Annotated in this window: 44 protein-coding genes (1 of these 44 running past the window's edge); 19 read left to right on the plus strand and 25 right to left on the minus strand. The window is 62.8% G+C overall.

The window, feature by feature from the left end; translation table 11 throughout:
- Positions 1-195 precede the first annotated feature (195 nt).
- Positions 196-333 carry a hypothetical protein gene (locus ACXAHG_RS15175; RefSeq protein WP_475044955.1) on the minus strand — a complete coding sequence of 46 codons (138 nt, stop codon included), beginning with the start codon at positions 331-333 and terminating at the stop codon, positions 196-198.
- A 735-nt stretch (positions 334-1,068) separates the two neighbouring features.
- Between ACXAHG_RS15175 and ACXAHG_RS15180 the strand changes: the two genes are divergently transcribed.
- Complete coding sequence (locus tag ACXAHG_RS15180; protein WP_475044956.1) at positions 1,069-1,347, plus strand: hypothetical protein; 279 nt, start codon at positions 1,069-1,071, stop codon at positions 1,345-1,347.
- Positions 1,348-2,000: 653 nt separating this feature from the next.
- On the opposite strand, the gene ACXAHG_RS15185 is transcribed toward ACXAHG_RS15180, so the two are convergent.
- Both ACXAHG_RS15185 and ACXAHG_RS15190 read right to left on the minus strand, forming a co-directional pair.
- Positions 2,001-3,098 (minus strand): DegT/DnrJ/EryC1/StrS family aminotransferase, encoded by a 1,098-nt coding sequence (locus tag ACXAHG_RS15185; RefSeq protein ID WP_475058589.1) that lies wholly within the window; start codon positions 3,096-3,098, stop codon positions 2,001-2,003.
- On the minus strand, positions 3,095-3,550 hold the full coding sequence (locus ACXAHG_RS15190; RefSeq protein WP_475058591.1) for a sugar 3,4-ketoisomerase: 456 nt from the start codon (positions 3,548-3,550) through the stop codon (positions 3,095-3,097). The genes ACXAHG_RS15185 and ACXAHG_RS15190 overlap by 4 nt, the downstream gene beginning before the upstream one ends.
- Before the next feature lie 66 nt (positions 3,551-3,616).
- Between ACXAHG_RS15190 and ACXAHG_RS15195 the strand changes: the two genes are divergently transcribed.
- From ACXAHG_RS15195 to ACXAHG_RS15210, 4 genes are all read left to right on the plus strand, one after another.
- Positions 3,617-4,291 carry a NeuD/PglB/VioB family sugar acetyltransferase gene (locus ACXAHG_RS15195; protein ID WP_475044961.1) on the plus strand — a complete coding sequence of 225 codons (675 nt, stop codon included), beginning with the start codon at positions 3,617-3,619 and terminating at the stop codon, positions 4,289-4,291.
- A gap of 70 nt (positions 4,292-4,361) precedes the next feature.
- Positions 4,362-5,222 (plus strand): hypothetical protein, encoded by an 861-nt coding sequence (locus tag ACXAHG_RS15200; RefSeq protein WP_475058593.1) that lies wholly within the window; start codon positions 4,362-4,364, stop codon positions 5,220-5,222.
- A gap of 3 nt (positions 5,223-5,225) precedes the next feature.
- Positions 5,226-6,167, plus strand: coding sequence for a GNAT family N-acetyltransferase (locus ACXAHG_RS15205; protein WP_475058595.1), 942 nt, complete (start codon positions 5,226-5,228; stop codon positions 6,165-6,167).
- A 45-nt stretch (positions 6,168-6,212) separates the two neighbouring features.
- On the plus strand, positions 6,213-7,148 hold the full coding sequence (locus ACXAHG_RS15210) for a glycosyltransferase family 2 protein (RefSeq protein WP_475058598.1): 936 nt from the start codon (positions 6,213-6,215) through the stop codon (positions 7,146-7,148).
- A gap of 82 nt (positions 7,149-7,230) precedes the next feature.
- Here the strand turns inward: ACXAHG_RS15210 and ACXAHG_RS15215 are convergent, their stop codons facing one another.
- The 5 genes from ACXAHG_RS15215 to pcaQ all read right to left on the minus strand — a co-directional run bounded on the left by ACXAHG_RS15215 (position 7,231) and on the right by pcaQ (position 14,746).
- The gene (locus ACXAHG_RS15215; RefSeq protein WP_475058601.1) at positions 7,231-9,885 is read right to left on the minus strand and encodes a methyl-accepting chemotaxis protein; all 2,655 of its coding nucleotides are present in this window, start codon (positions 9,883-9,885) and stop codon (positions 7,231-7,233) included.
- A gap of 240 nt (positions 9,886-10,125) precedes the next feature.
- Positions 10,126-10,584, minus strand: a complete 459-nt coding sequence (locus ACXAHG_RS15220; RefSeq protein WP_475044969.1) for a hypothetical protein — start codon at positions 10,582-10,584, stop codon at positions 10,126-10,128.
- Between the two features lie 173 nt (positions 10,585-10,757).
- Positions 10,758-12,416, minus strand: coding sequence for a transcriptional regulator (locus tag ACXAHG_RS15225; RefSeq protein WP_475058603.1), 1,659 nt, complete (start codon positions 12,414-12,416; stop codon positions 10,758-10,760).
- Between the two features lie 359 nt (positions 12,417-12,775).
- Complete coding sequence (locus ACXAHG_RS15230; protein ID WP_475058606.1) at positions 12,776-13,687, minus strand: MBL fold metallo-hydrolase; 912 nt, start codon at positions 13,685-13,687, stop codon at positions 12,776-12,778.
- 132 nt (positions 13,688-13,819) lie between these two features.
- Positions 13,820-14,746 carry a pca operon transcription factor PcaQ gene (pcaQ, locus tag ACXAHG_RS15235; protein WP_475058608.1) on the minus strand — a complete coding sequence of 309 codons (927 nt, stop codon included), beginning with the start codon at positions 14,744-14,746 and terminating at the stop codon, positions 13,820-13,822.
- An 87-nt stretch (positions 14,747-14,833) separates the two neighbouring features.
- Here pcaQ and pcaC point away from each other — a divergent pair, with 87 nt between their 5' ends.
- The 4 genes from pcaC to ACXAHG_RS15255 are packed head-to-tail and all read left to right on the plus strand — an operon-like array spanning position 14,834 to position 17,425.
- Positions 14,834-15,229 (plus strand): 4-carboxymuconolactone decarboxylase, encoded by a 396-nt coding sequence (gene pcaC / locus ACXAHG_RS15240; protein WP_475058611.1) that lies wholly within the window; start codon positions 14,834-14,836, stop codon positions 15,227-15,229.
- A complete protein-coding gene (gene pcaH / locus ACXAHG_RS15245) occupies positions 15,226-15,963 on the plus strand; it encodes a protocatechuate 3,4-dioxygenase subunit beta (protein WP_475044978.1) in 738 nt (245 codons plus the stop codon). The genes pcaC and pcaH overlap by 4 nt, the downstream gene beginning before the upstream one ends.
- On the plus strand, positions 15,963-16,583 hold the full coding sequence (gene pcaG / locus ACXAHG_RS15250) for a protocatechuate 3,4-dioxygenase subunit alpha (protein WP_475058615.1): 621 nt from the start codon (positions 15,963-15,965) through the stop codon (positions 16,581-16,583). Before pcaH ends, pcaG begins: the two co-directional genes overlap by 1 nt.
- 11 nt (positions 16,584-16,594) lie before the next feature.
- Positions 16,595-17,425 carry a 3-oxoadipate:acetyl-CoA acetyltransferase gene (locus tag ACXAHG_RS15255; RefSeq protein WP_475044980.1) on the plus strand — a complete coding sequence of 277 codons (831 nt, stop codon included), beginning with the start codon at positions 16,595-16,597 and terminating at the stop codon, positions 17,423-17,425.
- Positions 17,426-17,537: 112 nt separating this feature from the next.
- Here ACXAHG_RS15255 and cueR read toward each other — a convergent pair whose 3' ends face one another.
- Positions 17,538-17,927, minus strand: coding sequence for a Cu(I)-responsive transcriptional regulator (cueR, locus tag ACXAHG_RS15260; protein WP_475044981.1), 390 nt, complete (start codon positions 17,925-17,927; stop codon positions 17,538-17,540).
- Positions 17,924-20,431, minus strand: coding sequence for a heavy metal translocating P-type ATPase (locus ACXAHG_RS15265; RefSeq protein ID WP_475058618.1), 2,508 nt, complete (start codon positions 20,429-20,431; stop codon positions 17,924-17,926). Before ACXAHG_RS15265 ends, cueR begins: the two co-directional genes overlap by 4 nt.
- Before the next feature lie 354 nt (positions 20,432-20,785).
- Here ACXAHG_RS15265 and ACXAHG_RS15270 point away from each other — a divergent pair, with 354 nt between their 5' ends.
- On the plus strand, positions 20,786-21,898 hold the full coding sequence (locus ACXAHG_RS15270) for an S-(hydroxymethyl)glutathione dehydrogenase/class III alcohol dehydrogenase (protein WP_475045343.1): 1,113 nt from the start codon (positions 20,786-20,788) through the stop codon (positions 21,896-21,898).
- Between the two features lie 84 nt (positions 21,899-21,982).
- On the opposite strand, the gene ACXAHG_RS15275 is transcribed toward ACXAHG_RS15270, so the two are convergent.
- Genes ACXAHG_RS15275 through ACXAHG_RS15285 form a run of 3 tightly spaced genes read right to left on the minus strand, consistent with a single transcriptional unit; the run spans position 21,983 to position 26,774 of the window.
- Complete coding sequence (locus ACXAHG_RS15275) at positions 21,983-23,497, minus strand: SpoVR family protein (protein ID WP_475058621.1); 1,515 nt, start codon at positions 23,495-23,497, stop codon at positions 21,983-21,985.
- Positions 23,484-24,821 carry a YeaH/YhbH family protein gene (locus ACXAHG_RS15280; protein ID WP_475058623.1) on the minus strand — a complete coding sequence of 446 codons (1,338 nt, stop codon included), beginning with the start codon at positions 24,819-24,821 and terminating at the stop codon, positions 23,484-23,486. Before ACXAHG_RS15280 ends, ACXAHG_RS15275 begins: the two co-directional genes overlap by 14 nt.
- Positions 24,822-24,839: 18 nt before the next feature.
- Positions 24,840-26,774 (minus strand): PrkA family serine protein kinase, encoded by a 1,935-nt coding sequence (locus ACXAHG_RS15285; protein ID WP_475044988.1) that lies wholly within the window; start codon positions 26,772-26,774, stop codon positions 24,840-24,842.
- Between the two features lie 731 nt (positions 26,775-27,505).
- Here ACXAHG_RS15285 and ACXAHG_RS15290 point away from each other — a divergent pair.
- From ACXAHG_RS15290 to ACXAHG_RS15305, 4 genes are all read left to right on the plus strand, one after another.
- On the plus strand, positions 27,506-30,055 hold the full coding sequence (locus tag ACXAHG_RS15290; RefSeq protein WP_475058626.1) for an Ig-like domain-containing protein: 2,550 nt from the start codon (positions 27,506-27,508) through the stop codon (positions 30,053-30,055).
- Positions 30,056-30,127: 72 nt separating this feature from the next.
- Positions 30,128-31,420, plus strand: a complete 1,293-nt coding sequence (locus ACXAHG_RS15295; protein ID WP_475058628.1) for a TolC family protein — start codon at positions 30,128-30,130, stop codon at positions 31,418-31,420.
- The gene (locus tag ACXAHG_RS15300) at positions 31,417-33,753 is read left to right on the plus strand and encodes a type I secretion system permease/ATPase (protein WP_475044994.1); all 2,337 of its coding nucleotides are present in this window, start codon (positions 31,417-31,419) and stop codon (positions 33,751-33,753) included. The genes ACXAHG_RS15295 and ACXAHG_RS15300 overlap by 4 nt, the downstream gene beginning before the upstream one ends.
- Positions 33,750-34,928, plus strand: coding sequence for an HlyD family type I secretion periplasmic adaptor subunit (locus ACXAHG_RS15305; protein WP_475044995.1), 1,179 nt, complete (start codon positions 33,750-33,752; stop codon positions 34,926-34,928). Before ACXAHG_RS15300 ends, ACXAHG_RS15305 begins: the two co-directional genes overlap by 4 nt.
- Before the next feature lie 76 nt (positions 34,929-35,004).
- On the opposite strand, the gene ACXAHG_RS15310 is transcribed toward ACXAHG_RS15305, so the two are convergent.
- Complete coding sequence (locus ACXAHG_RS15310; protein WP_475044997.1) at positions 35,005-35,718, minus strand: trypsin-like serine peptidase; 714 nt, start codon at positions 35,716-35,718, stop codon at positions 35,005-35,007.
- 128 nt (positions 35,719-35,846) lie between these two features.
- Positions 35,847-36,068, minus strand: a complete 222-nt coding sequence (locus tag ACXAHG_RS15315; protein ID WP_475058631.1) for a hypothetical protein — start codon at positions 36,066-36,068, stop codon at positions 35,847-35,849.
- 249 nt (positions 36,069-36,317) lie between these two features.
- On the opposite strand from ACXAHG_RS15315, the gene ACXAHG_RS15320 reads away from it, so the two are divergent.
- From ACXAHG_RS15320 to ACXAHG_RS15335, 4 genes are all read left to right on the plus strand, one after another.
- Entirely contained in the window at positions 36,318-38,666 is a 2,349-nt protein-coding gene (locus ACXAHG_RS15320; RefSeq protein ID WP_475058633.1) for a methyl-accepting chemotaxis protein, read from the plus strand.
- A gap of 482 nt (positions 38,667-39,148) precedes the next feature.
- A complete protein-coding gene (locus ACXAHG_RS15325) occupies positions 39,149-39,880 on the plus strand; it encodes a response regulator (protein ID WP_475058635.1) in 732 nt (243 codons plus the stop codon).
- A gap of 103 nt (positions 39,881-39,983) precedes the next feature.
- Positions 39,984-40,478 carry a response regulator gene (locus ACXAHG_RS15330; RefSeq protein ID WP_475058638.1) on the plus strand — a complete coding sequence of 165 codons (495 nt, stop codon included), beginning with the start codon at positions 39,984-39,986 and terminating at the stop codon, positions 40,476-40,478.
- Positions 40,450-41,544 carry a sensor histidine kinase gene (locus tag ACXAHG_RS15335; protein WP_475058640.1) on the plus strand — a complete coding sequence of 365 codons (1,095 nt, stop codon included), beginning with the start codon at positions 40,450-40,452 and terminating at the stop codon, positions 41,542-41,544. The genes ACXAHG_RS15330 and ACXAHG_RS15335 overlap by 29 nt, the downstream gene beginning before the upstream one ends.
- A gap of 694 nt (positions 41,545-42,238) precedes the next feature.
- Here ACXAHG_RS15335 and tcuB read toward each other — a convergent pair.
- Genes tcuB through ACXAHG_RS15375 form a run of 8 tightly spaced genes read right to left on the minus strand, consistent with a single transcriptional unit; the run spans position 42,239 to position 55,499 of the window.
- Positions 42,239-43,327 (minus strand): tricarballylate utilization 4Fe-4S protein TcuB, encoded by a 1,089-nt coding sequence (gene tcuB / locus ACXAHG_RS15340; protein WP_475058643.1) that lies wholly within the window; start codon positions 43,325-43,327, stop codon positions 42,239-42,241.
- Entirely contained in the window at positions 43,320-44,696 is a 1,377-nt protein-coding gene (gene tcuA / locus ACXAHG_RS15345) for an FAD-dependent tricarballylate dehydrogenase TcuA (RefSeq protein ID WP_475058645.1), read from the minus strand. Before tcuA ends, tcuB begins: the two co-directional genes overlap by 8 nt.
- 8 nt (positions 44,697-44,704) lie before the next feature.
- The gene (locus tag ACXAHG_RS15350; protein WP_475058647.1) at positions 44,705-46,369 is read right to left on the minus strand and encodes a thiamine pyrophosphate-binding protein; all 1,665 of its coding nucleotides are present in this window, start codon (positions 46,367-46,369) and stop codon (positions 44,705-44,707) included.
- A 3-nt stretch (positions 46,370-46,372) separates the two neighbouring features.
- The gene (locus ACXAHG_RS15355) at positions 46,373-48,784 is read right to left on the minus strand and encodes an FAD-dependent oxidoreductase (RefSeq protein WP_475058649.1); all 2,412 of its coding nucleotides are present in this window, start codon (positions 48,782-48,784) and stop codon (positions 46,373-46,375) included.
- On the minus strand, positions 48,777-51,182 hold the full coding sequence (locus ACXAHG_RS15360; protein WP_475058651.1) for a GcvT family protein: 2,406 nt from the start codon (positions 51,180-51,182) through the stop codon (positions 48,777-48,779). The genes ACXAHG_RS15355 and ACXAHG_RS15360 overlap by 8 nt, the downstream gene beginning before the upstream one ends.
- Positions 51,179-52,474 (minus strand): aspartate aminotransferase family protein, encoded by a 1,296-nt coding sequence (locus tag ACXAHG_RS15365; RefSeq protein ID WP_475058654.1) that lies wholly within the window; start codon positions 52,472-52,474, stop codon positions 51,179-51,181. Before ACXAHG_RS15365 ends, ACXAHG_RS15360 begins: the two co-directional genes overlap by 4 nt.
- Entirely contained in the window at positions 52,471-53,955 is a 1,485-nt protein-coding gene (locus tag ACXAHG_RS15370; RefSeq protein WP_475058657.1) for an aldehyde dehydrogenase family protein, read from the minus strand. The genes ACXAHG_RS15365 and ACXAHG_RS15370 overlap by 4 nt, the downstream gene beginning before the upstream one ends.
- The gene (locus ACXAHG_RS15375; protein ID WP_475058659.1) at positions 53,955-55,499 is read right to left on the minus strand and encodes a trimethylamine methyltransferase family protein; all 1,545 of its coding nucleotides are present in this window, start codon (positions 55,497-55,499) and stop codon (positions 53,955-53,957) included. Before ACXAHG_RS15375 ends, ACXAHG_RS15370 begins: the two co-directional genes overlap by 1 nt.
- Before the next feature lie 108 nt (positions 55,500-55,607).
- Between ACXAHG_RS15375 and ACXAHG_RS15380 the strand changes: the two genes are divergently transcribed.
- Complete coding sequence (locus ACXAHG_RS15380; protein WP_475058662.1) at positions 55,608-56,501, plus strand: LysR substrate-binding domain-containing protein; 894 nt, start codon at positions 55,608-55,610, stop codon at positions 56,499-56,501.
- A 9-nt stretch (positions 56,502-56,510) separates the two neighbouring features.
- Here ACXAHG_RS15380 and ACXAHG_RS15385 read toward each other — a convergent pair whose 3' ends face one another.
- Together ACXAHG_RS15385 and ACXAHG_RS15390 are read right to left on the minus strand one after the other, a co-directional pair.
- Positions 56,511-57,179: a GntR family transcriptional regulator gene (locus tag ACXAHG_RS15385; RefSeq protein WP_475058665.1), complete on the minus strand. Its 669-nt coding sequence runs from the start codon at positions 57,177-57,179 to the stop codon at positions 56,511-56,513.
- 101 nt (positions 57,180-57,280) lie between these two features.
- On the minus strand, positions 57,281-57,671 hold the 3' portion of the coding sequence (locus tag ACXAHG_RS15390; protein ID WP_475058667.1) for a helix-turn-helix domain-containing protein. 224 nt of this gene lie beyond the right edge of the window; only the last 391 of its 615 coding nucleotides appear in the window; its start codon lies beyond the right edge, outside the window; its stop codon occupies positions 57,281-57,283.

Consider the following 57,671-nt stretch of genomic DNA (forward strand, 5'->3'; position numbering starts at 1 on the left):
GCTCCGCGCTTGCCAAGCCCGAGACCGACGATTACCAAAACCAAACCCGCAGACTCTCCTCATGAGCAAGGGACCATCGGGGGGCAGGTCAGGAACAATGGGCCTGCCGAGGGCAGCGTTCGGAACACTTCATCAAGTAGAGGATGAACCGGCACCAACCGTTCGGCAGCATCGGTCTTCAGCAATCTCAGTTGGTTATTCGCCTTCCAATGGTCCGTTCAGTGAGTTGCCGCCCACGCAGTCGTCAAAGACCTCGGTGATCCGGAACAAATGCTCCGGCCAGTCCTCAGACGCGTGGATGACCACGATGGTGCCTTCAGTCAGCTCAGCCATAGCAGAACCGCGATGATGACTAGCCAAACAAGGAACTCGTCTCCCCAAGAAAGCTTGGGCTTAGGAGGCTTGGAGTGCCTGAGGAGCAGAGCAAGTAGTTGATACAGCATGATAAACCTCCGTAGTTGCTATCAATTTAGATACGGAGGGATGCTCGGTTTTAGGGGCTTGCAGTTTCTCTAGTCAGGCGACTCAACTCAATGTCTAAGGGTGTTGCTGCGTACTTCCGATAAGCGCGCGCAGTCTTTGGCCAGCCTTAACGCAGGTATGGAATTATGGTGTCTGTTCCAATCTTGAGGCGAACTATGATGCTTGCGTCCCCTTCCTCCCGCTTCCTGCAAAATGGCGGCCAGTCCGAGTTCACGGTAAGCCTGCAGAGGCTGGGGAGGGTGCTCGGCGCAGTCAGGAATACCGTGATGCTCTCGCAATCGCGCAAGGAAGATTTTCTGACCCCTCAGATGGATTTGGCCCCCAAACTGTTGGGGCTCTGAAAACTGATGCTGATGGAAGGTTTGCTATAAGGTTGCCGCTGTATGATGCTCTTGGCGCTGACGCTGCCAGCCGTGTTGAAGGAGTACAGCGTATTGGGTCACTGAAGAACCCACGGCGTGCCGTGCCGGTGGACTTTTCGAACGCGGTGATTGTTGTCCGCTTTCAATTCCATGTAGACTCAAATGGGAACTATGTTCCCGGTTCAGAGCCGCGCTTGATCACGATGTATCCGGAGGCAAGCAAATGAAAGAAATAGAAAAATTTGAGGGTTTTATCTTCTTCAACCTATCCGGAGACTCGTTTGATGCCAGGTTTCTGCGCAATCTGGCGATGAACGATGGCATGCGGCGAGACGCCTGGCGCACTGCCTTTGAGTGGGTTCTGAAGAACCGGCCTTACAGCGCTCAGGAATGGGAAGATCAGCACAACTCCTCCTTTGACACCGATGACGAACTATACGCGCACCTTGGGGCAGTCTTTGAGTACGTTTTCAACCGGGGACCAAAAGATTTCAAGTTCTGATCAAGCCGTCGCAAGGGTTCCCGTCTTCTAACGCAATGGGCCTCCATTAAGAAGCAATTCTCCCCCAACCACACCGCCCCTCGCCACCACCGGGTCTCCACCGTCACGCTCTCGATGGCAGCGGCTTGGACACGTTGCGTCTCCACTTGCTGCTCCGCCCAATGGCCATAACCCAAAATAGCCACGGGAACAGCAACGAGGAGGCCTAGCAGAACTTTGTTCGCTATGAGCCTGTCGATGTAGTCACCAAGGTTCGCCAAGAAATAAGAAAACGCCCACATCGGTCAATCTCCCTTAATAATATGCGCCTGCGCGGCAAAACCGCCCCCCGGTTTCGCTGCCTGTTCTTTCCGTACGATTTCAGCGTGCCGACAAGGCCGCTTTCCCATGGCTAGATATCCAGCTGGCATTTGCAGCCGTCGAAGAGAGCAGCAGCCTGCGGAATTGTTTCCGAGCGGGTGATATAGACTTCACCCCTCGGAAAAGCCCCGCTTACCTTTCACCCATACCACGGCCGGCCAGGATGATGCGGAGCTGATAGGATTGCTGCCGCCTGAAACTCCCCCGAGCCACTAACCGCAGGCGTTTGCCCTGACGGCACGCCAGCGTTCAGCCCCTGCGTTGCAGCTTTTGGCTCCGCGATGCCGGACAGATCAGACGAGCTTTAGAACCTGTTCGACGACATAATCCGTCTGGGCGCTGGTCTGGGCCGGGCCAATCGGCAGGCTGATGACCTCTGACGCCAGTTTCTCCGACAAGGGGAAAGCCCCCTGCCCGTATCCGAGTCCCGCGTAGGCGCCTTGAAGATGCGGCGGTTTGGGATAGTGGATGACGGTGCCGATGCCCGCCGTTTCCAGACGGGCCCGGAAGGCATCACGCTCCGGGTGCCGCACCACGAAAAGATGCCAGACCGGGTCCGCCCATTGCGGAACCGCCGGCAGCACCAGGCTGGATCCGGACAGCGCATCCAGATACCGGGTGGCAATAGCCTGACGCCGGGCATTCCAGCCGTCAAGAACCTGCAGCTTCACTTGCAAAGCCGCCGCCTGCATTGGGTCCAGGCGGCTGTTCTGACCAGTAAGCTCATGCTCGTATTTGACCGCAGATCCATAGTTTCGCAGCATCTCAACCCGCGCGGCCAATTGCGCGGAGCTGGTTGTAAAGCCGCCGCCGTCCCCCAGCGCCCCCAGGTTTTTACCTGGATAGAAGCTCCAGCAGGCCGCCTCGCCGAAACTGCCGATCCGTTTGCCCTTGTACTTTGCACCATGTGCCTGGGCCGCGTCTTCGAGCAGATGCAGCCCATGCTTCTCCGCAAGCGCCAGCAGCGGGTCCATATCTGCAGGCTGCCCGTAAAGATGAACAGGGATGATCGCCCTTGTTTGCGGTGTGATAGCTGCTGCAACGGCCACTGGATCGATGTTGTGGGTATCCTCCAGCGGCTCAACCGGAACAATACGGGCACCGCAAAAACTGACCGCGAGCCAGGTAGCGATATAGGTGTTGGCAGGCACGATCACCTCGTCGCCCGGGCCAATCCCCATCGCCCTCAATGCCAGTATCAGCGCATCCAGGCCGTTGCCGGTGCCCCGGCAAAAACCCGCGCCGGTGTAACCGGCAAACGCCGCCTCAAAGGCTTCGACCTCAGGGCCAAGGATGAAATAGCCCGACCGCGCAACCCGCAGCACGGCACTTTCCAGCCGTTCCTGGATCTCCGCATGAGCCCCCGCGATATCAAGAAAGGGAACCTTCATGACACCGCACCTGCGGCGGCTTTGAATTCATCATAGTCGCGGATATAATCTGCCTCATCATAGACCTCTGAGGTCAGCACCATACAAACCGCCCCAGAGGAAAAATTGTCCAGATAGCGCCACATCATCGGACAGACATAAAGCCCGTAATAAGAGCGGTTCAGATGGAACCGCTTGGTCTTTAACCCGTCATCAAGCAGGATGTCGAAGCTGCCGGACATGCAGATGATGAACTGATGCAGCGCCTTATGCGCATGCTCGCCGCGGTCGGCCCCGCCCGGAACATCATAGAGGTAATAGACCCGCTTGATGTCAAAGGGGATGTGATTGCTGCCCTCGACAAAGGTCAGGTTGCCCCGCACATCGGTAATCTTGGGCAAGTCAATGATTTTGCAGTCGGTCAGAGGCACGGAAACCGCCTTCGCATTTGAATGTCCCTTGTGTATATGCATATCTGAACCGGACCAGCAAGCAGCGCCGCCGCCGCGGCCGCCTCAATCAAGGACAGCGCCCCTCCCATGAGCAAAAAGCTACTGATCATCGGTGCGGGTGAATTCGCCGACATCGCCTATGAGTATTTCACCGTGGACAGCGCCTACGAGGTTGCGGGCTTTGCTGTGGAATCTGAGTATCTGACGGAAACGGAGAAATTCGGCCTTCCCGTGGTGGCCCTGGAAACAGCCGATACGGTTTTCCCAGCCGCTGCGGTGGAGGCCCATGTGGCCGTGACCTCGACCAAACTGAACCGGGTCCGGGCACGGCTGATTGGGATCGCCCGCAGCAAAGGGTACACCCTGGCTAATTTCATCAGCCCCCGGGCCATGGTCTGGCGAACGGCCGAACTGGGCGACAACGTCTTTATTTTCGAGAACAATGTCGTGCAGCACGGGGTCACAATCGAAAGCGGCTGTGTGCTGTGGTCGGGCAATCATATCGGTCACCAGACCCGGATCCGCGAGCACTGCTTCCTGTCCTCCCACGTGGTTGTTTCGGGATATTGCGACATCGGCGCAAGCAGTTTTGTCGGGGTCAATGCAGCCTTTGCGGACAATGTTAAAACCGGCGACGACGGCTTTGTCGGGATGGCAGCGGTCGTCAACAAGAGCTTCGACACCCCTGGCCTGATCCTAAACGGCAACCCGGCGGAACCGGCCAAAGTGTCGTCTTACCGCTATTTCAGAATAAAGCCGTAAGATGGGCTGGGTTAAAAAAGGCCTGGTGTTCAGTCCGGACGGGAGCCGTACTTGGGCCCGGCATTCCTTCATGACCCCCTGCCCCTGGCAGCGGGATCCGGACACCATCCGTCTGTTTGGCGGCATGCGCGACGATCAGGGCATCAGCCGGATCGGCTGGGTGGATGTGGATGCGGCTGATCCGCTGCGGGTCCAGGCCGTGTCCGAAGATCCAGTAATCGACCTCGGCGCACCCGGAATGTTCGACGACAACGGCATGATCCTGGGTGATATTCTGGAAGTCTCCGCAGATGAGCTGCGGATGTATTACGTCGGCTTCCAGCTGGTGGAGAAGGCCAAGTTCCTGGCATTTACCGGACTGGCCGTCAGCCGCGACCGCGGCAACAGCTTTGAGCGGGTGCAGGAGACACCGGTCATCGACCGCTGCCCCGAAGGCGCCTTTATCGGTGCGCTGCATTCCATTTCGCCGCTGCCGGACGGTTCCTCCTACCGGGCCTGGATCTCCCGCGGCTTCGGCTGGCAGGACATCGGCGGGCGGCTGTACCCGGCCTATGATTGCTGGACCCTGACCAGCAGCGACGGGCTGCGCTTTGATAACGCCGCAGCCCAGCGGATCATCCCCCCTGCCGCGCAGGAATACCGCATTGGCCGCCCCCGTGCGAACCAGCTGCCGGACGGTACCTGGGAGCTACGGGCAACCTCCGACACCCTGTCCAAGCAATACGAAAGCTTCCGCTTCACCTCGCCCGACGGGGTGCAGTTCACCCGCACCTCGGACCTGGAACTGCCGCGTGGCGAAGCCGGAGCCTGGGACGGCGAGATGACCTGCTACCCCGCACGCATCGACACGCCTCAGGGCCGCAGCTATCTGTTCTACAACGGCAACAACATGGGCGCGACCGGCGTCGGCGTTGCCGTGCTGGAGGATTGATCTGTGGCCATTGAGGTTCAGCGCTATGCGGCTGAGGAAGCCAGCCAATGGGATGCTTTTGTCGAAGCGTCGAAAAATGGCACCTTCCTGCTGCAGCGTGGTTTCATGGATTATCACGCCGACAGGTTTCAGGATCATTCGCTGATGATCCGCGAAAACGGGAACTTGCTTGCTGTGATGCCTGCCAACGCCGATGGCGCAGTTCTGAACTCCCACGGCGGGCTCACCTATGGCGGCGTGATCTCCGGCGCAAAGATGAGCGCGGAACGGATGCTGCATGTGTTTGACGCGCTGGCAGACTACCTGCCTGCCGCCGGGTTCAGCGAAGTAAACTACAAGGCAATTCCCTACATTTACCACAGCCAGCCGGCTGACGAGGACATCTATGCGCTGTTCCGTCATGGGGCCTTAGCTGTTCGCACAGATATCTCGGCGACAATCGCGGTGCCGCGCCGCCTGCCCTTTGGCAGCGGCAAAAAGGACGGCCTGCGCAAGGCCCGCAAAGCAGGCCTCGACGTTCGCGAAAGCAGCGATTGGAGCGCCTGCTGGGCGCTGCTAACCCAGGTGCTGGGCGACCGCCACAACGCACGCCCCGTGCACAGCGAGGCAGAAATCCGGTTGCTGGCCGGCCGGTTCCCCGACCGGATCCGCCTGTTTGGCGCTTTTGACGGCGAACAGATGGTTTCCGCCCTCGTGATCTTCGATTGCAGCCAAACTGTGCACGTCCAATACATCGCCTCCTCGGATCGCGGCCGCCGGCACGGCGGCGTCGACCTGATTGTTCACGCGCTGCTGGAGGGCGAATACGCCGGGCGGGCGTGGTTCGACTTTGGCATTTCAACGACCGATCAAGGCCATGTGTTGAACGCCGGCCTCGCCAAGCAAAAAGAAATGTTCGGCGCCCGCAGCTCGGTGTATCAGCAGTTCCGCTGGCAGCTTGCCTGACGCGGGCAGCCGGACGGCTGGTCCGGATGATAAAGAGGACATTCAATGACGCAGACACCCGCCGCCAGCTTCATTCTGCTGTCCTACTGCCAGCAGGACACCATCGCCGGGTCGGTGCAATCGCTGCTGCAACAGGACTGCGAGCCGATCGAGATCATCATTTCGGATGACGCCTCCACCGATGAAACCTTTGCAATCATCCAGGCGCTGGCAGAGGAGTATACCGGCCCGCACCGGATCGTAGCCCGGCGCAATGAGGCCAACATGGGTGTCAACCGGCACATCGAACAGGCCATCGCGCTGGCCAGCTCGGATCTGATGATCTGGACCGCCGGCGACGACCGGAACGCCCCCAACCGGGCGCAGCGGATCATCGACAGCCACCGGCAAACCGGTGCCAAACTGTTCTATTCGGATGCGGAAACCGTGGACCCGGCTGGGCAGCCCGGCGAGGACGCCTACCGCCGGGCGCTGTTTTACAAGGACTTCACAACCGCGGATGCCGCCACGTCTTTTTCCCTCTACCTGGGTGCAACGGCAGCCTGGCACAAGGATCTGTACCGCAAATACGGCGGCTTCCCCAAGGAGCGCGCCTATGAGGATCTGATCCTTGGCTTCCGCGCCGCGCTGGAAGACGCCTTGCATTACATCCCCGAAAAGCTGGTGATCTACAAAGAGGACGTCGGCATCTCAGCCCAGCTGACCAAGAAAGTCAGCCCCCTATCCAACCAGGAGCGCCGCACAAGAATGCTGCAGGGCCAGCTCGCGGTTCTGGAACAGAGGCTGAAAGATGCCCGGAACTTTGGACTGGCGGAGGACGCGCTGGTGGTCAAAAATATGACACAGGCAGCCGGTAAGATCTGCGCCCGGCTGGACTCCTACGAGGGGCTCGGCAAGGTGCTGTTCAGCAGGTCTTATGGCTGGAACGCCAAGCTTCAGGGGATCGCCAGCGAGGGCTTGCGCAGGCTGCGCAACAGGTAACGCCGCAGCGGACCACCCCTGCCCCGCCGACGCCCCGGCTGACCGTCAGAACCGCATCAGGCCCTATGCCTGGGCCGCGGCCTCAAGCCTGCAGGCGCCAAGGCTCTTCCTGGCCAATCTCCTCTGCAGCGGGCTGGCCAGCGCCACCTGCAGCATTTGTGCGGAAAGCCCCAATTGCGCCAGCCATCGCCTGAGCTTCCTTGGACAAGCCCAGGCTGGAAGACGTCACCTCTTCGAACAGCCCGGCGTTGCGCGTCGTCGCATCGTCAAGATTGGACATGGCCGAGTTGATCTCCTGCAGGCTGCCGGACTGTTCCGAGGACGCTTGCGAAATGGTCTTCATCAGATCGGCAGCACTGGCAACCGACGCCGAGATCTCGCTGATCGCTGTCTGGGTCTGCGCCACCAGTTCCGCACCAAGCTCTACATTCTGACCCGACTCGTCCACCAGCGCCGCAATTTCCGTCGCCGCCTCTTTGGAACGGTGGGCAAGGGTGCGCACTTCGGATGCAACGACCGCAAATCCCTTGCCGACGCTCCCCGCCCGCGCGGCCTCTACCCCGGCGTTCAGCGCCAGCAGGTTGGTCTGCTGGGCAATGGCTTCGATCATACCGATAATCCGCGAGATCTTTTCGGAACTTTCCTTGATGGCTTCCATCGCACCATAGGTCCGCTTGACCACCTCGATACTTTCGCTGGCGTTCTGGCGCGCAGCCTCCACCGATGCAGAGGCCTCCCCCGACGCCTTCGCCGTTCCACTGATCGACACCGACAGCTGATTGACGGCTGCTGCGGTGCCGGCCAACGTTTGCGCCGTGCGCTCCGAGCGTTCAGACAGATCATGCGACGCGGCTGAGATTTCGGTACTGCCCCCCGCAATGGACTGACCGCTGACGCTGAGACTGCTGATGGAGGCTTCCAGTTTTTCCAGCGCTGCGTTGAAATCGTCCCGCAGCTTGGCATAACCCTCCCCCATGTCTTCGTGGATCCGTATCGTCAGATCGCCCTGCGACAACCGTTCCAGCCCGTCGCCGATGGCCGTCACCGCTGCGGCCTGTTCCGCAAGCCTGGCATTGCGCTCCTCTTCGGCCGCGGCTTCAACCTCCGCCTTTTCGACCAGCCCGTCCCGGAACACCGACAGCGCCGTGGCAATCCGGTAGATTTCGCTGCTGGAGCGCTCATACCCATTCACCGGGCGCAGGTTGCCCGCTGCCAGCCGTTCCGTGGTGCCGCTGATATCCGCCAGCGGGCGCAGGATGAGCATCCGCGTCAGCACCAGCGCCCCAAGGAACACGGCCACAGAGACCGCCGCCAGGATCTGCAACTGCCGCTGGGCCGCCGACACATCACTGGCAAGACCATCTGCGATGGAGGCGATCTCCTGCCGGCTTTCAGCCCCCAGTCCAGCTGCGTGCTGGGAAAACTCCAGCATGGCCGCCACGGTTGCCTGAGACGCTGCCGCTGCCGCTGCGGAGGCTTCGAGCGATGCCACCTTGAACACCGGGAGCCCTTCGGACGGATCCGCAAGAACCGTGATGCCTTTCAGCTCCGCCTCCAGCACCCCGCCGCCAAAGGCGATGTAGCCCTGCAGGGCCTTGGCCGCCTTTTGAAGGGGCGCCGCAGCTGCGTTTGCAGCACTGATATCAGAAGCGGCAGCCACTTCCAGCGACGCAATCTGAAAGGCGCTGATCCAGCCATTGACCTCCAGCAGCTGCTGCAGGACTCCGACCTGATTGTCCAGCAGCCCTTGAATGGCCGTCCGGTTGTCGGCACTGGCCTGGGTCGCTGCAACCGACAGGGTGAACACCATCCGCTCCATTGCCTGGGTCAAGGGGCGCACACTTGCGTTCCGGGCGCTCAGCACCGCTTTGCGGCTGTCCTTCAGCTCCTTGCGGCTGGCCGACAGCGTCGAGCGGAACAACTCAACCCCTTCGCGGACTTTCTTGGCACGGAAAGCGTCCAGCCCCAGTTCGTCAAGGCGGTTCAGCACCGGTTCCAGTCGTTTCAGCGCCTCATTCGCCATCTTCTTGAGCGCCCGCTTCGTCGGCACGTCGCGCACATGGCCCAGCGCCAGCGCTGCCCCGGACAGAACGCTGATGTCCGCCCTGGCCTCCAGCAGGATCTGCAAACTGCCGAACTGCTGCTCTACAAGGTTGTTCAGCACCTCGTCGACCTGACCAATCGTATCTTCACCACCCGCCATCAGGCTGTCACTGGCTTCCGAGGCCACCTTGACGAGCTTCGCCTGCAAGGCCTGACTGAGCGTTTGCAAGCTGGCGGTCTGGGTATCAATCCAGGCCTGGTTGCGGAAGGCACCCTTGCGGGCAGCAATCAGATTGCTGAGCATTTCAGACGCTGCCACCGCCTCTGGCTTGAACATCGCCTGATCCGCAGCCGGCAGACCAGCGACGCTGTCTTCCAAATGCGCAACAGCTGCAGCCGCCTCTTCCTCTGCTTTTGCAAGCGCCTCTGCAGAATCGGCCTGAAGAACCCCGATCATGGCATCCTTGGCCCGGCCTGCTGCCTTAACCAGACGGCCGCTCAACTCCAGTTGCGGCACTTTCTGACCGGTCAGAACCTCCATCTGGCGGCCTGTCTGGGCAAAAACCAGGGTGACCAGAACCCCGCCAACCGCCAAGGCACCCCCCATCGCCATCAGGATCAGCGTGATCTTGGCGCCAATGCTTGAAAACAGCCGGAAACCACGTTTGCCGGAAACGTTCTTCTTTGCAGTCATATTTTCACCCAGGGCATCCGCCCGTCTTGCTTTCCTGGTCCGGCGTTCAGCCGGCACCGCTGCCGCAACCGGGCAAACCAGGCCTTCGATGGTGCAAAGCCGCTGCCGCACAGCCGCCCGCGTCTCCCGGATAGAAGGGCCGGAAGAACGTTAAAAAGGCATGAGCGGCTGAAAGGAAATCTATTGGATTTTAGTGATCATCTGCCACCAGTGCTCATCCGGCCTGCAGTTTATGCATCATCAGTCTGCAACCGCCAGGCGCTGAGCGGCGTGAAGCGGCAAGCTGGCCGTCTGACCATCGGGACGGTAGCCCGCCAAAGGATCAAAAACATGCCGTATCTTTCCGCCCTGGCGGGAGGCTGACAGCAGCACAGGCCGGCCATTAACCTGCTCGCCGGACACGGTGACAGGCAAGGTGCCGGTCAGCCAGCCGCCATAGCTGACAGCGCCGCTTGGGCTACGGATCACAATCTCAAAATAATCCACCGCGGCCATCCTGAAAATCAGGTCTGGCGCTTCGCCGGGCTGACCGCCCAGATGCTCAACCGTCAACTCAGCGCCAATCAGGTTCTGAACCGAATACCCCCAGCGCTGCATGAAATCTTCCACGACATCAAGAATGTCCTGTGTCCGCTCCTCTGGCAGCACATGCTGGCCGAACTCTGAGAACCGCCGCTCAAAGGCAAGACTTTCCGCCAAACCGCCCCCTGCCGCCCGTTAGCGGGCTGGCTGTTGTTTCTATTGCTCAATTAATAAAAGCCTAGCAGACTTCAGTGAATTGCAGCGCAAAAGATGGATTTTTGACACATGTTACATCACGTCACGCCGCCAGCGTCCGCCTGACGGCCCCATCGCAGCGCTGCGGCGGCCGCTTATTCAGGCACCCCGGCCCGGCGCAGCGCAGAGGCCCACTCCTGCCCCGCCGGGCTCATGGCTGCCGGGTTGTCGCGCTGGAATTGCGACAGGCAGAATTCAGGCGCCGCCTCCAGCAGCTGCTGGACGGTGCTGCGGGCTTCCTCTCCGCGCCCCGACATCTGCAAGGCAATCGCCTTGGACCGCAGCGGTCCAGGAAAGGCCCCCTTGGCCTCCAAGGACCGGTCGGCAAGTTCAATCGCCCGGCCAAAATTACGGGCCGACAGGTTGGCAAGCGCGGACAGTGCATCAAAATAGTACCGCTGCGGACCTAATGGTGTCAGACGCCGCGCCGCGTCTGTCATCAAAACCGCCTCATCCGGCATATCCTGATAGGCCAGCGTCGCCCCTTTCAGCAGCAGGGCAAGCGCTTCGTTCGGGTTGTCGCGCAAGGCCAGATCATAGGCATCCTGGGCCAGATCGAACCGGAAGGTCAGATGGCTGGAAATATGCCCCTTGAGGGTATGCGCCAGCGAGAAACCCGGCGCGGCCTCAATTGCCGCCCCAGCCATGCTGTTGGCCAGGCGGCAGTCCTCCTCCCGGTTTGGGGACAGGCCCTTTTCAACCCGCATGACATGCCAGAACCCCATCCAGGTCAGAGGCAGCACATGATCCGGCTCCCGTTCCAGCAAATAGGACAGGATCTCATGCGCCCTTTGAAATTTCGCAGCGTCCATTTCCTGCATCAGCGAAATCGCCGCCATCAGCAAAGTGTGGCTTTCTAACGCCGCAAGCGGCTTGAAATCTGCCAGACGGACGGCCTCACCCGTTGCGGTCTGGCCGATCTGCTGGGTTGCATTGCGCAGCACCGCACTGTGCCCAGCGATCAACCCCTCGACCGATCCCTCGAAACTGCGCGACCAGATCACCTTTTCGCGCAGAGCATCGTGGAGATCAATCTCGGCACGGAACCGGTCGCCCTCGCAGCTGACCGTGCCCGACACCAGATAATCGACACCCGCCACCGAAGACACTTCGGCCGGGCGCACGGTGTGCGGATCAAACTGGCGCGACGCCAAATAAGAGGTGACCGAGAACGCCCAGCTGCGCGACAAATGCCGGGACAGTTCCTCTGACATCAGCGACCCCAGCGGCTCAGCGGCCTCTCCGGGCGCGCGGTGGACAAAAGGCAGCACCGCGATGGATGGCAGCATGCCTTCAAGAATGACCCGGCCCGGCGAAGACCCAGTCCGAGTTCCAGGACTGGCCGCGCCGCGTGCGAATTCCGCCCGGGTTTCGCCCAGCCAGGCATTGAACACAGCCTCATGCGGCAGTTCAAAGCCTTCCATGAAATCTGCATGGCCCGTGCAGCTGTCCAGCTCCACACGGGTCAGATCCAGGATGACCCGCTCGCGGTTGGCAAATAGAAGCTCTGCCGCTTCCGGGCCCAGATGGCGCCGCAGCGTGGACAACGCCGTGCGCAGGCTTGCCTTGGCCTGTTCAGGCTGCGCCAGGCACCACAAAGTCTTCTCCAGAAACGCCCGCGTCCGGATCCCTCCATCCGCAGTTGATAGCAGTGCCAGCAGCGCCTGATGCTTTGCTCCTAGCTGAACAGCGGTTCCATCCGCACGAAAAACACCGAAAGCACCAAAACGGCAGATCTTGAGGAATACAGACATCCGTCAACCCCACAATAAGCGTGATACACCTGAGATTAAATCACCATCATATTGCATTGCGTGTATTTATTTTGCAATTAAAGATTGTAAGAATTTCAAAACGACGCAAAATAATCACGCAACCGCCGGGAAAGCCATCACTCGCGCAGCGTACCTGGAATTGCGAAGCGCCGCAACAAAAGGGCGCCGCCGGCGGGCCACTCCTGAACTCACGCATTGCGGGCATTTTCAGACATGCGCCACGCGCACCCTGTTTGCGCACAGGTAACATACAATTACCAAGCATTCCGAAACTCAACCCAAACGGCAGCAGTGCAGCACAATCACGGAACGTGCTGCGCGGCCTGTCACCCGGCAGCCTATGCCCCTGCAGAAAACCTGTAGCTCGTCCCGTTCCGCTCCACCCGGCCGATACCGCCTTGCGGGAAGTGATACCCGATCACACGCATCTGCTCCGCGGCTAGCCGGTCCAGCAGACGAAGCCGCGTCTGTGCCGCCGCCTGCGGATCCTGGTCTGCCCCCACGGCTCTCTCCGGCTCGGCAAGACTGACATGATGGTTGCCAATAGCATCACCCAAAACCATAACGCTTTCGCTGCCCTCGCGGATTTCAAAGGACATGTGGCCCGGCGTATGGCCCGGAGTGGCAACCGCTGCCACGCCCGGCAGGATCTCCTCACCGCCCCGGAACAGCTGTATCCGGTCCTCCAGGATCTCCATGCGGCGGCGGGCGCCTGCCGCCATGGCCGCGCGGCCGCCGCCAATCATTTCAGCCGTCGCGGGGTCGAACCAAAACTCCCATTCGCCCTGCCCCATCAAGAAGGCTGCCTGGGGGAACAGCAGGTCATCAAAATCGTCCAGCACCCCCCACAGGTGATCGGGATGGCAATGGGTAAAGACAACATGGGTCACATCCTCCGGCGACAGGCCTATGGCCGCCAAGGCGTCGGGCAATCCGCCTGCGCTGTCCTGGAACCCCGGCCCGGCGCCTGCATCGAACAAGACAACCCGGCCCTCCTCCTTCAGCAGCGTTACATTCACTGCCGGTGTCAGCGGCCCGGAAGGCAACCCGAACGTCTTCAGCACCTGCTGCAGCGCCTCCGCGTCCAAGCCGGGAAACAAGAAGTCAGGCGGCAAGGTAAGATGGCCATCGGAAACCGTCTCAATCCGCTTGCCGCCCAAACGGAGCTGAGCTGTGCCCCAACCTGACACTGCCGCCGCTGCAAGCCCGGCTGCCGCCGCCAAACCGAAATCACGCCTGCTCAAAGCCATGGCCGTCTCCCTCCTGTGCTGCGTAAATTAAATTCACATATGCGCCTTCGTGAATTATACAGTCAACAAGCGGCCCGAAAACTCCCTTTGTTGCCGCAGCCAGCCCGCTGCGAGGTAAGCGGCCCAGAATCCTTAGGCTAACCCACACGCTGCACAGGTACCCCGCAGAACCGTGCAAAACCGCTGCGCTGGTACGGACAACTGATGCTCCCGCCGTCTGCACAGGCCCACCGGGCCAAGCGTGGCGCCGGTGTCCAGCGGCAATGCTGCCATTGTGCCCGCCTCCAGATCCGGGCGCACCACGCCCTGGCTAATGATCCAGACAGCCCGGTGCTGCAGCACAAACCGGCGCCCAAAGGTCGAAGACACAGTTTCAACCGGGAACCGCGGCATGGTCAGCCCTTGCTCCAGAAACATCCGCTCCACCAGGGGCCGGATGATCGACCCCTCTGAAGGCATCAGCACCGGGTAGTCTTCAAATGCCCCGGGCGTCACATGCGGGGCACCGGCCAGAGGGTGGCCGCTCGCCACCACCGCTGCCACCCGCTCGCGGTACAGGGGGTCAAACTCCACCCCGGCCATGGTCTCAGGCGCGGGCATCCGGCCAACCACAAGGTCCAGCTGCCCCCGGCGCAGCTGATCAATCAGATACTGGTTATCGCCGGACATGACCTTGAACCGGCCCGGCGCGCCGCTGTTGCGCAGCTGCGCCAGCGTGTCCGGCACCAGATCCGCCGCCACCGTGGGCAAGGCGCCAATGGCGACCAGCGGTCCCTCTGCCTCATCCAGCCCACGCAGCAGCGCCACCCCGTCGCGGGCCAGCGCCAGGCTGCGGCCTGCATGGTCGCGGAACAGTTCGCCGTAACTGCTGAGCCGGATGCCGCGTCCGTGTTTCTCCACCAGAGGCTTGCCGCAGACCGCCTCCAGCTCGCGCAGCGCCCGGGTGACTGCGGGCTGGGTCATGCCCAGTGCCTCCGCCGCCTGGGTGACGCTCATCCTGCGGGCCACTTCGACGAAGACCTCCAGATGGCGCAGTTTCAAGGATGAGGAAAAACGCATATCGCTACTGGTATTATTTTATGCCTAATTGAGGATTATACAGATCACTTGCGCTATGCGATACTCTTTCACGACGAGGAGGCCGGAATGACGCAAGACCGTTACAACCGCGGCATGCATGTGCGGCGCCAAGTGCTGGGGGATGCCCATGTGGACCGGGCGGAGGCCGCCAAGACCGCGCTGGACCAGCCATTTCAGGAACTGATCACCGAGGCCGCCTGGGGCACGGTCTGGGCCTCGGACCGGATCAGCTTGCGGGAACGCTCGATGCTGACGCTGGCGCTGCTGGCGGCCACCGGAAATTTCGACGAGATCCCGATGCACATCCGCGCCACCATCCGCACCGGCGCCAGCCGGGAAGACGTGCTGGAGGCCTTCCAGCACGTGGCCATCTATGCCGGGGTGCCGCGGGCCAACCGCGCGCTGAAACTGGCCAAGCAAACCTATGCCGAAATGGAAAGCGAGGGAGGGGAAACCGAATGACCAAGCCACCGCAGCCCGGGGAGTTCTATCAGAGGGACCGCCGCTGGCACCCCCCTGCCCTGTCGCAGGATTACAAGACCTCGGTCACCCGCTCGCCGCAGTTTCCGCTGATCAGCCTGGAGAACACCACCAGCGAAATCACTGGACCGGTGTTCGGCCATAACGACATCGCCCCCGGCGACAACGACCTGCTGCGCAATTTCGCCCAAGCCGGCCAAAGCCCGATCGGCGAACGGATAATCGTGCATGGCCGGGTGCTGGATGAAAACGCGCGCCCGGTGCCGAACACGCTGGTGGAGGTCTGGCAGGCCAATGCCTCAGGCCGCTACCGGCACAAGAAGGACACCTATCTGGGGGCGCTGGACCCGAACTTCGGCGGCTGCGGCCGGACGCTGACGGATGAGAACGGCAGCTACCATTTCCGCACCGTGAAACCCGGCGCCTATCCCTGGCGCAATTGGGTAAACGACTGGCGGCCCGCGCATATCCACATTTCGGTCTTTGGCAGCGGCTTTGCCCAGCGGCTGATCACCCAGCTCTATTTCGAGGGCGACCCGCTGATTGCCCGCTGCCCGATCGTGAACACCATCCCGGATCCGGAGGCGGTGGAGATGCTGGTGGCGCGCCTCGACATGAACGCCACCATCCCGCTGGACACCATCGCCTACCGCTTTGACATCGTGCTGCGCGGGCGGCGGTCCACCCTGTTTGAAAACCGGCTGGAGGGGAATTGATGCGCCAGAAGCTGGACTACCTGAAAGAAACCCCATCGCAGACCGCCGGGCCGTATGTCCATATCGGACTGGCTCCCGGCGCGGCAGGGTTTGAGATCTACGATCAGGAGCTCGGATGGGACATCGCCGGCCCCAACGCCAAAGGCGAACGCATCCGGGTCCAGGGCGTGGTGACCGACGGCACCGGTTCGCCGGTCAAGGACGTGCTGCTGGAGGCCTGGCAAGCCAATGCGGACGGCGTCTATGCTCACCCCGAGCACGCGGGTGAAGTGGAGGAAGGCTTTCGCGGCTGGGGCCGGGTGATCACTGATTTCGAGAGTGGAGAATGGGGGTTTGACACCGTGAAGCCTGGCCCGGTGACGGGCCGGAGCGGCCAGATAATGGCGCCGCATATCAACCTGTGGATCGTGGCGCGCGGCATCAACGTGGGACTGAACACGCGGATCTATTTCGAGGACGAACCCGCGGCCAACGCTGCCGACCCAGTGCTGAATCTGATAGAGTGGGAGCGCCGCCGCGCCACCCTTATCGCCAGCCGCAGTGAGCGGGACGGCCAGACCGTCTACCGGTTCGATATCCGCCTTCAGGGTGAAGATGAGACCGTGTTTTTTGACATCTGAAGGGGAATTCCATGAGCAAACCCTGCATCATCTGCGTTGCCATCACTGGCTCAGTCCCGACCAAGGAGAACAACCCGGCGGTGCCGGTCACCATCGAAGAGCAGATTGAAAGCACCCATGAGGCGTTTGAGGCCGGCGCCTCGATCGCCCATTGCCACGTGCGAAACGACGACCAGACGCCGACCTCGGATCCGGAGAAATTCGCCCGCCTGATGGAGGGGCTGCAGAAACACTGCCCCGGCATGATCATCCAGCTGTCAACCGGCGGCCGCTCCGGCGCGGGCCGCGAGCGCGGCGGTATGCTGCCGCTCAAACCCGACATGGCATCGCTGTCGGTGGGGTCTAACAACTTCCCGACCCGGGTCTACGAGAACTCCCCGGACCTGGTGGACTGGCTGACCTCGGAGATGCGCACCTACGGCGTGAAACCGGAGATCGAGGCCTTTGACCTGTCGCACATCCACCAGGCGGTGAAGATGAACCGTGAAGGGCGCATTCCCGGCACGCTTTATGTCCAGTTTGTGATGGGGGTGAAGAACGCCATGCCGGTCGACAAGGACGTGTTCGACTACTACGTCAAAACCATGCAGCGGCTGGCGCCGGAGGCCCAGTGGTGCGGCGCTGGTGTCGGGCCGGGGCAAATCCTGGTCAACGAATGGTCCATCGCCGCAGGCGGCCACACCCGCACCGGGCTGGAGGACAACATGCGGCTTGACCGCGCTACACTGGCGCCTTCAAACGCCGCGCTGGTGCAACGGGCAGCAGAGCTGTGTGAAAAACACGAGCGCCCTGTCGCCACCTGGCAGCAGGCCCGCGAAATCCTGGAGCTGCGCCCCGCCTGATGGCGTCCGCTTCGGGCCAGCGGCCTGAAGCCATGCCCAAGGCTGCCAGGCGGCCCGTCAGGGCAGCCGCAGGCGCGGGAGTTCCCCGTCGGCGGCCGCCCCGCCAGCTGGATCACCTCTCGCCGGACAGATCCTTGAGGATAGGGCAATCCGGGCGGCTGTCGCCGGCGCAGCCTTTAACCAGTTCGCCCAGCGTGTCGCGCATCGCCTGAAGGTCGGCGATCTTGGCCTCGATCTTGGCCAGATGCTCCTGCGCCAGCCGCTTTACATCGGCGCTGGCGCGGCTTTCGTCCTCATAGAGCGCCATCAGGGTGCGGCAGTCCTCAATGGTGAAGCCCAGCGCCCGGGCGCGGCCCAAAAACGCCAGCTTGTGCAGATCAGTCTCGGCAAAGCAGCGGTAGCCATTGGCGCTGCGGTGCGGCTTGATCAGGCCGATGTCCTCGTAGTAGCGGATTGTCTTCGCCGGCAGGCCTGAGCGGCTGGATACGTCCCCGATATTCATGCGCGCGCCTCCTGCTTGGTGCCCGCCTTCGCCGCCGGTGCGGCCTGTTCCTCATCTATGGCTGGTTTCAGTCGGCGCAAGCGCAGCGCGTTCGACAACACAAAGACGCTCGACAGTGCCATGGCACCCGCCGCCAGCGCAGGCGACAACAGCGGCCCGCCGAACGGGTACAAAACGCCTGCCGCCACCGGCACCAGCAGCACGTTATAGCCAAAGGCCCAGCCCAGGTTCTGGCGGATATTGCGCATAGTAGCGCGGCTGACGGTCAGCGCATTCACCACCCCGCGCAGATCGCCGGAGACCAGCACCACATCCGCCGCCTCGATCGCCACGTCGGTGCCGGTGCCTATGGCGATGCCCGCATCCGCCGCGGCCAGAGCCGGGGCGTCATTAATGCCATCACCAACGAACGCCAGGGTGCCGTGTTCCGCCTGCAATTCCTGCAGCGCCTTTACCTTATCCGCAGGCAGGCATTCGGCCTTCACCGCGTCAATGCCCAGCCGTTTGGCAATCGCCTGCGCCGTCGCACCCGCATCGCCGGTGATCATGGCCACCTTCAAACCCTGATCATGAAACGCCTTGATCGCCGCCGGGGTGCCCGGCTTGACCGGATCCGCCACTGCAATCACCGCCGCAAGCCGGCCGTCAATGGCGGCATAGAGCGGGGTTTCGCCGCGTTCGGCCAGCCGCGTGCCTTCCGCCTCCAGCGCGCCAAGTTCGATGCCTTCTCGCGTCATCAGACGGGCAGCACCGGCCAGCACCACGCGGCCTTCGACCTCTGCCCGCAGGCCGTAGCCCGGGATCGCCTCAGAGCCTGACGCCTTGGGCAGCCCTTTGCCCGCCGCCGCCGTGATGGCCCGGGCAATCGGGTGTTCGGATTGCGCCTCGGCGGCGCCCGCCAGGCGCAGCACCTCCTCACGGATGAAACCCTCGGCGCAGATCAGTTCAGTCAGCGCCGGGCGGCCCTCGGTCAATGTGCCGGTCTTGTCGAGCGCCACCACCTTGACCTCCTGCAGCCGCTGCAGCGCGTCGCCCTTGCGGAACAGCACCCCCATCTGGGCGGCGCGGCCGATGCCCACCATGATCGAGGTCGGCGTTGCCAGCCCCATAGCGCAGGGGCAAGCGATGATCAGCACGGAAACGCCGGCCACCAGCGCCAGCGGCAGCGACGGCTCCGGGCCGAACAGCGACCAGGCCAGCACGGTCAGCGCAGCCACTGCAATGACGGCAGGCACGAACCACAGGGTGATCCGGTCGACCAGCCCCTGCACCGGCAACTTGGCGCCTTGCGCCTGCTCCACCATGCGGATGATCTGCGCCAGCACGGTGTCGCGCCCCACACGGGTTGCGCGGAATTCCAGCGCGGCGTTGCCGTTGATGGTCCCCGCCGTCACCTCGTCACCGCGCGACTTGGCGACCGGCACCGGCTCACCGGAGATCATGCTTTCGTCGACGTAGGAGCTTCCGGAAGTGATCTCGCCGTCCACTGGGATCCGTTCGCCCGGACGGACCCGGATCAGGTCGCCGGTGCCGATTTCTTCCACCGGGGTTTCGATAATGTCATCTCCGGTAACCACCATGGCAGTCTTAGGCTGCAACCCAGCCAGCTTGCGGATCGCGGCGCCAGTGCGGCCCTTGGCGCGGGCCTCAAGGAAGCGGCCCGTGAGGATCAGCACCACGATGACCGCTGCCGCCTCGTAGTAGACATTGGCGGTGCCCGCGGGCAGCAGCCGGGGTGCGAAGGTGGAAACCACCGAGAAGCCGTAGGCCGCGGCAGTGCCCAGAGCCACCAGCGCGTTCATGTCGGGTGCGCCCCGGAACAGCGCCGGGAAGCCCTTGGCATAGAACTGCCGCCCCGGCCCCGCCAGCACCCCGGTGGTCAGGGCAAATTGCAGCAAGTAACTGTTCTGCATACCGATATTCGCCGCCACCCAGTGGTGCAGCGCCGGAACCATGTGTCCGCCCATCTCAATCAGGAACACCGGCAGGGTCAGCAGCGCGGCGATCAGCACCTGGCGGCCCAGTTCGGAAATCTCATCCGCCTTGCGCTGGCTGGCCTGTTCCGCCTCATCCTCTGCCGCGCCGCTGAGACGGGCGGGATAACCACCCTCTGTCACCTTGCGGGCCAGATCCGCAGCGCGGGCAGCGCCGGTCAGATAGCGGACCTGTGCGGTTTCATTTGCAAGGTTCACAGTTGCCGACAGAACCCCCGGCATCGCCAGCAGCGCCCGCTCCACCCGGCCCGCGCAGGAGGCGCAGCTCATGCCGCTGATGACCAGCGCAGCCTGCGCCTCTGCTGCCGGATAGCCGGCCGCGGACAGAGCGCCGGTCAGGTCCGTCAGTGCAACGTCGCGCTCGGCCTCCACCTGGCCGGTGGCATTGGTCAGATTGACAGAGGCCGATAGAACCCCCTCGACAGCCGTCAGGGCGCGCTCTGCCCGGCCAGCGCAGCCTGCACAGCTGATGCCAGTAATTTGCAAGGTAATTCGGGTCGTGTCTGACATCGGAATCCTGCCGGTTCTGATCCTTTGACAAGGGATATGAGGGTTCCAGCGAGGGGAAGGTCAAGGGGTGGCTGCGAAATTCCTTCCCAAAACTGGAACCCCGCGGTCAAGCTGCTGGAAACCGGTTGTTTTCCTCCCGGCGAATGGCGCGGACCGCCCGCAGGCTGTCGCATTCAAGGCAAAGCCCGGCCACCCGCCCCTGTTAGGGTGCAGAGGCAATGCTTGCGCGTGCCGGGCTGCAAATGTAACGCTGGGTCAGTCAGACCCGCGGCATTGCTGCAGGCAGCGGTTCCACCCGGACCCGCCCCGCGGCGGCCCGGCCTCAAAGAATAAGGACGAAGGACCAGTCACATGATCAAGACCCGCGCCGCCGTTGCGGTTGCCCCCGGCAAACCGCTGGAAATCATGGAGGTGAACCTCGAAGGCCCGAAAGCGGGTGAGGTTCTGGTGGAAATCAAGGCAACCGGCCTGTGCCACACCGACGAATTCACCCGTTCGGGCGACGACCCCGAGGGCATCTTCCCGGCGATCCTGGGCCATGAGGGTGCAGGCGTGGTGGTTGAGGTCGGCGAAGGCGTGACCAGCCTGAAGCCGGGCGACCACGTCATTCCGCTCTACACCCCGGAATGCCGCGAGTGCGAATACTGCCTCAACCCCAAGACCAACCTCTGCCAGGCGATCCGCTCGACCCAAGGCCAGGGCCTCTTGCCCGACGGCACCACCCGTTTCTCGATGCAGGACGGCACCCCGATCCATCACTACATGGGCTGCTCGACCTTCGCCAACCACACTGTGGTGCCGGAGATTGCGCTGGCGAAAATCCGTGAAGACGCACCGTTCGATAAGGTCTGCTATATCGGCTGCGGCGTCACCACCGGCATCGGTGCGGTGATCAACACCGCCAAGGTGGAGATCGGCAGCCGCGCGGTGGTCTTCGGCCTCGGCGGCATCGGCCTCAACGTGATCCAGGGCCTGCGGCTGGCCGGCGCCGACCAGATCGTCGGCGTCGACCTGAACCCGGGCAAGGTGGAGATGGCGAAACACTTCGGCATGACCGATTTCGTCAACCCGGCCGAGGTCGACGGCGATCTGGTGGCGCATCTGGTTGAGCTGACCGGCGGCGGCGCAGACTACACCTTTGACGCCACTGGCAACGTGAACGTCATGCGCACCGCGCTGGAATGCGCCCACAAGGGCTGGGGTGAATCCATCATCATCGGCGTGGCCCCCGCGGGCGCCGAGATTTCGACCCGCCCGTTCCAGTTGGTCACCGGCCGCTCCTGGCGCGGCACCGCCTTTGGCGGCGCCTCCGGCCGCACCGACGTGCCGAAGATTGTTGATTGGTACATGGACGGCAAGATCGAGATCGACCCGATGATCACCCACAAGCTGACGCTGGACCAGATCAACGAAGGCTTTGACCTGATGCACGAGGGCAAATCCATCCGCGCGGTGGTCGAATTCTGATCCCGGGATTCATGTGAAACAAAGGGAACGCAGGCCCCCGGGCCTGCGTTTTCTTTTGAACGGTAGAGAGCAGCACTCCTGCCGTCAGCTTTCGGTGGTGGCCTCCACCGCGTCGAGCCGCACGTCATACCCCCAAAGGCGGCGCAGGTGTTTCAGCACCTCCTCCTGGTCGTCATCGTCCAGATGAATGCCATCACGCACAGTGTGGGTCAGCTTCAGCTCCCGGTCGCCGCGCAGATCGGCGTCTGTGACTTGAATGTCCGGCTCCAGGTAAGCGAGGTCATACTGTTTCGCCAGATCGCGGCGGATCGCCTTGTAACCTGCCCGGTTGTGGATCTGGCTGACCACCAGGTTGGGCAGCTCCGCGTCATTGGTCAGGGTGAACAGCTTGAACTTTCGGATCAGGTTTGGTGACAGGAACTGCTGGATGAAACTTTCGTCGCGGTAGTTCGCCCAGGCATCCCGCAGCACCCCGCGCCAGTCCGGGTTGCCGGCAAAATCCGGGAACCACTCCCGGTCCTCCTCCGTCGGATCCTGGCAAATACGGCGGATATCCTCCATCATCGCAAAGCCCAGCGCATAGGGATTGATGCCGGAGTAGCGCGGATCGTCATATTCCGGCTGCATCACCACATTGGTGTGGCTGTGCAGCATTTCCATATACGCTCCTTGGGTGATCTGGCCCTGCTCATAGAGCTTGTTGATGATGTAGTAATGCACGAAGGTCGCGCAGCCCTCGTTCATCACCTTGGTTTGTTTCTGCGGATACAGATACTGCGCTAGCATCCGCACAATACGCAGGATCTCGCACTGCCATGGCTCCAGCACCGGGCTGTGCTTTTCCAGGAAATACAGGATGTTCTCCTGCGGCAGGTTCATCATCTTGCGCCGGGCGCTGAAGTCTGCATCCTCGACCAGCTCCAGCTTGTCCCTGCCCAGGGTCGAGTCGGTCCAGATGTCCAGCACGCTCTGGCCGCTCTCGTAGCCTTCGCGCACCTTCTGCATGGCCACCAGTTCCTCATTGGTGGGCTTGGGCGGGCGGCCATAGCGGAAAACCCCCTGGGACTGCATTGCATGGGCGGCGTCCAGCACCTCTTCCACGGCCAGCGGGCCGTATCGCTCCTCGCAGGCGGCGATATAGTTCTTGGCAAAGGCCAGATAGTCGTGAATGCCCGCGGCATCGGTCCATTGCTGGAACAGATAGTTATTCTTGAAGAAATGGTTATGCCCAAAGGCCGCATGCGCCATCACCAGCGTCTGCATCGCCATGGTGTTTTCTTCCATGTTGTAGCTGATGCAGGGATTGGAATTGATGACGATCTCATAAGCCAGCCCCTGGCGGCCGGTGCGGTAGAGCGCCTCGTCGCGGGCGAAATGCTTGCCAAAGGACCAGTGCTGGTACATCAGCGGCAGGCCGACGCAGGAATAGGCATCCAGCATCTGCTCCGCCGAGATGATCTCGATCTGGTTGGGGTAGACATCCAGCCCAAGGTCTTCGAGCGCGATCTGCTCGATCGCGTCGCGCGCCTTTTCCATCAGTTCAAAGGTCCATTCCGGCCCGTCAAACAGCGGCTCGCGCGCCTTTTCAGCTGCCTGCATGCTGCATCCCTTTCACCTTGGGGAGGAAGAACTCCCGGAAAATCGGATAGATGTGGCCGGGCTGCGAGACCCGCTGCATCTCGAAATGCTGCGCCTGTGCCTTCACCTCGCGGTAGTTCTGCCACAGGTCTTCGCCTGCTTCGGGGTTATTGAGCAGCATTTCCGCCGCTTCGTCGACGATTTCCACATAGGCATAGAACTGGCTGACCGGCAGCAGGTCGTTCAGAAGCAGGTTCTTGCACCTGACCGAGTCGTTGCCGAAGTTTTCGCCGTCCGAGGCCTGGGCGCCGTAGATGTTCCACTCATCCGGCGGATAGCGTTCCTCGATGATCTCCTTCATCTTCTCCAGCGCGGTGGAGACAATAGTGCCGCCGGTTTCGCGGGCATAGAAGAAGGTCTCCTCATCCACCTCCTGGGCATGATGGGTATGGCGCACGAACACCAGTTCGGTGTGCTCATAGCAACGCTCCAGGAACAGATGCAGCAGCAGGAAAAACCGCTTGGCCAGATCCTTTTCACGCTCCTGCATGGAGCCGGAGACGTCCATCAGGCAGAACACCACGGCGCGCGAATTGCGGATCTTTTCCGGCACAAAGGTGTCGTAACGCAGATCCAGCGGGTCGATGTAGCCGACCACCTTGCGCTTGCGGATGATGCCTTCAAGCTTGCGCTGCAGTTCTGCCAGGAACTCGTCCTGCGGCGGGGTGCGTTCGTCCAGCGCTTCCAGCTCTGCAATCTGCTGCTCCAGCTCGCGCTGGGATTTGGTGGTGGGACGCTGCAGGGCGATGCGGCGGCCCAATGAGTTGCGCATGGTGCGCACCAGGTTCAGATTGTTGGGCGTGCCCGCAGTGGTCAGGCCGGCACGGCGGGTGCCGATGGTTTCGGTCTCCACCGTGGCCTTTTCCACCAGATCCGGCAGCTCCAGCCCCTCAAAAAGGATCTCCAGGTATTCTTCCTGGGTCAGGGTGAAGGAAAACTCGTCCTCGCCGTCACCGTCTTCGGAGGCCTTGCGGCCGCCCTGCCCGGCGCCGCCCTGCGGCCGTTTGATGGTGTCGCCGACAACAAAATCCTTGTTGCCGGGCAGCACATGGCGGCGCAGGCCGCCCTTGGAGGAATGGAAGAACCGCGGCTCCTTCAGCCCCCGGGTCGGGATCGTGACCTTCTCTCCGCCGTCCGGGACACCGCTTCCGTTCTGGATCGACTTGCCCCGGACCGACTGATCGACGCGCTCCTTAATATTCTCCCGGGCCCGCCGCAGGAACCGCTGGCGGTTCCCGAGGCTCTTGCCCTTCGGATTGGCGCGCCTGTCGATGAAATGATGCATGTTGCACAGCGCTCCTCTTTAGCCCGCCTTGTTGACCCGCATGTACCATTCGACCAGACGCCGCACCTGGCGGTCGGTATAGCCGTGGCCGCGCATCCGCTCGACGAACTCCTGATGCTTACCTTCGGTCTTGCTGTCCTTCTTGGACCCGAAGGAGATCACCGGCAGCAGCTCCTCAACCTGGCTGAACATGTGCTTCTCGATCACATCGCGCAGCTTCTCGTAGGAGTTCCAGGCCGGGTTCTTGCCGGTGTTGGCACGGTGGCGCAGGGCAAATTTCACAACCTCGTTGCGGAAGTCCTTGGGATTGGCAATACCCACCGGCTTTTCGATCTTGCTCAGCTCCGCATCCAGCACCTCGCGGTTATAAAGCTGGCCGGTATCGGGATCCTTGTAGTCCTGCTCCTCGATCCAGGCGTCAGCGTAGGAGATATAGCGGTCAAAGACGTTCTGCCCGTATTCGGTATAGCTTTCGAGGTACGCCTTCTGGATCTCGTTGCCGATGAACTCCTCGTAACGCGGTGCCAGTTCAGTCTTGATGAACTCCAGATACTTCTGTTCCATCTCCTGCGGGAACTGCTCGCGTTTGATCATCTGTTCCAGCACATACATCAGATGCACCGGGTCCGCCGCCACCTCATTGGTATCAAAGTTGAAGGTGGTCGACAGCACCTTGAAGGCAAAGCGGGTGGAGATTCCGTTCATGCCTTCATCAACGCCGGCCCGGTCCTGGTATTCCTGCACCGTCTTGGCCTTGGGGTCGGTATCCTTCAGGCTTTCACCGTCATAGACCCGCATCTTGCTGTAAAGATTGGAATTCTCATGCGGCTTCAGGCGCGTCAGAACCGAGAAGCGGCTGAGGATCTTCAGCGTTTCCGGCGCACAGGGCGCATCCCGCAATTCGCTGTGCTCGATCAGCTTCTGGTAAATCGAGGTTTCATCCGACACCCGCAGGCAATAGGGCACCTTGACGATCGACACCCGGTCGATGAAGGCCTCGTTATTCTTGTTGTTCTTGAAGGACTGCCATTCGCTCTCATTCGAGTGCGCCAGGATCAGGCCGCTGAAGGGGATAGCGCCAAAGCTCTCGGTGCCCATGTAGTTGCCTTCCTGGGTCGCCGTCAGCAGCGGGTGCAGCATCTTGATCGGCGCCTTGAACATCTCGACAAATTCCAGGATGCCCTGGGTCGCGCGGTTCAGACCGCCGGAAAAGCTGTAAGCGTCCGGATTGTCCTGGCTGAAATGCTCCAGCTGGCGGATGTCGACCTTACCAACCAGGGTAGAGATATCCTGGTTGTTTTCATCGCCCGGCTCCACCTTGGCGACACAGATCCGGCGCAGCCGCGACGGGTACATGCGGACGACAGAGAACTTGTTGATATCGCCGTCAAATTCATCCAGACGCTGCACTGCCCAGGGCGACATGAGCCCCGGCAGGCGGTGCTGGGCGATGCCGTATTCCTCTTCCAGCACCTTACCCATGCGAACCGGGTCGAACAGACCCAGCGGGCTCTCGAAAATCGGTGAAATCTGATCGCCGGCCTTCAGCACATAGATCGGCTGGTCCTCAACCAGGCGCTTGAGCCGTTCCGCCAGCGACGACTTGCCGCCGCCGACCGGTCCCAGCAGGTAAAGGATCTGCTTGCGCTCTTCCAAGCCTTGCGCGGCGTGGCGGAAATAGCCGACGATCCGTTCGATCGTGTCTTCCATGCCGTAAAAGTCGTGGAAGGCGCTGTAGCGCTTGATCGTGCGGTTCTGAAAGATTGGCCCGAGCCGCGCGTCCTTGGACGTGTCCACCAGCTCCTCTTCGCCAATTGCCTTCAGCATCCTCTCGGCGACGTTGGCGTACAGGCTTGGATCGTCACGGCAGGCGTTCAAATACTCCTGCAGCGGCATTTCCTGCTCGCGCGTTTCGCCGTACTGCTCTGCAAAAAGTTCGGCAATGTCTTTCATCTTGGATCAAGCCTCCTGGTTACTTGGCGCCGTTCCTCCTGGCGTTCAATTCGCGCACGGACAGAAAGTGCCCATCACGTGGGCATAGGTGTCCGCGTCAGTGTTGAGTTCTGATTTCTGCTCGGCGCCGCTGCTGGCGTCTTATGTCCGGCTGGCCGCTCTTGGCGGCGGCCTGCGCCCGGTGACCAGGGCTATCGGCGTCGTGTTACTTACTCTCGAGCTTACACCAATTACGAACTTCTTACTATCTGAAAGTGGTGTACTTTTAATTAATTGCCAGAAACTTTTGCGGGAAATTTACATCACATCGCGGCGATCAATGGTGTGAAAACCGCCTGCTGCGCCGCGGCACAGGCGCCCTCGCCACCCTTGCAGAGGCCAGCAATAAAAGGGGGGAAGGCGGCGGCAGACCTGCGCAGGCAACGCAGCTTCGGGCCATGTCTCGCCGCATCTGCAGCCTAGGCTTCCGGCACGTCTGGCCGCGGCCCGCAGCCCGGCCCGGCATCACGGCGGCGTGAAAATCGTTAAAAATTCTGCGGCAGCCAGGACACGGTTCCTGCCTAATTCACTTGAGGAATCCACCCCATGCACTGGACAGCACTGCAAAAATGGTCACAGTATGACCCCAAAATGGCCGCAAAAGACGGCCGCTGGGCAAAAAGTACAGGCAACGGAACCTCGCAGCGTCCGCCATAATCCGGCGCCGCCGCGCATAGATGAGTGGTATTACTATGAGCACGGTCGCATTTATCACCCGCAATATGGCGGGCACTACACAGCATGGGAACTTTTCCGAAGGCACCCCGGCACGTATTGATGCCGCCCATGCCAAAGACATATCTCTGAACCTCAGCCCTGCCGACGTGGAAAGCTACTCCCGCCAGGGCAGCAACCTGCACATCACCCTCGCCAACGGCCAGGAGCTGGTGCTGGAGAACTACTATTCCTACGGTGCTGCAGGCGGGAAGAACCTGTTCCTCAGCCAGGAGGGCGAGTTTGTCGAAGTGGTGCTGGAAGACAAGTCCAGCGGCATGCTGTTTGCAACCTATGAGCCGCTGGACCTGACCGGCAAATGGAGCGCCTATGACGAAATGGTGTTCCTGGACGTGGACCGGGTTGAACCAGTGGTTGCACCGCTGGCCGCACCGCTGTTCGGCGGTCTGGGAGCAGGCGCGGCCGCAGCCGGTGTCGTCGGCGCAGCGGTCATCGCGGGCGGCGGCGGCGGCAGCGGCGATGGCGGCGGCGGGACGGACGGCATTGTGCCGACAGTCGATGACCCCGATGCAACCCACCCTGTTTCCGGATCGACCACCGACCCGGTGGTGATCACTGGCACCGGCGCACCCGGATCCGACGTAACGGTGACGATCGGCACCTCTACCCAGACCACCACAGTCGACGAAGACGGCGTCTGGGGCGTTACCTTCCCGGTTGATGAGCTGCCGGAGGACGGCAACTATGACTCAACCGTGCATGTGGTAGACCCGAACGGCACCGAATTCGATCTGGACGGCCCCGCCGTTGTGATCGACACGGTCACCGTGGTGGACCTGGACAGCGGCCAGGCAGGCGGCGACGACATGATCAACGGTGCCGAGGCTGCGGACGGCGTCACCCTGACCGGCACCGCCGAGGCCGGCGCAACGGTCGAAGTCACATTCCAGGGCGTCACCCGGACCGTCACCGCGACCGAAACAGGGACCTGGAGCGCCGAATTCGCCGCCTCTGAAATCGCCGCGGGTGAATACGACTCGGAAGTGACCGTCACGGCCACCGATGCGTTCGGCAACACGGACAGCACCAGCGGCACAATCCGTGTGGACACGCTGACTGCGGTCGGCATCGACAGCGGCCAGTCCGGCGGCGACGATATTGTCAGTAATGCCGAAGCTTCTGCCGGGCTGACTCTGACCGGCACCGCCGAGGCCGGCGCCTCTGTCAGCGTGACCGTCGAGGGGGTGACCCGCACCGCAACCGTGGATGCCGACGGCAACTGGGCGGCGGTTTTTGAAGCAGGTTCCCTGCCGGCGGGCGAATATGACACCACCATCAGCGTGACCTCCACCGATGCGGCCGGCAACACCGCTACCGCCACGGCAGATCTGCATGTGGATACCGTAGTGGACCCGCTCACCGTCGAAACCGCAAGCGTCGAAGGCGACGGCATCGTCAACGCAAGCGAGCGCAGCGACGGCGTGACCCTGACCGGCACGGTCGAGCCCGGCTCGACCGTTGTGGTTCAGCTGGGCGATGCCACCGAAACCGCAACCGTGGACGCGGATGGCAACTGGACCGCGGCCTTTGCCGCCGCCAGCATCCCGGAGGGCAGCTATGATGCCGCCGTGATGGTGACGGCAACGGATGCTGTGGGCAATACTTCGGAAATCACTGACACCCTGGCGATCGACACCGAAGTGGTGCCCCTCACATCTGACAGCGTGACCGGCGATGATGTGGTGAATCTGGCTGAAAACGCTGCGGGCCTTACCCTGACCGGCACGGTTGAGCCCGGATCCACCGTCCAGGTGACCATTCAGGGCATCACCCGAGACGCAGTTGTGGATGCAGACGGAAACTGGAGCGCAGCCTTTGAAGCAGGCTCCCTGCGTGAAGGTACCTATGAGGCCTCGGCGGAAATTTCCGCAACCGATCCGGCCGGAAACACCCAGACCCTGACCGAAAGCTTCAACGTCGACACCGAATACGATGCTCCGAACATTGGCGAGGTGATCAGTTCCGGCACCGGTGTCAGCAGCTTCTTCAGCGAGGACTTTGCAGCAGGCGACACCGCGCATGAGCTGACCGGCACAGGCGGAGTTTCGGAAGTCAGCGGCACCCTGACCGATCTGAGCGGCGGCCGGACATTGTTCGACTTTGACGCAGAGGTTCCGGACGGCTCGCATCTGGTGGTGAACCGTGTGGATACAGCCGGCAACAGCTCCGGAACCCTGGTTGTGTTCCAGAACGACGCCGATGAAACGGTTCTGGACCATGCGGGTTTGTCCGGGTTCAACATCGACGAGCTGAACCTGGTTCATGCGGACAATGCCGATCTCACCCTGACCGAAGCCGACATCAACAGCCTGTCGGGCAATGGCAACAGGCTGGTTGTGCATGGCAGCAAGGATGACGCCGCCGGCGAGCAGGATACGCTCACCATTTCCGGAGCGACCAAGACGGACGAAACCGAGACTATCGATGGGGAAGCCTACACCGTCTACACAATCGGCGATGACGGCACCTCCATTCTTGTCGACGATGACGTCAACGTCGTGATCTGAACATCCGGCCCGGCAGTTGGCGCTGCCGGGCCCAACATACTAAATGCCTTAAACAAAAGGGCAAAGGGCAGGATGCAACCGGGACGCTTTCTTTGCGCCATCGCAGTGATGTGCAGCCTGTCGGCTTGCGCACCCGCCCCCTTTGGCGGTGCGGCGGGCGATGCGGCAGACGGCGCCCCGCGCAGCAACTTCGCCCAGTCGGGCGAAGCCTCCTCCGAGGTGATCCGGCAGCTGATGGAGCGCCGTTCCCTGCTGGCCGCAGACAGCGCTTACGGCCAGGTGGCAGAGGCCGCCATTGCCGCCTCCTCCCGCGCTGCGGAGGCTGAGCTGATCAGTGCAAAACTGCGGGCCGAGGCCGCCTCCAAGAACTGGCTGCCGACTTTGGGGCCTTCGGTCAGCCTGACCGATCTGGGCGATCTGGTCGCAGGGCTGCTGATCGAGCAAGTGCTGTTCGACAACGGCCGCCGAAAGGCGGAGCGCGAATTCGCCGCCGCCGATGTGGAGGTTGCCGCCGTCAGCCTGTCCGAGGACATGAACGGCCGGGTGGAAACGGCCGTGGGCCTATATGCAGCCGCCTTGCGCGGCGATGAGAAGGCCGCCTATGGCGAACGCGCCCTGCGGCGGATGCAGGAATTCCGCCGTATCGTGCAGGGCCGTGTCGACGGCGGGGTCTCTGACCGCGCCGACCTCAATGTGGTGGACAGTAAGATCAGCGGCATCCGAACGTCCACCGCGACGTCGCAGGACGCCGCGGCAACCGCACGCGCGGAACTGCAGGCCATGACCGGGCAAAGCTTTGCGCACAAACCCTCGCATTTGGGGATCGGCACACCGCCGGAACAGGGTCAGTTCCTGTCGGTGCTCAGGGCCGGCGCCGAGGCAAACCGCACCATTGCCCAGGCCAAGGCGGGCCGCGCCGGCCTGCTGCCGCAGATTGCCGCCTCTGGCAACGTGACGTCTGACGGATCCGGCGCCGGGCTGACGCTGGGCGTGGGGCAGCCGCTTGGGCTGGGCACGCCGGCTGCCATTCAGGCGCTGGAAGCCTCCAAGGAGGCCGCAACCCGCCAGGTAGGCGAGGCCGAAGAAGCCGCACGCCGCACCTACAGCCGTCAGATCCAGCAGATCGCCTCCTATCAGCGTCAGGAAGGCGAAACCGCCGCGCTGGTGCGCCGCAGCCGTGAGACCTATGAGCTGTTCCAAAAACAGTTCGAGGCCGGCCAGCGCCCGGTGATGGAGGTGATCCAGGTCTATGAGGAACTGGTGCGCCGCGAGCAGGCCTATATCGACGCAAAATACGAGGTGGTGCTGATCCAGCTGCAGCTGGCACGCAGCCTGGGGCTTCTGGCCGATGGGGACAAGATTTGACCGACACCACGCCAAAGCCCCCCCGCCCCCTGCCCGCTGCCGGCAAGAAACCGGTGCTGCGGGCTGTGCCTGTATCCGGACCGCAAGCTGCGCCGCGTGACGGTATCCAGCCTGCAAACACCCCTGCCCCGGCCCCTGAACCGGCCCCGGCGGGCAAGGCCCAGCAGAAATCTCAAAGCACAGCCCAGCCGCAGGACGCGCAGCCCGAGGTCGGCTCGCTGCTGGAAGGCGCCGCCGCGCGCATTCAGCACCGCGCCAGCCTGATCGCCACCCTAGCGGCACTGAAAGGCAGTGAAATCCCGGTCAGCGACGTCGCGGCCTTCCTGTGGAGCGAAACCCCCGGCGACCTGTCGCTGCATTCGCTGGCCAAGGCGCTGCAAACCGCCGGGCTGCAACCGAAAGTGCTGGAGAAACAGCCGCTGTCACCGGCCCTGTGGCCGGCATTGGCGATCATGTCCGGCGGCCAATGCGTGCTGGTGCTGAGCCAGGCAGACGATGTTCTGACCATCTACGACACCGCCTGCCCGGACAACCGGACAGAGGTTCCGCTGGGTGAGTTCGGCCCGTATTTCACCGGCACCGTGCTGTCGGCGCGCCCCTCTCTCAAGCAGATGGCGGCCAAGCATACGCCGCAGATCGATCCCGGCCACTGGTTCTGGAGCGAGTTTCCCAAATACCGCCGCCAGGTCGGTGAGATCATGCTGGGCTCGCTGGTTGCCAATATCCTGGCAGTCTCGGTGGCGCTGTTCAGCTTGCAAGTCTATGACCGGGTGGTGCCGCACCAGTCGCACGCCACACTCTGGGTTCTGGCCGTCGGCGCCTTCCTGGCGATTGCGCTGGAGGCGATGCTGAAACTGGCCCGCGCGCGGCTCACCGATGCGGCCGGCCGCCAGATCGAACTGTCGGTGCAGCACAACCTGATGCGCCGCCTGATCGGCATGCGCTCTGACAAGAAGCCGCTGCCGCCCTCCGGCCTCTTTGCCGCGATGCGGGATTTCGGATCAGTGCGGGAGTTCTTTACCTCCTCCACCATCTCAACCCTGGCCGACATCCCCTTTATTGCGGTGTTCCTGCTGCTGGTCGCCTCCATTGCAGGGCCGGTGGTCTGGGTGATTGTGGCCGGCGGTATCCTGATGCTGCTGCCTGCCTATTTCATGCAGAAGAAGATGATCGCCTATACCCGCCAGACCCAGGGCGCCAACGCCAAGGCAGGGCGGCTGCTGCATGAGGTAGTGACGGAACTCGACACCGTGAAGACCCAGCGCGGCGAGGAGCGGGTGCTGCGGCTGTGGGATGAGCTGAACACGCTGTCGTCGCACTCTGCCACCGAACAGCGCAAGCTCTCCAGCGCCCTCACCTACTGGTCGCAAGGGGTGCAGCAAGCCACATATATCACCGCGGTTGTGCTGGGCACCCTGCTGGTGTTTGCCGGCGAATTCACCGTCGGCACCATCATCGCCACCGGCATCCTGACCAGCCGCACGCTGGCGCCGCTGACACAGTTCGCAGCGACCCTGGCCCGCTGGAGCAACGTCAAGGCCGCGCTGGAAGGGCTGGACGCCATTGCCCAGGCGCCGCAGGAAAAAGAGAAAGAGCGCACCTATCTGCGCCGCCAGAAGATCGAAGGCCGGTTTGAGCTGCGCGAGATCATGTTCCGCTATGAGGATGATGCAGCGCCGACCCTGGACGTGCAGGCGGTGGCGGTTACACCGGGCCAGCGGGTTGCGGTGCTAGGGGTCAACGGCTCTGGCAAGTCGACGCTGCTGAAGCTGCTGTCGGGGCTGTACGCACCGGACCGCGGCCGTATCCTGCTGGACGGCACCGATATGGCGCAGATTGACCCGCGCGACCTGCGGGCGAACATCGGCTATCTCAGCCAGGACGTGCGGCTGTTCGCAGGCTCCTTGCGCGACAACCTGAACCTCAACCAGCTGGAACGCGACGACGAGCGGCTGATGGAAGCGCTGGAGTTTGCAGGCCTCGGCTCGCATGTGCGCAATCACCACAAAGGGCTGGATCTGGAGATCAGCGACGGCGGCCACGGGTTGTCGATCGGCCAGCGCCAGTCTATCGGCTGGGCGCGGCTGTGGCTTCAGAACCCCTCTGTCGTGCTGCTGGACGAACCCACCGCGGCGCTGGACCAGACGCTGGAGCGCACCCTGGTCAGCCGCCTGGAAAGCTGGCTGGAGGGCCGCACCGCGGTAATCGCCACCCACCGGATGCCAATCCTGTCGCTGACCAACCGCACCCTTATCCTGCAATCGGGCCGGATGGTGGTGGACGGCCCGCGCGACCAGGTTTTGGCGCATCTGGCCGCCGGTGAGGGCAAATGACCATGGCGCTGCACGACCCCTACGGCGATGCCGCAACGCCGCGCAGTGCCAGCCGCATCATCTATCTGGCGCTGGCCGCAGTGCTCACCTTCCTGATCTGGGCCGCCTTTGCCTCCATCGACGAGATCGTGCGCGGCGAAGGCCAGGTGGTGTCCTCCTCCCGCGCGCAGATCGTGCAGAACCTGGAGGGCGGCATCCTGGCGGAGCTGCATGTGCGCCAGGGCGACATCGTCACCGCGGGCCAGGTGCTGGCCAAGCTGCAGGACACCAAATTCCGCACCGCTGCAGACGAGCTGCAGAACCAGATCGATGCGCTGGAGATCAAGCGCTACCGGCTGGAGGCGCAGATGAAAGGCGCCTTTGAATTCACCGTGCCGGAGATGCTGGCGCAGCGCTCTCCCGGCATTCTGGCCTCGGAACGGGGCCTGCTGACCGCGCGGCAAACCGATTTCACCAGCCGCCGCGACAGCGCCCGGCAGATCATGGATCAGCTGAACGCAGAGCTCGCCAATATGGAACGGCTCTACAAGCAGAAGATCGTGGCGCTGATTGAGGTGAACAAGGCCCGCAAGGCGGCCACTGATGCCCGCGCCAAATTTACCGAAATCGGCACTCAGGCGGAACTGGAACAGGCCGAGGAATACTCGCAAACGCTGCGGGAAATCACCACCCTGCGGCAAGAGCAGCGGCTGGCGGTGGACCAGCTGAACCGGACCATCATCACCTCCCCCATGGCAGGGATCGTGAACAGCCTGGCGGTCACCACCATCGGCGGCGTGATCCGCCCCGGCGAGGAAATCCTGGAAATCATCCCGCTGGGCGAGGAGCTGTTTGTCGAGGCGCGCGTCAAGCCCGAGGATATCGCCAGCGTGCAGCCCGGCCAGGACGCCACCATCAAGCTCTCGGCCTATGACTACACTATCTACGGCTCGCTGCGCGGCAAGGTGGATTTCGTCTCCGCCGACACCTTCGAGGACGACCGCAACCCGCGCGCCGAACCCTACTACCGGGTGACGGTGCGGGTAGACAAATCCGGCCTGACCGAGCGCCAGCAGTCGATTGAAATCCGCCCCGGCATGCGCGCCACAGCGGAATTGCAGACCGGCGCCAAAACCGTTCTGCAATACCTGCTGAAACCGCTCTACAAGTCCCGCGAAGCCCTGCGGGAGCCGTAAACGGAACAGGCCTGCCGCAGTCCTGCAGCAGGCCGCCATCCCAGTGACAGCTGGAAAACCCTTTGGCCGGGAGGCCCTAGCCCGCCCGCTGCATCAGATCCCGCAAGGATGCATCCAGCGCAGTGCCGATCGACACCCGGCGGTTACCCATCGCAGCCTTGGCCGAAATAACCGACACCAGCCGCGGCGGCTGCCCCGGGCGCATTTCCAGGACCGGCGAACCTGAGGCCCCGAAATCCACCAGGCAGGACATCACCAGGGTCCGGCTTTGGCGCGCCAGCACGCTGCAGGACCGCTCCATCTTGGGCCGGGTTGCGTGCCTGCGCGTATAGGACATAACCCCCAGCACATCCCCCCGCTCGGCACCGCTGGCCATTGTCAGCGGCTGGATCCGGCTGCGGCTGATCGGCCGGTCCAGCTTGAGCACGGCCAGATCGCTGCCGATCTGATGCGTGCCCGCCGGCCGGTAGCGATACTGCGGATGCATGACCGCCCGCACCACCTGCCGCAGGGCCACTGCTTCGCGCCCGGACAGCCCAGCCTCAAACCTAATCGAGGCCGGATCGACGCGCGCGCCGGTCCGCGGATCAAACAGGCAATGCGCCGCTGTCAGCACCAGATCCGGTGCCACCAATGCGCCCGTACACATGTTTTTGTTAGAGATGTTGAGCCGTCCCACGGCCTCCCACCCCTCTATTGATTTGACGCCAAACTGCGTGTCATCCGCAGCCGCGCCGATGGGCATGCCTAATGACAGGCATGCCGCAATCGCAGCAATTATAAGTCTCATGACCCACTCCAGCTTCCCACAGACGCATCGTTATTCAGGCGTGCGGCTGGAATGAGGCCCAATGTTGCCAGGCAGAGACGAATTCATGGACAGAATGTGGCAGCGTTAACAATTCTCTAACCCCCCGGTTATTGATGCTCAACCATGGCAAAAAAGCCCCGCAAATTGCCAGAAAAACCCGAAGGCAGCGTGCGTTTTTCTGAAAAAGCCCAAAAAAAGTGGGAAAAATCCGCCGGAGATACCGAAGCTGAGCCGGACTGCGGCAGCGATTCGCTCCCCTGTCGGGCGCCGCGCAAGGCCGCCAGGGGAGCAAAAAGACGGCTTTTGCCGGCCTGATCGAGCCAGGGCAAAGCTGCCCAATTGGTTAAAACGCCCCTTGGCCCGGCGTCCCTTTGTACCGGCGGCGCATTGGCTCCTGCCTATTTTCCAGGCAGTCGAACGCCTGTCTTGAGAGGCAAAAAGATCAAAAATCTACCGAAAAACCCCAGGCGCATTAACTCATCGAAAATCTATCTATCGTTGTATCAGCCCAGTTGCATCACCGGTTCCCCTGCGGCCTTGCCAGCGGGAATGCCACCGTTAGAGGTTGGGTTAAAAAAATGTTCAAATCGCTGAAGCTTGCCTACAAACTGCCGCTCATGATCGTCGGCACCGCGCTGTTGCTTACGGCACTGCTGATTGCTGTCAGCACGAACTATTTCCGCCGCAGTGTTGTGCATGACGCGGAGATGTTCATGCAGTCGCTGGTCACAGACCGCGAACTGGCACTGGAGGCCTACCTGGAAGGGATTGATGCCGCCATTCTGACCATTGCCTCGGTCCCCTCCACCGCAAAGGCGATGAAAGATCTGAAAGTGACTTGGGCAAGCAGGGGCGGCGATGGGCAATCCGAGGTGGGCAACTTGTCGATGTTTGCTTCAGCGGCCTCGCCTTACGACGTGCATTTCGAACGCAATCACCCGGCCTTCAAGAAAGTCATGGAACGGATGGGGTTCTACGACATCTTCCTGATCAGCACTGAAGGCGACGTGGTGTTCTCTGTCACCAAGGAAAGCGACTATGCAACGAATATGGTTACCGGCCCCTACAGCAGCTCCGGCCTGGCAGAGGCGTTCAACCGCGCTGTGAACGGCGCGGCAGAGCAGGTCTATTTCTCGGACATTGACGCCTACGCGCCAAGCGCGGGCGCACCGGCCGCCTTTGCGGCGACGCAAATCATCGATTCCAGCGGCCGCGTTGCCGGCGTCTTTGCACTGCAGGTTGCCATTGATGAAATCGCCAGGATCACCACGAATTTCGGCGGTGATCTGCAATCCCTGGACGTTTACCTGATCGGGCAGGATTTCAGGGCGCGCACCCCTTCCCGACAAGAGGGGGGCCACAGCGTTCTGGAAGAGCTGGCGCATCTGCCCCATATCGAAGCGGCCTTTTCGGGTGCCGCCGCTGCAGGCGGCAGCCCAGGCGCCGCGGATGGGCCTGTGAACGTCTTCCACCCTGCCGTCGAAAAGGCGGATGGCCATTTTGTCGCCGCCGTAACAGGCCCTGTGGTTTTCGGAGACATCCGCTGGTCGATCGTTGCTGAGCTGGACCGCGCGGAAATCCTGGCGCCGGCTGTCCGCCAGCGCAATCTCATGCTGCTGATTTCCCTGGCCTGTGCCGCGGCGGTCTCCCTGTTCGGATGGTTCTTTGCGCGATCGGTGACCAAACCCATCGACAGGATCTGCTCCGATATGGAAGCAATCTCGGGTGGCGATCTCGGCAATACGATCGACGCCGCGTCCCGCAAGGACGAAATCGGGAAGATCGGCAAAACTCTGGTCTCCATGCAGGCCGATCTGCAGCAGGCCCGCGCGGCGGAGGAGCGCCGCAGCGAGCTGCAGCAGCAGCAGCAATTCGTGGTCGAAAGCCTGAGCGCCGGACTGGTCCGCCTGTCCGCCGGAGATTTCTCGCAGGCGATCACCGAGGCGTTTCCGAAGGATCACGAGCAGCTGCGCCACGATTACAACCTGACTTTGGAAACTCTGAATGAGACCGTGCAGAAAGTTGTCGAGGCGGCCAGCAGCATCCGCAATGGGGCTGCGGAGATCAGCCAGGCCTCGGATGATCTGTCGCACCGCACCGAAAGCCAGGCGGCAACCCTGGAAGAAACCGCCGCGGCACTGGATGAGCTGACAACATCCGTATCTGAGGCCGCCGAAGGCGCCCGCAGCGTTGAAGCAACAATGGAAGAGGCACGGGCAGAGGCGGAATCGAGCGACAGCATCGTGCAAAATGCCGTGTCCGCGATGACTGAAATTGAACAAAGCTCCACCCACATCAGCCAGATCATCTCCGTGATCGACGACATCGCCTTCCAGACCAACCTTCTGGCCCTGAACGCCGGCGTCGAGGCGGCCCGGGCGGGCGAAGCAGGCAAGGGCTTTGCAGTCGTCGCAAGCGAAGTGCGCGCGTTGGCGCAGCGCTCGTCAGATGCGGCGATGGAGATCAAGACTCTGATCTCTGACAGCTCCAAACAGGTGGAGCGCGGCGTAGATCTGGTCGGCAAAGCGGGCGGTGCGCTGCAAAGCATCGTGCAGCGGGTTGCCCATATTTCGCAGCTGGTCTCCGGCATCGCCGAAGGCGCGGTGAAACAGTCCACCGGCCTCAGCGAGATCAACACCGGCGTCACACAGCTGGACCAGGTGACCCAGCAGAATGCGGCGATGGTGGAAGAAGCAACTGCTGCGGGCCACATGCTGAACACTGATGCAGGCAAACTTTCCGAACTGGTGGCGCATTTCACGATCAAGGGCCAGGCGCCTGCTGCGCCGGCAGGAAATCCGCCCGGCCTTCCAGCTGAGGATGCAGAAGCAGATTTCTGGGCCGGGGAAGACAGGTTCGAGGAACCGGAACCTCTGCAGCCAGCCGCAACCGGCACTGGCGGCATGGTCAAATGGGAAGACTTCTGACCGCAGCCTGTCCCGGAATTTGCAGGCCTTGACCAGCGCCGCTCAGGATCCAGCCCGCAGAACGGGCTGGATTGCCCTTGCTTAAACGGCAGCTGAACCGCTGAACCGCCCTCCCCCCTGATACATCCCGCTTGCAGCCTGGCCGGCTCTGACCTTCCGCTGCCGATGCCCGGGCTTTCGGCCGTCCGCTTGCGGCAGGACCGGCCTTGCCGCACAGTCCCCTCCGGCAGGCGGCCCGCGGACCGGACCCGTCCGGCAAGTGCACCGGCACCGCCGCAATAACACAGCGCAAAATGGAACCACTTTGCGTTTCGGCAGCGCAAAAAAGCCGTAACACATTACATTTGCTCAATTTTCTTTAATCAAATCGCCCAAGAAAATTATTAAGCACGCGAACTGAATGGTGTTACAATCACCTTTAAGGCGAATACCTCCCGGCGACCGACATCCCGGGGGATGCGTAGTTCAAAGAGGGTTACCGAATGAGAGAGACTCACTTTTCCGACCTGACCGCCCCGCCGGCCATGCAGCCAGCCATCCTCAGCATCCTGTCCGTGGATGACGACGAAATCGACAGGCTGCGCCTCAGCAAATTATGCCGCAAAGCGGGGATGCGGGCGGAATTCTACGAAGCCGCCAATCTGGATGAAATGCGCCAGCAGCTGGAAGCCGCGCAATTCGACCTGGTTTTCCTGGATCACAACCTGGGCATGGACACCGGGCTGGATGCGCTGAAAATCCTTCTGTGCCACGAGGAGCAGGTGCAGGCGGTCCCCATCATGCTGACCAGCATGACCAACTACCAAATTGCCGTCGATGCCATGCGCCGCGGCTGTGCCGACTACATCGTCAAGGAAGAGCTGACCACTGACACGCTGATCAAATCCATTGCCTCTGCAATAGAACGCCGCGCTCTTTACGGCCAGCTGACCAGCGCCCGTGCCTCCGAAAAGGAGCTGCGGCGGATCTTCAAACGGTTCATCGTGGGCTGCGGCCCGGACCTCCGGCTGCTTCTGAGCCGCACGCTGGCCGGGGTCCGCATGGTCAAGACCCAAGCCCGCCAGGACGGCAGCGTGCCGCCCTCGGTGCTGTCCGATGTGTCGCTGCTGGAACGCGGCTGTAAGGATCTTGTGGCCTTTATGGACGATTTGGACAGCGTGATCGAGGACACCCGGGAGATCACCGCCAGGGCCACGCCCACTCTGCTTCAATAGGCGCTAACAGCTGCTGGCGGGCCAGTCCGGGCGACGGTGGCAGCCCATAAAAAAATCCGCCGCGCATCTGCTTGGCCCGTGCGCCGGGAAAGGAAAGGACAGAATGAAACACAGCCCCCCGCCCGGCCGCCGCCGCGCCCTGAACATCATTCTGGTTGAGGACGACGACGGCGACGCCAAGGCGCTCCGCCGGGCTTTTGACCGTGCAAAGATCGCAAATCCGATCATGCGGTTTGTAGACGGTGTTGACGCCCTGGCCTTTCTGCGCGGCGAAATGCAGCAGGTGCCGCCGCCCAATTTTGTGGTTCTCAGCGATATCAACATGCCGCGCAAGAACGGCATTGAGCTCTTGCGGGAAATCCGTGCTGACCCTGTTCTGAACAAGATTCTGTTCATTTTCCTGACCACCTCCGCGGATGAACGGGATATTTCCGCAGCCTATGCCAGCAATGTGGCCGGCTACATTCTTAAGTCGAACGCCGGCGACATGTTTGTCGATCTTATGGCGACGCTGGACAGCTACTGGCGCATCGTCGAATTGCCCGAAATCCACATCAGAAAGGTGTCCGATGACGGTGGCCAATATCCTGATCATTGACGACGATGCCGGTGACCGGAAGCTGATGCGCAGGCTGCTGCGACAGCTTTATCCCGCCGCCGATGTCATTGAGGCCGGCAGCGGCAGTGAGGCTCTGTCTCACGCCGGCCAGCCAGTGCAGGTGATCCTGCTGGACTACTTGCTGCCAGACGGCAACGGGCTGGAACTGATTGCCCGGCTGAGCGATGCCTGGCCGCGGGCCGTTCTGTTCATGACCACCGGCCAGGGGGATGAGGAGATCGCCAAGAGCGTCATTCTGGCCGGAGCCAGCGATTACATCCCCAAGTCTGCAATCACCCAGGAAGCGCTTAAGCGGATGGTTGCAAACGGGCTGCGGCTTGCGGAAATGCGCTGGCGGATCCAGGAACAGCAGAATGAACTGCGCCTGTTTTCGAATGTTCTGGTGCATGACATGCGGGCACCGCTCCGGGCGATCAAGTTTCTAAGCGACCAGATCCAGGAGGAATACCGGAGCGGCGATCAGGAGGAAGCCGGGCGGCAGTTCGAGCTGATGAAGAAATCGGTGCGCAAGACTTCAGAGCTGATCGAAGGACTGGCACGCCACATCAACCCGCACAGCAACGGCAAGCCTGAACATGTCACAGTTGACAGCCTGTTTGACAGTCTGCAGGCGGTGCTGGCACAGGATCTTGCAAAGTCCGGAGCTAGGCTGCAGTGGCAATCAGGCGGGCTGAGCGTCCTGTGCTTTCCGCCGGACATTGTGCAGCTGCTGCAGAACCTGATTGGCAACGCGATCAAATACAGCGGCGGCAAGACGCCGGAGATTGCCGTGTCGGCTGAGACGGCACAGCAGGGGCTCATGATAACCGTGGCGGACAATGGTATCGGGGTGCCAGAAGAATACCGCGAAAAGATCTTTGAACCGTTCAAACGCCTGCAGCGCGGCAGCGATCAGCCAGGCAGCGGACTGGGCCTGGCCACCTGCGCCAAGATCGCCAGCCGCCACAATGGCACAATCTGGTGCGACCCGCGGCCCGAGGGCGGCACCGCCATCCGGTTTACCATTGGCTTGGACGCCGCAGGGCCTGCGCAGGCACGCGCTTAACTGCGGCACCCGGCTGAGCCTGAACCGCCCCGCCGCCAGCGCAAGCCGCTGTCCGGTGCCGCAGGGCCTGACATTGCACACCGCTTGCCACTGGTCCAGGCAGGGCCGTACGGCGGCCCATTCGCGCCATCCTCCATAGCAGCGGCGCGGACCTGATACACTTTCGCCGCTTCGCCCTGTGCCAGGACCGCGGCGCGTCCGGCAGAACTCTTCTTTCCGCGGCTGGCAAATCGGGCCGGGCCGGTATCACGGGCTGGATATCTGGTGCCAATACGCGATCCGCCGAGGCAGCAGCTCCTTTCTATCCGCGCCGCCTTCAAAGCGTCCGGAGTGAGTGCAGCCGGCCGTTGCCCGGCAGCACACAACACTTGCCACGCTATCACCATGGCACCTTCAATTGCGATTTTCCGCACTCGCATTCAATACGCTGCTTGTTTTGGCAAGCCGTTAGCGGTCAACGGCCGCCGCTGGACGCGGGGCTTTGGGGTATCCCCTTCACTGCATCGCCGAATTCCGGGGCGCACAGCAGGCGTAAACCCGCCCCCAGGAAGGAATTGAACCCTCCTGCCGCGGTTGTGCTGATTTGTCAGGACCGGGCCGCACAACAGCCAATTCCGCGCGCAACCGGGCGATGGCTGCCACGGCGCCAGCTAACGAGGGAACTGCCGGGGCTGGAGCTAAGCCGCTCTGCAGCTCACTTCTTCTGTGCAGCATCCATGATCAGCGCCGTTAGCCGGAAAAAACCATGAGCCATCTTGGTATAGGGGGTCAGCAGGAAGAAGGTCAGCACCGCGCCCAAATGCATTGGCAGCAGGACCTCTGTCAGCGCAGTGCCCGCCGCAGCACAAAGCAGCAAACCGCTGAGCGAAACAAACCCCAGCAGCAGAATAAAGCCCATCTCCCCGGACCGCATCTGCTTGGCCCCAAGGTCCGGATCCGCCTTCAGCTTGAGCCGGGCCAGTCCGGCGCACCCCAGGACCAGCAGAATGCCGCCCGGCACCCCCAGCAGCTTGGGCAGGCTTAACAGGCCATAGGGTGCGGGCATGTCAAAAAGATAATGCATGATAGTGCCCGAAGCGGTCGCACCAAAGCACATCAAAAAGCCCCACATCACCGCCTGATGAGCAATGCGGCGGGCGTTGGAGAAACGGTCCTCATCCTCGAAATTGCAGCCCTGCCCCTGGCCGCCGGACAAGTCCTTCAGCCGGGCGGCGCGGTCCAATGCCTGACGTACGTGGGACAGGCGGACCCGCCCGCCGCCCACATGGCGCCAATAGCCGCGCAGAGAGGCAAACAGCACCAAGAGCGGCAGCACAAAAGCCGGCATAAAGATCGAGACCATCAGCCCGTGGCTCATCACTGCATAGAAGCCTTCACCGCTTTCGGGACGCAGGGTCTGGGCAGCCCAGAACAGCGCTGCAAATCCCAGCATCAGCGCCAGCACCAGCGCCGTACCGCTTCGCTGGAACAGCCGGGCCAAAGGACCGGGCCAGGCAAAGCGCTCCCAGCTTTCCGCACGCACCTCGGCCAGGATGCCGGGCAGGTTCAGGTCAAATTCATGCGGTTCGGTGTATTGGCAAGCATAGTAGCAGCCGCGGCAATTGTGGCAGAGATTGGCGAACTGGGTGATGTCTGCCTCGGCAAAACTGCGCTGGCGCATGATCGCGGGGAAGACCGAGCAATAGCCCTCGCAGTAGCGGCAGGCGTTGCAGATCTCGATCTGGCGGCGCGCCTCGCCGATGCGGGTCGAGGGTTTGCTGTCCATTTGGCTCTGATCAAACATGATTGGCGGCCTCCCGGCCTGCAATGCGGCCGAACACAGTGCCGATGGTCATGCCGAAGCCGGCCAGATAGCCTTGGCCCAGGATCGAGCCGGCCATGGTTTCTCCTGCGGCCCAGAGGTTTTCTACCGGGCCGCCCGCCCCTTGCACCTGGGCGGTGTCGTCCACCTTGAAGCCCAGGTAGGTAAAGGTCACGCCGGGACGCAATGAGTAGCCGTAGAACGGCGGTTCGGTGATCGGGCGGGCCCAATTGGTTTTCGGCGGCGTCACGCCTTCGGTCGCCAGCCCGTCCAGCTCGGCCGGGTGGAAATCGCCAGGACGGCAGCCCGCGTTGAAGACCTCGATGGTCTGGGTGAGCTTCTGCGGGTCCAGTCCCAGCTTGCCCGCCAGTTCCGGGATCGTGTCCGCGGTGACCGGCGGGAAGACCGAGGGCATGAACAGGTCCTTGGATTTCGCATCAATGATCGAATAGGCCACCTGCTCCGGCTCGGCTGCCACCAGCCGCCCCCAGATCGCATAGCGTTTGGGCCAGACGTCCTCGCCTTCGTTGTAGAAACGGTCGCCGTCCTTGTTCACCACCACCGAGAACGGCACGCAGTCCAGCCGGGTGACAATGCCGCCGTCGAATTTGGGCGCGCGCCCGTCAATGGCCACCGCGTGGCATTGGGTCGGATCGCCGATGGACTGCACCCCCTGCCCCAGCAGGTTAAACAGCACATCCCCGCGGTTATAGGGCGTGCCGCGGATCAGGAAGTTCTCCGCCTCAGGCCCCCAGGCCTCGACCAGCCGCTCGATATTGCCTTGGAAACCGCCAGAGGCCACCACCACCGCGGGCGGGCTGAGGCTGTGGCGCGCGCCGCCATGGGTGAAGTCGATCCGTGTGATCCGGTTGCCGTCCAGTTCGATATGGATAACCGGCGCCTCATAGAGCACTTCGACTCCCAAAGCCCCGGCAGTGCGGTAATACGCATTGACCAGCGCCTTGCCGCCGCCAAGAAAGAATGCGTTGGTGCGGCTCAGCGACAGCGTGCCGGAAAGTGAGGGCTGAAACCGCACGCCATGCGCCTCCATCCAGGGCTGGCTCTCCTGACTGCCGCGGATCGCCATGCGGGCTAGATGCTCGTCGGTCTTGCCCTTTGTTACCAGCAAGAGGTCGTTGAAATACTCGTCCTCATCATAGGTGCCCGTCAGCACCGACAAGGGACCGTCATGCATACAGCGGAAGTTGCGGGTGTGGCGGGAGTTGCCGCCGCGGTAGGGCTTGGGCGCGGCCTCCAGCATCAGCACGCGCTTGCCGGTCTCTGCCGCAGTGATCGCAGCGCAAAGGGCGGCATTGCCGCCGCCCACCACAACGATATCGGGATTGCTCATCATCTGGATTACTTTGGCGCCTTGAACAGGTCCTTGCGAAGGGTCATCAGCGCACCGGGGTCGATTTTACCCTGGATGATGGTGGTTTCCCCGCTCGCAAGAGCTGCCTCCAGCGCCGCCCCCATTTCACCGGGGCCATCGACCCAGATGCCATTGCCGCCGCACAGTTCGGCAAATTTGTCATAGCGCGGCGAGGTGATCTCAGCCCCCAGCAGGCGGCCGCCATAGAACTCCTGCTGATAAGCCTTTTCAGCCCCCCAGGCCTCGTTGTCCAAGACCACGATCACCACCGGCAGCTTGTGCTGAATGGCGGTCTGGATCTCGATCATGGTGTAGCCGACAGCGCCGTCGCCCATGATTGCCACCACCGGGCGCTCCGGTGCTGCAGCCTTGGCGCCGATGGCGGCGGCCAGGCCAAAACCGACCAGACCAAAATCCAGCGGCGTGATCAGGCTGAGGGGTTCATAATGGGCCAGCCGGTCGGCGGCCTGCAGGCAGGTGTTGCCGGTGTCCAGGGTGACGATAGCGTTCTCCGGCAACGCCGCGCGGATCTCGCCCAGTGCGCGGCGCGGGTGCATCGGCAGGGTGGCGATCTGCGCCTCTTCCTCGCGTTCCGCGGCGAGGCTTTCCATGTCTGCCTTGAAGGCCGCACGCCATTCGTCCGCCGTCGGCTTCGGTGCAGCTGCGGCCAGCGCCTCGGCTGTCAAACGGGCATCAGCCTGCACGGCGATTTCAGCCGGGAAGTAGCGTCCCACGGCGGAGCCGTCGATGTCCACATGGGCGATACGGGTATCGGCGCCGACATAATCGTTGCTGTGGAAGGTCGAATTGAAGCCAAGCCGCGCGCCCAGGACCACCATCACATCCGCTTCCTTGGTCAGACGGCTGGCAACCCGGTTGCCGCGCGGGCCGGCCTGACCTGCAAACCACGGGTGGCCGTGGCGCATCACATCGGCGTGGCCGGTCGAGGCCACCACGGGCACCTCTAGGGTTTCGGCCAGGGCAGTCAGCGCGTCGCGCCCCTTGCCCCATTTGAAGCCGCCGCCCGCAAAGATCACCGGGCGCTGTGCGTTCGACAGCAGGGTTGCGATGGCGCTGATGTCTTCCGGCGCCGCAGGTCCCGGGCGGGCGATGTTCACTGGCTTGGGGTCGATGGCAGGCACTTCGGCGGCGAACAGGTCGCGCGGAACATGCAGCACCATGGGGCCGCGGCGGCCCGAGTTTGCCAGCCGGATTGCGTCCTCCAGCATCGGCGCCAGGCGCGAAGGATCAGTCACCATGACCGAGCGTTTCGAGATCGGTGCAAACAACGCCACCTGGTCAACCTCCTGGAAAGTGTCCTTGCACTGGTCGGCACGGGTGATGGCACCGGCAATCACCACCAGCGGGGAATAGGCCAGCTGCGCCTCGGCCACGGCGGTCACGATATTGACGACCCCGGGACCTGCCTGCGCGCCCAGCACCACGCCGGGTTTGCCGGTCATGCGTGCCCAGGCATCTGCCATATGGCCCGCCGCGCGCTCATCCCGAGCACCGACATAGGCGATTTCGCCGCCTTCATACATCGCGTCGTAAAGTTCCAGCATCGAGCCGCCCAAGAGGCCGAACACGGTGTCGATGCCATTGGCTTGCAGCACACGGTAGACGGCCTCGCCGCCGTTGATCATGGTCATGTCTTAATCCTCGGATCGGGGCCGCAGGTTCTGCGGGTCAAAGATGGCGTCCTGGTGGACGGTCACGGGAATTTCACGGTTCAGGATCTGTACGGACAGGCCTTCACGCGGCGTGCCCTTGCGCACGAACAGCCAACCCAGAGACTTGCCAACGGTATAGCCGTAGCCGCCGGAAGTGGTCAGACCTACGGGCTGGCCATCCAGCAGCACTGGCTCTCCGCCGTGGATGTCTATCCCGTCCGCGTGAAGTTCCGCGTAGAACAGCTCCCACTCCGGATCGCGGGCCAGCAGGGTGTCCTTGCCAATGAAATCCCGCCCCTCTGCCACTACAAAGCGCTCCAGCCCCACATCCAACGGCCCCACATCGGTGGTCAGCTCTCCTGAGGCCCGGTAGGCCTTTTCCATCCGCATCCCGTTGAAGGCATAAGAGCCCAGATCGGTCAAACCGTGTTTATCCCCGGCGGCAAACAGCGCGTCGTAAAGCTCGCCCATACGATCCAGCGGCGCGTGCAGCTCCCAGCCAAGTTCGCCCACAAACGAGACCCTTAGAGCGTAGCAGGGGATGCCGGCCACGGTGATCTCCTGCCCGGAAAGCCAAGGGAACGCATTGTTCGTGAGATCGGCCTCCGTCAGCTCCGCCAGGATCCGGCGCGCGGCCGGGCCGGAGAGCGCCAGCATGCCCCAGTCGTACGTGCGATTGATCATCTGCACGTCTTCGCCGTCACGGATGTGCGATTTGATCCAGTCGAAATCCGGGTTGCAGCGGGCAATGGGCGAGCCGGTGAAATAGCGATCCTCAGCCATGCGCCAGATGGTGATCTCCGTCTCGAACCGGCCTTTCTCTGTCAGCAGGTGGTTGAGGCTCATCCGCCCGTCGCGCGCGGGGATCTTGTTGGCCGACAGCCGGTCCAGCAACGCGCCTGCATCCTTGCCGGTAATCTCGAACTGGGCAAAGGCGCAGAGGTCGATGACGCCCGCGGTCTCCCGCGTCGCCTTGGCCTCGGCCATAGCATTGACATGCCAGTGCTGGTGGCCCCAGCCGATCTGCTCTACTTCGCCAACCTCGCCGAAATAGCGCGGGCGTTCCCAGCCTGCGACCTCACCGAACACCGCGCCCTTGGCTGCCAGCCGGTCGTACAGCACATGCCGGTTCAACGGGCGCAAAGACTCGAACTGCTTACCGGGGCACGGGGTATCATGTCGCCGCATGAACTCGTCCTTGGTGCGCTCGACGATGAAATGATCGGTTGAGAAATTGCCATAGCGGCGCGGGTCCATGCCGCGGGTGTTGATCGGGGTTTCGCCGTACACCATCCAGTCGGCCAGCACCTTGCCCGCACCGCCGCCCCAGGCGAGGCCGATGGACGACCCGCAGGACAGCCAGACATTGGGTGCACCCGACGGCCCCACCAGCATACCGCCATCGGGCGTATGGGTGATGGCACCGCGCACCACGCGCTTGATGCCCAGTTCCGCCAGCACCGGCATTTTGTCAAACGCCACCATCAGAAAGTCGCCGATGGAGTCGTAATCCGCCTCAAACAGCTCATTCTCCGCAGCCCAGGGCGCACCCTGCGGCATTTCCCAGACGGTGGGGCAGACGTGGCCCTCGTAGATGCCGATGAGGCCAGATTTCTGCTCCTGCCGGATATAGCCGCCATAAGCGTTGTCGCGCATGACAGGCAGTTCGGGGCGGTCCATGAACTCGGGCACGGTATCCGTCACAAGATAGTGGTGCAGGCAGGAAACCGAGGGGATCTTGAGACCGAACCATTCGCCGACCTGGTTGGCGTAGGAGCCCGCGGCGATCACCACATGTTCGGCCAGCACATCGCCCTTTTCCGTGCGCAGCAGCCACATACCGCCCTTGCGCGAGGCGCCCAGCACCTGATTTCGGCGTTCTATCTTCGCCCCCCGCGCCCGGGTGGCGGCGGCCAGCGCCATTGTCACTGAAGACGGGTCGATATGGCCGTCCTCAAAGGTCTGCACCGCCGCCTTGACGTCGTCCACCTTGTAGAAGGGGTTCACGCGGGTCACCTCTTCCGGGCCAACCAGCTCCATCGGCAGGTCCAAGAGCTTGCCGACGCCCATGATCGACTTCATCCAGTCGACTTCGTCATCGGTGGTCGCGATCCGGAAACCGCCGACCTCATGCCAGCCGATGCTCTGGCCGGTTTCCTTTTCGACCCTCTTATAAGTCTCGATCGAGGTTTTGTTGATCCAGCCCGCCAAGCGGCTGCCCACTGCATGGGCGATCTGCCCTGCCGCGTGCCAGGTGGAACCGGAGGTCAGCTCCGCCTTCTCAAACAGGATGGTGTCGGTCCAGCCGTTCTCCGCCAACTGGAATTGGGCGGCCACGCCCATGATGCCGCCGCCGATGATGGCGACCTGCGTGCTGCGGGGGATGTCAGTCATGTGCAAACGCCTCTTTGGCGGATTTCAGTGACGCCTTGGCGCCATAGCGGGTGCAGGCGATTTCGACTTCGAAGCCGGGGACAACGGTGTCTTTGGCAAGCTGGTCCAGCGGCGCGTCGACCATCGCCAGCGCGACAGACCGTCCGTATTTGTAGCTCCAGGCCGCCGAGGTGATCTGGCCGACAACTTTGCCATCGAAGTAAACCGGCTCGTCATGGATCGGGAGCGCCTCCGGATCGTCAAACAGGATCGAGACAATGCGACGCTCCTGGGCGTGCTCTTTCAGCGCCTCTTCTCCCACAAACCCGGTACCAAAGGCGCAGAAGCTGCCCAGGCCTGCTTCCTGCGGCGTGGTGCCGGGGCTGAGCTCATGGCCAAAGGCCCGGAAACCGCTTTCGATCCGCAAAGATCCGCTGGCAAACAGCCCGGCATGGCTCGCGCCGGCTGCCACCAAGGCCTCATAGGCCGCCATCGCCATGTCGGCAGGGATATAAAGCTCATAGCCCTCCTCGCCGGTGAAGCTGAGGCGCCCGGCCCAGCCGCGGGCCAGGCCGATCTCCACGGGGCCAAACTGAAAGCGTTTCAGATCCGGCACCGGGCTGTTCGAGGTGGCTTGCAGCACCTCGCGCGCCTTGGCTCCGGCCAGACCGATGATCGCATAACCGCTGGTCACATCGGTGAATTCCACGTGAAACGCGCCTTTGGTCTCGCGCATCCGCTTGAGGTCACGCACAACTTCGCCCGCACCCACGATCATCAGATAAGTGCCTGGCCCGTGCCGCTGCACCGTGATGTCGCTTTCGACGCCACCCTTTTGGTTCAGGATCTGGGTATAGGCGATCCGGCCATCGGGTATGTCCATCTGTGCCGCGCATAGATGGTTGAGGAACGCGCAGGCGTCCGGCCCCTGCACCATGATCTTGCCAAAGGCACTTTGGTCCAGGATCGCGGCGCCGGTGCGGCAGGCCTGCACCTCTTTGCCGACCTGTTCACGCCAGGCCGGCGCGCCGAAGGTCAGCGGCAGATGCGCGTCTTCACCGCCGAAATGCACCGCACGCTCCCAGCCGCCGCGGGACTCAAAACGTGCTCCTGCGGCCACCAGGCCGGCATGGATGGGCGAGCGGCGCTGGCCCCGTGCGGTCTCCATCGAGCGGCCCGGGAAGGGGTTGTCGTAATGGCGGCCCAGCACCTCGGGAATGCGGGCCTCCAGCGCGCCCAGCACGTTCATTTCCGGGCTGAAGCGGCGGATGTCGGCCTCGTTCAGCTCCATCGTTGGCTCACCGGCGATGATCCATTCCGCCATCGCCTTGCCCGCGCCGCCGGCCAGCGCGATGCCGGTGGAGTTCATGCCCCCCATCAGGAACAGCCCCGGCACCTCGGGGCTTTCACCCAGCATGAACTGACTGTCGAGGGTGAAGCTTTCGGGGCCATTGAGCAGCATCCGCACCTCGGCCTTTTCCAGTGCCGGGATGCGCCGCAGCGCGTTTTCCATCATCGGCATGAAGTGGTCCCAGTCCTCGTCCAGCAGATCAAACGAGAAATCCTTGGGCAGCCGGTCCAGGGGCAACCCCTTGGCGTGCGGTTCAAAACAGCCGACCAGCAGCCCCTCCACATCGTCACGGGCATAGAGGAAGGCGTCCTGATCGTTCAGCGTCGGCAGATGCGCGCCCTTGCCCAGCGCCTGCACCTCCTGCAAGGGTTTGGTCAGGATGTAGAAATGCTCGCAGGCGTACAGCGGCATATGGGCACCCGCCATGGCGGCGACTTCACGGGACCAGAGGCCGCAGGCAATGACCACCTCATCGGCCTCGATCAGATGCTCGCCCACCTCGACGCCGGAGATCCGCCCGCCTTTCTTCTGCAGGCCGGTGACAGCAGTGTCCTCAAAGATCTGCACACCGCGCGCCCTTGCGCCCTTGGACAGTGCCAGCGCAACGTCAGAGGGGTTCACGCGGCCATCGGCAGGCGACCAGACCGCGCCGATCACGTCGTCGGTTTCGATCAGCGGCCACAGCTCCTTGGCACGTTTGGCATCCACCACCTCGGCCTCCAGCCCGAAGGCACGGCCCAAGCTGACCTGACGTTTGATGTTGGTCAGCCGGTCCTGATTGGTGGCCAGCGTCAGGGAGCCGGTCTGGGTCCAGCCGGTGGCCTGGCCGGTTTCCACTTCTAGCTCGCCATAAAGGTCGATCGAGTGGTTGATCAGCTTGGTCAGCGTCGCCGAGGGCCGCAGGCGGCGCACCAGCCCGGCGGCGTGCCAGGTGGTTCCGGAGGTCAGCTTGGAACGTTCCAGCACCACGATATCCTTCCGCCCTTCGCGGGCCAGGTGATAGGCGATGGAACAGCCGATGACGCCGCCGCCGATAATGACGGTGCGGGCGTGGGAGGGGAGGCTCATTGAAGTACTCCGTCACGGATGAGCGCGGAAATGGTGCCGCGGAATTGCTCCACGGCCTCGTCGATCAGGTCAGGCGTATGCGGCAGGCCGGTGACGCAGGAGGTGAAAGACATGAAGTCCACGCCGCGCTCCAGCAGCCCGTCGCGCAGCCCCTTGACAACGGCAGGCGGGGTCTTGCGGATGGCGGCGGCGTCCAGCCCGTCGATTGAGGTACCGCCGAAGTAGAGATGGCAGGTTGAGCTGTCGCCATAGGCCAGCGCCTGCACCTCCTGCTCGCGGAACACCGCGTTGAAGCCATCGCGCAGCCGGGCGGCCATGGCATCGGCATGGGCCTGCACATCGCCGGTGGAGAGGATCTCCATCGCCTTGATCGCACCTGCCGCCACCATGGGGGCTGCGTTGAAGGTGCCCTTGTGGCTGACCGGCGGTGACAGGCCGTCGCAGGTTTCAGCAGGGCTCAGCAGGTCCATGATCTCTGCCTTGCCGACAACCGCGCCGCCCGGCAGCCCGCCGGTCACGACCTTGGCCAGGGTGGTCAGATCCGGCACCACGCCGTCGCGGGCCTGGCGTCCGCCGGGCGACCAGCGCAGGCCGGTGATCACCTCGTCAAAGATCAGCACATGGCCGCTTTGATCCGCCAGCGCGCGGATACCCTGCAGGAAGCCTTTGGGCAGCGGCACCGAGCCGTAGTTGGCGCCCGAAGCCTCGACAAACACCGTGCCGATCTGCGGATCACTGTCCAGCAGCGCGGCGATGGCCTCCAAATCCGGCGGCGCCACCACGGTCAGATCGCTGATGGCCTGCGGTACCCCAAGCGAGGGCGCGGTATTGATGCCGGGCTTGGCGCCCTTGATCAGCATGTCGTGCCAGCCATGGAAATGCCCGTCGATGCGCAGCACTTTGTCCCGGCGAGAATGCGCCCGGCCCAGCCGCAATGCCAGCATGGTGGACTCGGTGCCCGACCCGGTAAAGCGCACCCGCTCCGCCGAAGGGAACAGGCGGTTCAGCCATTCGGCCCATTCCACCTCCAGCGGGTGGCAATCGCCGGTATAGGGCATCTGCTGCATCTGGGCAGCTACGGCCTCAGCCACCGCAGGATGTGCATGGCCCAGGATCTGACTGGCGGCACCCAGCTTGAAGTCGATGTAGCGCTTGCCGTCCGCATCCCATTTCTCAGCCCCCTTGGCGCGGGTGAAATAGACCGGATGCGGGGTCTTGTAGCGCAGCTCGTGGCTGACCCCGCCCGGCATGACACGGCGCGCGCGTTCAGCGAGGGATTGGCTGGTGTTCATGCCCGCTCCTGGTGGTTCAAGCTGTGGTTCAAAACGATGGATTTGAGGGCGCAATAGGCGCTGAGGCCCGCGAGCCCCTTTTCACGCCCGATGCCGCTGTCCTTGACGCCGCCAAAGGGAATGGTGTCGCCGCCCTTGAGGAAGCCGTTCACAAACACCTGCCCCGCCTCCGCCTTGCGGGCAAAGCGCATGGCCTGGGTGGTATCGGCGGTATAGATCCCGGCGACGAGGCCAAAGGCCGTGCCGTTTGCCAGCTCCAGCGCCTCTTCAGGCGATTGGCAGGTCTGGGTCACCAGCACCGGGCCAAAGACCTCCTGCCGGGCGATCTCGGCGTCAGCCGGGACTGCCGCGAAAATCGTTGGCGCGAAAAAATTGCCAGCTGACAACTTTTCCGGGAAATTGCGCCGGCCGCCGGTGACGCAGGTCAAACCTTTGGCCTTGGCGCGGTCGACAAACCCTTGCACCCGCTCCAGCTGGCCTGCGGAGATCAGCGGGCCAAGGTCCGGGTCGTCAAGCCCGTGGCCCAAGGTCATGGCTTCGGCCTTGGCGGCGACCTTATCAACCAGCGCATCATGCACGGTAGACTCGCAGATCAGCCGGGCGCCTGCGGCACAGACCTGGCCTGCGTTGAAGAAGATGCCACGCGCCACGTCTTCGGCTGCGGCATCCAGATCGGCATCCGCCAGCACAACAACCGGGGACTTGCCGCCCAACTCCAACGTGGTTCCGGCAACAGGCTTGGAGGCGGACTGCATGATCTTGCGCCCGGTCGCGGTGGAGCCGGTAAAGGTCACATGCGCAACATCCTTGTGGCTGGCCAGCGCTTCCCCGATTTCGCCTGCGCCGGTTACAACATTGAACACCCCGGCAGGCAGACCCGCCTCAGATGCCAGCTCGGCGGTCAAGATGGTTGTGAGCGGCGTCAGCTCCGAGGGTTTGGCAACAACCGAGGCGCCTGCGGCCAGGGCTGGAGCTGCCCCACGTGCAAGTGTTGAGATCGGGTAATTCCACGGCAGTATATGCGCCGTCACCCCCACCGGCTCCAACACCGTAAAGGCGGTTTGCTCCGGACCCAGCGGGATGCTCTCGCCATTCAATTTGTCGCAGGCGCCGGCATAGAAACGGAAGTAATCCGCCGCCCGGCCTACGTCGCGTTTTGCCTGGCTGATGGGTTTGCCTGCATTCAGGCTCTCAACGGCTGCCAGCCTGTCCGCGTGTTTTTCCAGCAGCTCAGCCAGCTGGAGCAGAACCCCGGCCCGGTCTGCCGGAGGTGTATCAGCCCAGCGCGGCAGCGCCGCCTTGGCGCTGGCAACGGCCTGATCTACCTGGCCTGTCGCCGCATCCTGGCATTCGGCAAAGGCACGGCCCAGTGCAGGGTCAATCAGGCTGCGTGCGGCACCCGACCCTGCCTGACCTGCGCCGTCAATCCAGCAATGCGGGATGCGGTCAAGCTGCCGGGGGTAAAGCGGATGATCCAGCATCACGCCCGCCCGATCTGCCGGCGGCTGAGGCAGATGTTGAAACGCGCGCGCAGCTCCAGGTCCTTGCCATCCGCGATATGGCCAGGGAAGTGGCCGGCCAGCAATTCCCGCGCCTTGTCCTTGGCGGCATCGCCGATGGGGCGCGAGCCCTGCTCTTCCCATTCCCGCGGGGTCTGGCGGTCGCCGAAATGCGGGTAGAAATAATCCGACTTCATCCGGCTGAAGGTGTGGCGGTGGCCCAGATAATGCCCCTCGCCGCGGCAAACCTCGGCAATCACCTCTGCACCGATGTTTTCGGCGTTCACCTCCACCCCGCGCAAGGTCCGAAGAATGTTGCCGATCATATCATTGTCGACCACATAGGCCTCCAGCGAAACGCCCAGCAGGCTCGCCTGCATACCGCAAGCCTGGGTAATGAGGTTGGATCCGGCATGGGCGGCCGAGGACACCGCCAGGTTCTTCTCGCTGCCGTATTGCGCATCCAGGGTCTTGGAATCGGTGATGCCAGCAATCGAGGTGACCGGCAGGTTGTAGAAGCGGCCCATCTGCGCTGCCGCCGCCATCAGGATCGCCTGCTCGCCGCCGCCCGCACACATCGAGCCGGTACGCAGATCGGCAATCAGCGGCTTGGCGCCATAGATTGCCGCAACATTCGGATCCACCAGCCGGGCAAAGACCAGCCCGGCAATGGTCTCCGCCACCGCCTGCACCAGCGAGCCTGCAATGGTCGCCGGGCTGGTGGCACCCGCCTGGCCCGCCGAGATCAGCTGCACTGGGAAGCCTGCCAGCACCGCCGCCTCCAGCGTGTCCAGCGCCTCTTCGGCAAAGCGCATCGGCGGCACCACGTGGCAGACCATCACGGTCAGAAAGGGCCGTGCGCGGAAAGCTTCCTCGGAGCCGGCCAGCGCATAGCACATATCCGCCAGCTGCTGCACATTCTCAGGCTCGGAGACCGACACCGACACGTGCTTGGAGGTGCCCATCAGGCAGGCATAGGCGGTGTTCAGGTCCATATCCGCCACATTTTCGATGTCGCGGGCGACAACCGAGCGGCTGAAATGGTGAATGTTTTCCATCGCATCGCAAATGCGCGCGGCATCGTAGAGGTCTTGCAGCGTGCCGTCCCGGTAGCGGCCGTCTTCGATGTCAAAAACCCCGGGCGCACCGCCGCCGGAACTCATGTGGACGCGCTTGCCGGACAGGTCCAGATCATGGCGCGGGTCCTGGCCATAGAGCACCACATCGCGGCGGGCTTCCTCGACGGTTTTCAGAACCAGATCGCGCGGGAACAGAAGGCGCTCGTCTTCGGTATAGCTGCCGCCTGCCGCGCAGACCTTCTCGATCATCGAAGGCGTTGCCTGACTCAGCCCCAGCGTTTCCAGGAGCGACAGCACCGCCTCGTTGACCGCGGCCTCATCCGCCTCGCTCAGGGGCCGGAACCGGCCGCCCTCGATACCGCCCCAGACCGGCGGGTTGTCCTCTGCCGGTGCGCTTTCGGCTTCGATCCGGGCTTCCCTGCCGCGGCGGCGCGATCTTGCAGCCATGATGTTCCCCTGACGGACTTCCTTTGCGCGAAGGCTACGCAGCCGCCGCCCGCGGCACAAAAACAAGTTTCTCTTGCTACCGATGAGAAAAACTCATTTAACTTTCGCATGGCCAATCTACCCTCCCTCCCCGCATTGCGCGCCTTCGAAGCCGCTGCCCGGCTTGGCAGCTTCCGCGCCGCGGCGGAGGCGATCAACGTGTCGCCCACCGCGGTCAGCCATCACATCCGCGGGCTGGAGGCCTATCTGAATATCCAGCTGTTCACCCGCGATGGCCGCCAGGTGCATCTGACAGACGAAGGCGCGCGGCTGGCTGATGGCGCCGCCAAGGCGTTCCGGATCCTGGAGGCTACGGTGGATTCCGTGGCCCGCTGGCCAGAGAAGACTACGGTACGTATTGCCCTCGGCCCCAGCTTTGCCACCCGCTGGCTGCTGCCGCGCTTTGCCGATTTCTGCGCCAAGTTTCCGGATGTGGAACTGAAACTGGTACAGACCCCGCTGCTGGTCTCGCCGCAGAATGTGGATGCGGATATCTTCATCACCTGGGGCGACGGCCGCTTTCCCGGCATGATCTCGGAGCCGCTGGTCAGCGTGCTGTCTGCGCCCGTCGCCAGCCCGGCGCTGCTGCAGCGGCTGGGGCCGCCGCAGTCGCCTGCGGACCTCGCAAATTATCCTCTGATCCACCAGCGCGACACCCTGGGCTGGAATGCCTGGTTCCTGGAGGCCGGTGTCAGCCTGAACGGTCCTCTGCCGGGGCCGGTCATTGAAGACACCAACGTCGTGCTGCAGGCCGCCGCCGCCGGCCAGGGCATCGTGATGGGGTGGATCCCGCTGATCGACACCGATCTGGAGAGCGGGGTTCTGGTGCAGCTGTTCGATACCGCCGTCAGCGAAAACCGCGCTTACTACCTGGTGCGGCCCGAAACCGGCCCGAATGAAAACATCACCGGCGCCATTTGCGATTGGCTGCTGGCACAGACATCCAGGGCGTCAGCCGCCTGACCTGAGATTTCAGCGCCGGGCCAGCACCGGAAAATGCGCCAGCAGCGAGGCCTTGGCCGCCTGAATATGGGTGCGGGTCAAGTCAGCCGCCCGGGCGGCATCGCCGTCTTCACAGGCGGCAAGGATCTCCAGGTGCTCGCGCTCGGCCCGCTCCATGCCGTCGCTCATCACCAGTTGCGCCCGGATGTAGCGGTCAATGCGGTCCATCGCGCCGCGGGCCGACTCCCGGAAGAACGTGAGCGCGCTGGCACTGTAGAGCGCGTCATGGAATTCCCGGTTCAGAACACCCCACTCCATCGGATTGCGGCAGCTGGCAAAGGCCTCGCAATTGAGCCGCGCCTGCGCCAGCAGCTCCGGCCCCATCCGCGGCACCGCATCACGGATGATTTCCGGCTCCAGCAGGACACGGAATTCAAAGATCTCCGCCGCCTCATCCGCCGACAGACCGGCCACCACCGCGCCTTTGAACCGCTGCGTCTTGACCAGACCGTATTCCTCCAGCCGCGAGATCGCCTCGCGCACCGGAATACGGCTGGTCTTGAACCGGCGCGCGATTTCCTCCTGCCGCAGCGGCTCGCCCTCCTCCAGGCGGCCGTCGATGATCGCCTGGCGCAGGGCTTCGAACACCGCGGCCGAGGCCGAAGCGGCTTTGGAGATATCGACCGGGTCCAGATTCATTGCGCAGGTCTCCTTTCAGACAGGTCTATAAAAACCTGGCCGGCCGGAAAAGCGGATTGGATACGAAATGCGGCAAGCAGGCAAACCGGCCACAGGCCCGGCTAGACTTCCAGTGAGACCCACAGCACCTTGGCATCTTCCGCGCTGACCGACACGCAGCCGTGGCCCATGCCGCTGTCGTAATAGACGGAATCCCCCGGCCCCATGCGCAGCGGCCGGTAGTGCTCGGTATAAAGGATCAGTTCGCCGCTCAGCACAAACATGAACTCCTCGCCGCGGTGGCGGACCCAATTGTCGAACTCGGTCACGTCACGCGCCTTGATGGTGCTGATGTAAGGCACCATGCGCTTGCTGGTCAGCTCGCTGCACAGAAGCTCATGATCATAGGTCGAGGTTTCCTTGTGCTCGCCCAGGCCGGTGCGGGTAAAGTCGCGCCGCCCGGTCACGCCGCTTTGCCCCGACTGCACGAACAGCTGCGGCGTTTCCAGTTCC

The sequence above is a fragment of the Leisingera sp. ABD4_442 genome (assembly GCF_056160905.1).

Excerpts from the sequence above, each read along its gene's own strand:
- tcuB (WP_475058643.1), bottom strand. The coding sequence starts at position 43,327 with ATGTTTGATCAGAGCCAAATGGACAGCAAACCCTCGACCCGCATCGGC.
- pcaG (WP_475058615.1), top strand. The coding sequence starts at position 15,963 with ATGCGCCAGAAGCTGGACTACCTGAAAGAAACCCCATCGCAGACCGCC.
- ACXAHG_RS15285 (WP_475044988.1), bottom strand. The coding sequence starts at position 26,774 with ATGAAAGACATTGCCGAACTTTTTGCAGAGCAGTACGGCGAAACGCGC.
- ACXAHG_RS15365 (WP_475058654.1), bottom strand. The coding sequence starts at position 52,474 with ATGAACACCAGCCAATCCCTCGCTGAACGCGCGCGCCGTGTCATGCCG.
- ACXAHG_RS15350 (WP_475058647.1), bottom strand. The coding sequence starts at position 46,369 with ATGACCATGATCAACGGCGGCGAGGCCGTCTACCGTGTGCTGCAAGCC.
- ACXAHG_RS15335 (WP_475058640.1), top strand. The coding sequence starts at position 40,450 with ATGACGGTGGCCAATATCCTGATCATTGACGACGATGCCGGTGACCGG.
- ACXAHG_RS15225 (WP_475058603.1), bottom strand. The coding sequence starts at position 12,416 with ATGTCTGTATTCCTCAAGATCTGCCGTTTTGGTGCTTTCGGTGTTTTT.
- ACXAHG_RS15215 (WP_475058601.1), bottom strand. The coding sequence starts at position 9,885 with ATGACTGCAAAGAAGAACGTTTCCGGCAAACGTGGTTTCCGGCTGTTT.
- ACXAHG_RS15280 (WP_475058623.1), bottom strand. The coding sequence starts at position 24,821 with ATGCATCATTTCATCGACAGGCGCGCCAATCCGAAGGGCAAGAGCCTC.
- pcaQ (WP_475058608.1), bottom strand. The coding sequence starts at position 14,746 with ATGCGTTTTTCCTCATCCTTGAAACTGCGCCATCTGGAGGTCTTCGTC.
- ACXAHG_RS15200 (WP_475058593.1), top strand. The coding sequence starts at position 4,362 with ATGACCCCCTGCCCCTGGCAGCGGGATCCGGACACCATCCGTCTGTTT.
- ACXAHG_RS15375 (WP_475058659.1), bottom strand. The coding sequence starts at position 55,499 with ATGGCTGCAAGATCGCGCCGCCGCGGCAGGGAAGCCCGGATCGAAGCC.
- ACXAHG_RS15355 (WP_475058649.1), bottom strand. The coding sequence starts at position 48,784 with ATGACTGACATCCCCCGCAGCACGCAGGTCGCCATCATCGGCGGCGGC.
- ACXAHG_RS15330 (WP_475058638.1), top strand. The coding sequence starts at position 39,984 with ATGAAACACAGCCCCCCGCCCGGCCGCCGCCGCGCCCTGAACATCATT.
- ACXAHG_RS15195 (WP_475044961.1), top strand. The coding sequence starts at position 3,617 with ATGAGCAAAAAGCTACTGATCATCGGTGCGGGTGAATTCGCCGACATC.
- pcaH (WP_475044978.1), top strand. The coding sequence starts at position 15,226 with ATGACCAAGCCACCGCAGCCCGGGGAGTTCTATCAGAGGGACCGCCGC.
- ACXAHG_RS15370 (WP_475058657.1), bottom strand. The coding sequence starts at position 53,955 with ATGCTGGATCATCCGCTTTACCCCCGGCAGCTTGACCGCATCCCGCAT.
- ACXAHG_RS15320 (WP_475058633.1), top strand. The coding sequence starts at position 36,318 with ATGTTCAAATCGCTGAAGCTTGCCTACAAACTGCCGCTCATGATCGTC.
- ACXAHG_RS15265 (WP_475058618.1), bottom strand. The coding sequence starts at position 20,431 with ATGTCAGACACGACCCGAATTACCTTGCAAATTACTGGCATCAGCTGT.
- ACXAHG_RS15385 (WP_475058665.1), bottom strand. The coding sequence starts at position 57,179 with ATGAATCTGGACCCGGTCGATATCTCCAAAGCCGCTTCGGCCTCGGCC.
- cueR (WP_475044981.1), bottom strand. The coding sequence starts at position 17,927 with ATGAATATCGGGGACGTATCCAGCCGCTCAGGCCTGCCGGCGAAGACA.
- ACXAHG_RS15230 (WP_475058606.1), bottom strand. The coding sequence starts at position 13,687 with ATGGCTTTGAGCAGGCGTGATTTCGGTTTGGCGGCGGCAGCCGGGCTT.
- tcuA (WP_475058645.1), bottom strand. The coding sequence starts at position 44,696 with ATGAGCAATCCCGATATCGTTGTGGTGGGCGGCGGCAATGCCGCCCTT.
- ACXAHG_RS15255 (WP_475044980.1), top strand. The coding sequence starts at position 16,595 with ATGAGCAAACCCTGCATCATCTGCGTTGCCATCACTGGCTCAGTCCCG.
- ACXAHG_RS15175 (WP_475044955.1), bottom strand. The coding sequence starts at position 333 with ATGGCTGAGCTGACTGAAGGCACCATCGTGGTCATCCACGCGTCTGAG.
- pcaC (WP_475058611.1), top strand. The coding sequence starts at position 14,834 with ATGACGCAAGACCGTTACAACCGCGGCATGCATGTGCGGCGCCAAGTG.
- ACXAHG_RS15305 (WP_475044995.1), top strand. The coding sequence starts at position 33,750 with ATGACCATGGCGCTGCACGACCCCTACGGCGATGCCGCAACGCCGCGC.
- ACXAHG_RS15295 (WP_475058628.1), top strand. The coding sequence starts at position 30,128 with ATGCAACCGGGACGCTTTCTTTGCGCCATCGCAGTGATGTGCAGCCTG.
- ACXAHG_RS15325 (WP_475058635.1), top strand. The coding sequence starts at position 39,149 with ATGAGAGAGACTCACTTTTCCGACCTGACCGCCCCGCCGGCCATGCAG.
- ACXAHG_RS15310 (WP_475044997.1), bottom strand. The coding sequence starts at position 35,718 with ATGAGACTTATAATTGCTGCGATTGCGGCATGCCTGTCATTAGGCATG.
- ACXAHG_RS15190 (WP_475058591.1), bottom strand. The coding sequence starts at position 3,550 with ATGCATATACACAAGGGACATTCAAATGCGAAGGCGGTTTCCGTGCCT.
- ACXAHG_RS15275 (WP_475058621.1), bottom strand. The coding sequence starts at position 23,497 with ATGCAGGCAGCTGAAAAGGCGCGCGAGCCGCTGTTTGACGGGCCGGAA.
- ACXAHG_RS15290 (WP_475058626.1), top strand. The coding sequence starts at position 27,506 with ATGAGCACGGTCGCATTTATCACCCGCAATATGGCGGGCACTACACAG.
- ACXAHG_RS15185 (WP_475058589.1), bottom strand. The coding sequence starts at position 3,098 with ATGAAGGTTCCCTTTCTTGATATCGCGGGGGCTCATGCGGAGATCCAG.
- ACXAHG_RS15380 (WP_475058662.1), top strand. The coding sequence starts at position 55,608 with ATGGCCAATCTACCCTCCCTCCCCGCATTGCGCGCCTTCGAAGCCGCT.
- ACXAHG_RS15210 (WP_475058598.1), top strand. The coding sequence starts at position 6,213 with ATGACGCAGACACCCGCCGCCAGCTTCATTCTGCTGTCCTACTGCCAG.
- ACXAHG_RS15180 (WP_475044956.1), top strand. The coding sequence starts at position 1,069 with ATGAAAGAAATAGAAAAATTTGAGGGTTTTATCTTCTTCAACCTATCC.
- ACXAHG_RS15360 (WP_475058651.1), bottom strand. The coding sequence starts at position 51,182 with ATGAGCCTCCCCTCCCACGCCCGCACCGTCATTATCGGCGGCGGCGTC.